Here is a 55473-nt window from a genome sequence, read left to right on the forward strand (position 1 = left end):
CTCGCCGGGCTGGTGCCCGGCTCGCGCCGAAGTTTTGCGGAGCTAGTCGGTTTCGGACGGATCGAGTTCGGCAACAAGATCGGCGGGCGTGACGCCAAGCGCGGAAGCCAAGTGAAACAAGGTGACGACGGTCGGATTGCGCTGGCCGCGCTCCAGATCGCTGACATATTGTTGGGTAAAGCCGGACGTCTCGGCAAAGCGCTCTTGGGTAAAGCCCTTATCCTTCCTCAGCTTGGCGAAGTTCAATCCCACTAGGCGGCGCATATCCATGCGCGCGAAGCTGGACGATACATCTCATCCGGTTTATCCCATATCAGTTGTATTGGCTAAATCGCACTATCCGCCGCTGCGGGAGGTGCATCTAACGATGCAAGGCTTGCGCATATCCGGTTCTGTTTTTTGAGCTAGACTGGTTAACGGGGACACCATGAGCACCAGCCAATTCGCCGATCGCGCGCCGGAGGTATCGCAGCTCACGGCCTATGACGAAAGCCATCTCACTGTCTATTTGCGGCTGCTCGATGCGGACGAAGGAGGAGCGGACTGGCGCGAGGCGGCGGCCGTGATTCTCGGCGTAGACCCAGCCGCCGAGCCGCAACGAGCCAAGGCGATGCACGATAGCCACCTTGCTCGCGCGCGGTGGATGACGGAGGTTGGTTACGCGCATCTGCTCGGCTGCGAGCGCCCGCTAAGTCGTTAAGTTTTAATCCATTTTGGTATCAATTCATTGCTTCCGTCGCAGCGCGCGCGGCATGGTTGAACTCATCCTTGGCGCTATCATGCGTTGGGTAAGGCGGCGACTTTCATCCTCCGAAATCTGCGCATAGCGCGATTGGAGGATGCAATGCCGACGCCGCCGAGCCGGCGCCAGCGGCGCGCCGGCAATCTGTCCGACGCGCTCGGTCGCGCCGATCTAGCCGCCGAGTTTTTGCGGCGAAACCACACCTATCGCGCCGAACATGCGCAGATGCAGCAACGCATCGCGGACGGCGCCGTCGCAAAGAACGCCGCCGAAACGGCGTTCGCGCGGCGCTGGGGGTTGTCTTTTCGCCACGGCGCCGGATGACTTTTCAGACCCGGTTGTTTGGCGTCCGGAACTGACCGCCGTCACGGTCATTCTCGACGCCGCACCGGATGGATTCAAAACCGCCACTCCGGTTGATCCGCGCGCCCTCGGTGCGTTGCTCGCCGACCAAGCTGGAATTGAAGGACGCCATGTCATTGTCGCCGATGCGGCCGGCGAGCATCGGCTGTGGCTGCGCGATCCGCAGCCCGGCCGGCTGCTCGCCGCCGTTGTCCCGTTGGACAAGGATTTCATCACCCGCATCGCCAGCCTGTTGCGCTTCCACCGCCGGCTGCTCGGTCGCGCGGCAGGGCCGCTGCCGCGCGGCTGGCCGCTGACCGCCTACCGGCTGGCGCGGCTCGACCTTATGCTCCGCGCGCTCGACCTGCGCGACGAGGGCGCAACCTATCGTGAGATCGCGACCGCCCTGGGCCGTGACGACGCCGCCCGGCTGTCAGCAAGCGACTGGAAAATGTCGGCGTCGCGGTCATTCGTGGTGCGCCTGGTCCGCGACGGCATCGCGATGATGAACGGCGACTACCGCAAACTGCTCCGCATCCGTTGATCCGAGCGCCACCAGCGACACCCTTTAGGGGGTGGTCGCATCCGTGCAGCCGCACATCTTCATACCCCACCCAAGCGCTTTCGTTCTGACAAATACGCCTCCTGCCGCCACCGCCCGCAGGAGCCGTCCCTTGTCCGATACGCCTACCAACCTGCCGCCACGCTTCTTGCGCACGCCGGAAGCCGCGCGATTCCTCGGCCTTTCAGGCCGCACCCTTGAGAAGCACCGCTATTTCGGGACCGGCCCGGCCTACCGACGGATCGGCGGCCGGGTGGTCTATTCGGTCGATGATCTGCGCGCCTGGGCGGACATCGGCATCAAGCATTCGACCTCCGATCCGGGGCAGGACGACCTCATGCCGCGCGCGGATTCGGCCATCGCCCGGAGCCGGCGATGACCGTCCCGCCGTCACCCATGCGCCACCGCCAGCCTTCCGACGACGGTATGGTCCGCGTCGAACTGACGTGGATTGAAAAGCGGATCGAGCACTGGATCAGGTTCGGGCGCGTCGCCGTTGACGAGATCGTCGATCGCCGCCGCCGCATCGTTCGCTTCCGTCCCGCCGCCATCTTCGCCTTCGTCCGCTGGGCGGCCAACGACTATGGCACGGTCAGCTCGCGTATCGACATCGTGCGCGCGGTCGGCATGGGCGAGCCGTTCACGACGCTGCCGTTCGTGCGGCCGGGCGGCGACATCCTGCTCAAGATCGAGGGCTGGCCGAAGGTCAGCCAAGTGCTCGCCGCGATCGACGCGACCGAGGCCGCCGGCGTCGATCCGTGCGACGCCGCGCCCGACCATTGGCGTCACGTTCATAACCGCATCGCTGCCGGCCAGCCGCCGCGCCCCTACACGATGGAGCGCCATCGCGCCTGGCTCAAGCGCCGGGAGATCGAGCGATGACCCGCCGTCGATGGGGCATTGCGACGGTCTCCGCCGCGTCGCTGTTCGGTGCATCGTTTGCCGCTATCGCGGTGTTCGACCCGTTCCCGCGCGTCGTCTGGAATGCCAGCGCGAGCGCGCCGATCGGACTCTACCGGATCGAGCCATCGGCCGATCCACCGCTCGGCGCGCTGGTCGCCGTGACGCCGCCGCCGGCGCTGGCGCGCTGGCTGGCGGAGCGTGGCTATCTCGGCGAGCGCGTGCCGCTGTTGAAGCATGTCGCCGCGCGGCCGGGGCAGATCGTGTGCCGCATCGACGCGGTGGTGAGCATCGATGGCCAGCCCATCGTCGCCGCCCGCCAGCGTGACGGCCGGGGGCGCCCGCTGCCGGTCTGGCAGGGCTGCCGCACGCTGCGCGCCGGCGAGCTGCTGATGCTCAACCCCGACCACGCCGACAGCATGGACGGTCGCTATTTCGGACCGCTGCCCACCTCGACCGTGCTCGGCCGCGCGATCCCGATCCTCACCCGCGACACGCCCGACGCGCCGCTCATTTGGCGCTGACCCGCTTCCTCGCCTGCCAACCCAAAGGAGATTCCCATGCAGATCGGCAGCTTCTTCCGCACCGCCAACGGCTACGAAGGCATCATCGAGACGGCGACGCTCGACATCCGTATCTCGATCGTTCCGGCCGAGCCGAGCGACGCCGACAAGGCGCCCGACTGGCGCGTCCACCGCGGCGACGATGGTGAAGGCCCGGAGATCGGCGCCGGCTGGAACGAGAGCGGCGAGCGCGCCGGGGATTACGTCTCGCTCCGTATCGACGACCCCGCCTTTGCACAGCCAATCCGCGCCGCGCTGTTCCAGAACACCGCCGACAAATCGGCCTGGTCGCTGCGCTGGAACCGCCAGCCAAAGTCGCGCGAGCAGGACTGATCCCGTGCGGCCGATCATCATCCCTTTGCTCGCGGGAGAGCCGTCTCATCCCTTCGTCCCGCTCGGTCGCAGGCCGGCCGGGGCGCGCAGCGAAGGTCAAGGGCGGCCGAAGGCCGGCGCTCCGCGCGCACCCTTTACCGCAGCGAGCACGCTGGCAGGCTGGCGTCGGAGCGGAGTCGGATCGGCGGTGGCGCTTGCCGTCGTCCTGCTGCCCGGCGGCGCTTTGTCTGCCCCGGCGATGGCGCAGGATATGCCCGCCGCGCGATCGGCCGTCATCCATCCTTACGCCGGTCATGTCGCCGAAGCCGCACGGCGGTTCGGCATCCCCGAGGCGTGGATATGGGCCGTGATGCGCGTCGAGAGCGGCGGCAATTCCCGCGCCGTCTCGCGCGCCGGGGCGATGGGCTTGATGCAGATCATGCCCGCGACCTGGGCGGGGCTGCGCACCCGCTACGGCCTCGGCCCCGATCCGTTCGATGTGCGCGACAACATCATGGCGGGTGCGGCCTACCTGCGCGAGATGCACGACCGCTACGGCAACGCTAGCGCGATGCTGGCGGCCTATAATGCGGGACCGGGCCGCTACGACGACTTCGTGTCGCGCGGCCGTCCGCTGCCCGCCGAGACGGTTGGCTATCTCGCCCAACTCGTACCGATCACCGGTGCAGCGGGCGCGGGAGAGGTGACGGCGACCGCTACGCCTGATCCGTTTGCATGGCGTCGTGCGGCGCTGTTCGTCGGCACCGCCAGCGCCGCATCGGACGCTGTCGCCGGGCAATCGGACGGCGACGTTCGCGCGGCCGATCCGTCCGCCAATGCTCCGCGCGACACGCTGTTCGTGTCCCGCGCCCGCGCGGGCCGACCGCAATGATCGGCTTGTCGCTCCCTTCATCTGTCCGAAGCAGTGAGGGCGCTGGGGAGGAGGAAAACGGCAGGGACAGACGAGGGCAAGATATAAGCAGCGCCCCGTTTAGCCGAAAAGCCGAGGCTTTTCCGTGGCTTCACGCGGGGGCGTCGGTCGGCGCGCGTGCCGCGCGGAAGGGAAAAGCTAGCGAAATCAACGCCTCCAATGGCACCATAGGCCATTCTCGGCCGAAGGCAGCCCGGCCGTGAGCGAGGACAGCGACTTCCGCGTCCGGCCGGGCAAGGCGAAGCGCAGCAAGGCGCAGGGCCGCAATGCCCGCGGCCTGGTCGCCGAGGTGTTGCGGGTGGCCGCGATCCATAGCGGCGGCCGGCGCGGCGGCGCCAGCGGCGCGCGCCGGGGCGCGCAATCGACCTTCGGGCGGGGTCGCACCGCGTTCGCCCGCAGCCGCCTGTTCGGCTCGGGCCGCCGAGTCATGGTCAAGATGCTGCCCGTGACCACCCGCAGCCGGGGCGGCCGGCGCTCGGCGGCGCTGTCCGCGCACGTCGCGTATTTGAAGCGCGAAGGCGTCACCCGCGACGGTTCGCCGACGCGCATGTTCGACGCGGCCGGCGACAACGCGGACGATCGCGGTTTCACCGAGCGGTGCAGGGATGACCGGCACCATTTCAGGGTGATCGTGTCGCCCGAAGACGCCGCCGAGCTGACCGACCTGCGCGAATACACGCGCGACCTCATGCGCCAGATGGAGGCCGACCTGGGCACGCGACTCGATTGGGTCGCGGTCGATCACTGGAACACCGACAATCCGCACGTCCACTTGCTCGTGCGCGGCGTTACCGATCAGGGCGCCGATCTCGTCATCTCCCGCGACTACATCAGCCACAATCTCCGCTCGCGCGCACAAGACCTGGCCTTCGCCGAGCTTGGACCGAAACCCGAGCATGAGGTGCAGCGCGCGCTCGACCGCGAGGTGACGGTGGAACGCTGGACCCGGCTCGATTCCGAGATCCAGCGTTCCGCCGATGAGCTGGGCGTCATCGACCTGCGCCCCGAGCGGCCCGGCCCCGACGACCCGCGGCTTCGCCGCTTGATGATAGGCCGCTTGCAGCATCTGGAGACGATGGGGCTCGCGGCCGAAGGCGATTCCGGCCAATGGGCGGTGGCGGAAGGCGCGGCGGCGAAGCTGCGCGAGCTGGGCACGCGCGGCGACATCATCCGCATGATCGGCGCGGCGCTCCGCGAGCATGGTCAGGACCGGCCGCTCGACAGCTACGCCGTCGTCACCAGCGCGCCCGAGACGCCGATCGCTGGCCGGCTGATCGACAAGGGCTTGCACGACGAGCTGACCGGCACGGCCTATGCTGTGATCGACGGCACCGATGGCCGCACCCACCATGTCCGGCTGCCCGGCATCGAGGCGCTGGAGCACAGCCCCAAGCTCGGCGGTATCGTCGAGCTGCGCGCGATCGAACGGGCCGGCGAGGAGAAGCCGACCTTTATCCTCGCCACCCGATCGGATCTCGACCTTACCGCACAGGTAAAGGCGCCTGGCGCGACCTGGCTCGACCATCGGCTGATCGAGCGCGGCGCTGGCGTCGTCGATGGCGGGTTCGGCGCCGAGGTGCGGCGCGCGATGGACGCGCGCACCGACCATCTCGTCAAGGAAGGGCTGGCCCGCCGCTTCGGCGAGCGGACGGTGTTCGAGCGCGGGATGCTCGAAACGCTCCGCAAGCGCGAGCTGGACGCGGTTGGCGCGAAGATCGCGGGCGAGACCGGCCTCGCCTATCGCCCCGCCGTGTCCGGCGAAAAGATCGCCGGCATCGTGCGCCAGCGTCTTGCGCTCGCCTCCGGCCGCTTCGCCATGATCGACGACGGCCTCGGCTTCCGGCTCGTGCCTTGGGCCAGCACCCTCGAACAGCAGCTCGGCCGTCAGGTGTCCGGCGTCGTCCGCGCCGGTGGCGGCATCGACTGGACACTCGGCCGCAAGCGCGGCCTCGGCATCTAAATCAGGAGACCTCCATGTCCGCGACCAAGATACTTTGGGGCCAGATCATCATCGTGTTCCTGATCGTGCTCGCCGGGGTGTGGGGCGCGACGCAGTCGACCGCCGCCGCGTTAGCCTACCAGCCCGAGCTAGGCCCGCCGTGGGTCGTTGCCTTCGGCTGGCGCATCTATCCGCCGCCGGCCTTCTTCTGGTGGTGGTTTTCGTTCGACGCCTACGCGCCCAACATCTTCAAGACGGGCGCGTTCATCGCCGCATCGGGCGGGTTCGCGTCGATCGCCGTCGCCATCGGCATGTCGGTCTGGCGTGCGCGTGAATTGAAGAACGCCGAGACTTACGGCTCGGCGCGCTGGGCGACCGAGCGCGAAGTTCATGCGGCCGGGTTGCTGGGGCCGAACGGAGTCGTGCTCGGCAGGCTCGCCCGCGACTATCTCCGCCACGACGGCCCCGAGCATGTGTTGTGCTTCGCCCCGACCCGTTCGGGCAAGGGCGTCGGCCTGGTCGTGCCGTCGCTGCTGACCTGGCCGGCGTCGGCGATCGTTCACGACATCAAGGGCGAGAACTGGACGTTGACCGCGGGCTTCCGCGCGCGACACGGCCGCGTGCTGCTGTTCGATCCGACCAACGCGGCGTCGGCGGCTTACAACCCGTTGCTGGAGGTGCGGCGCGGCCAATGGGAGGTGCGCGACGTGCAGAATGTCGCGGACGTGCTGGTCGATCCCGAAGGCTCGCTGGAGCGCCGGAACCATTGGGAGAAAACGTCACACTCGCTGCTGGTCGGCGCGATCCTCCACGTCCTCTATGCCGAGGCGGACAAGACCTTGGCCGGCGTCGCTGGATTCCTCTCGGACCCGGCGCGCACGATCGAGCAGACCTTAGCAGCGATGATGGCGACGCCGCACCTCGGCGAAGCGGGCGTGCATCCCGTCGTCGCCAGCGCCGCGCGCGAGCTGCTGAACAAATCGGACAACGAACGGTCCGGTGTGCTCAGCACGGCCATGTCGTTCCTCGGCCTCTACCGCGACCCCGTCGTGGCGCAGGTCACGCGGGCCTGCCAGTGGCGCATATCGGATCTGGTCGAGGGCGATAGGCCGGCGACGCTGTATCTGGTGGTGCCGCCCAGCGACATCTCGCGCACCAAGCCGCTGATCCGCCTCATCCTCAACCAGATCGGGCGCCGGCTGACCGAGGAGCTGACCCCGAAGGGGAACCGCCATCGCGTGCTGTTGATGCTCGACGAGTTTCCCGCGCTTGGCCGCCTCGACTTCTTCGAGTCCGCCCTGGCGTTCATGGCGGGCTACGGGCTCAAGGCGTTCCTGATCGCGCAGTCGCTCAATCAGATCGAGAAGGCTTACGGCCCCAACAACGCGATCCTCGACAACTGCCATGTCCGCGTGAGCTTCGCCACCAACGACGAGCGCACCGCCAAGCGCGTTTCAGATGCGCTCGGCACCGCCACCGAGATGCGGGCGATGAAGAACTACGCCGGGCATCGCCTGTCGCCGTGGCTCGGGCATTTGATGGTGTCGCGGTCGGAGACCGCCCGCCAGCTCCTCACTCCCGGCGAGGTGATGCAGCTCCCGCCCGACGACGAGATCGTCATGGTCGCGGGCGTCCATCCGATCCGCGCGAAGAAGGCGCGCTACTATCAGGATCGCCGCCTGTCCGAGCGGATCGCGTCGGCGCCCGCGCCGGAGGCGGCCAGGGTGATGCCCGATGACTGGACCGGGCGGCAGGCATCCGCCGACCCGAAGCAGGTCGCGCGCATCGTCCGCGATGCCGAGGACGCCGCCAATGGCGGACTGCGCCGCGAGCCCGAGCTGCCGGAGCATGTCGCTATCGCGCCAGAGACGACGGCCCCGCCGAGCCAGGAGTTTTCGATCGTCGATGACGAACAGGATGACGCGGCCCGGCAAGCGGCCGTGCGCCGCCGGATGCAAGGGCTCGCGCGGCAGGCGTCGCTCGATCCGGGCGATGGCATCGACTTGTAGGAGGCCGTCATGCGAACCCGGCTCAACGTCTATTTCCCGCCCGCGCTCGCTAAGCAGGTCGATGAGCTGGCGATCCGCCGACGAATCTCGCGATCCGCGATCGTGGAGGCAGCGGTCACTTCTTACCTGTCCCCGGACGGCGCCGACCGGATGGAGGCGGCGTTCGCGCGCAGGCTTGATCGCCTGTCGCGACAGGTGCAACGGCTGGAGCGCAACACCGGCCTTTCCACCGAGGCGCTGTCCCTGTTCGTCCGGTTCTGGCTGGCGGTGACGCCGCCGCTGCCCGACGAAGATCAGGCGGCGGCGCAGGTCAAAGGCCGCAAGCGCTACGAGGGCTTTATCGAAACGCTCGGCCGGCGCTTCGCCAGCGGCAAGACCTTGATGGACGAGATTCCCGAAGATGTCTGGCCGCGCTCGACATCGTCCGAGTCGGACTGAATTGCACCGCCGATCATGATGTAGCGGAAAGCCGCTTCCGCCCTCGGCACCGTATCTGCCGCCCCCTCTACTACGCCGACAAGTAGCTGTTGCGGCCTGAGTATTCCTGCGTCTCTTGATGTGCCCCGACAGCCGGGCGGCGGTTCGCCCGGTCCTTTGCAGGGGCCAGTCGTTGACCATCCACCCGATCCGATCCGAGGCAAAATCACGTGGCGCGCGGATGCTGCGCACCGCGCTCGGGCCGTCGATCGCGGGCTGGCTCGACGACCCCGCCGTCATCGAAGTCATGCTCAACCCGGACGGACGGCTGTGGCTGGACCGGCTCGGCGAGGGCGTCAGCGACACGGGCGAGTTGCTGAGCGCCGCCGACGGTGAGCGCATCGTTCGCCTGGTCGCCCATCACGTCGGCGTCGAGGTTCACGGCCGTTCCCCGCGCGTCTCGGCCGAGCTGCCAGAAGGCGGTGAGCGGTTCGAGGGGTTGCTGCCGCCTGTCGTCGCCGCGCCAGCCTTCGCCATCCGAAAGCCCGCCGTCGCCGTGTTCACGCTCGACGACTATGCGCGCGTCGGCATCATGTCGACGGCCGAGGCCGAGGCGTTGCGCCACGGCGTCGAGACCCGCGCCAACATCCTCGTCGCGGGCGGCACCGGCGCGGGCAAAACCACGCTGGTCAATGCTCTCTTGGCGGAAGTCGCCAAGACCACCGACCGCATCGTCCTGATCGAAGACACGCGCGAGCTGCAATGCGCCGCGCCGAACCTTGTCGCCATGCGGACCAAGAACGGCGTGGTGTCGCTGTCCGAGCTGGTCCGCTCGTCGCTGCGCCTGCGCCCCGACCGCATCCCCATCGGCGAGGTGCGCGGCGCCGAGGCGCTCGACCTCATCAAAGCCTGGGGCACCGGCCACCCCGGCGGGGTCGGCACGATCCACGCCGGCACCGCGCTCGGCGCGCTGCGCCGCATGGAACAGCTCATCCAAGAGGCCGTCGTGACGGTCCCCCGCGCGCTGATCGCCGAGACGATCGACCTGATCGCCGTGCTGGTCCGCGACGCGCACGGCCGCCGGCTGACCGAGCTGGCCCGCGTCGAAGGGATCGACCCCGCGACCGGCGACTACCGCCTCGCACCTTTCACCACCCCCAAGCCCGGAGACCTGCAATGATCCATGCCCTTCGGCATGGCGCACGCCGCGCCATGCTCACCGCTACCGCCAGCGTGATCGCGCTGACGTTCGCCGTTCCGGCCCATGCCAGCGGCTCGTCGATGCCGTGGGAAGCGCCGCTCCAGTCGATCCTCGAAAGCATCGAGGGGCCGGTGGCGAAGATCATCGCCGTCATCATCATCATCGTGACCGGGCTGACGCTCGCGTTTGGCGACACGTCGGGCGGCTCGCGCCGGCTGATCCAGATCGTATTCGGCCTGTCGATCGCGTTCGCCGCGTCGAGCTTCTTCCTGTCGTTCTTCTCGTTCGGCGGCGGAGCGCTGATCGCATGAACGGTGCGGCCGATCATGGCGAACCGATCGCGGGCTACTTCGCCCCGGTCCACCGGGCGCTGACCGAGCAGATATTGCTCGGCGGCGCCCCGCGCTCGCTCGCCATCGTCAACGGGACGCTGGCGGGCGCGATCGGCCTCGGCCTGCGCCTGTGGATCGCCGGTCTGGTCATCTGGGCTGTCGGCCACGGGCTGTCCGTCTGGGCCGCCCGCCGCGACCCGCAATTCGTGGACGTGGCCCGGCGTCACCTCCGCTACCCGACATGGATGCGGCCATGATGAGCTTGCGCGAATATCGCAGCAAAGCTGCGAACCTGCCCGACTTCCTGCCTTGGGCGGCGCTGGTCGGTGCGGGGGTCGTGTTAAACAAGGACGGCAGTTTCCAGCGCACCGCGCGCTTCCGCGGCCCCGACCTTGACAGCGCGACGCCCGCCGAGCTGGTCGCCACGACCGCACGGCTGAACAATTCGCTGCGCCGGCTCGGCTCCGGCTGGGCAATCTTCGTCGAGGCGCAGCGCACGCCCGCGCTCGACTATCCGCAGTCCGACTTTCCCGATCCCGTGTCGTCGCTGGTCGAGTTCGAGCGCCGCGAGCAGTTCCGCGAGGAAGGCGCGCATTTCGAGAGCCGCTATTTCCTCACCCTGCTGTGGATGCCGCCGGCCGAAGAAGCCGCCCGCGCCGAAGGTTGGCTTTACGAGGGCCGGTCCACCAGCGGCGTCGATCCGTGGGAACTGCTCAAGGGCTTCACCGACCGCAGCGACCGGGTGCTCAACCTGGTCGAAGGTTTCGTGCCCGAGGTCCGCTGGCTCGATGACGCCGAGACGCTGACCTATCTTCACAGCACGGTTTCGACGCGCCGCCAGAGCGTCCGCGTGCCGGAAACGCCGATGCACCTCGACGCGCTTTTGGCCGACGAGCCGCTGACCGGCGGGCTCGAACCGAAGCTCGGCGACCAACATCTTCGCACGCTCACTATCATCGGCTTCCCGAGCGTGACCTTCCCCGGTGTGCTCGACGAGCTAAACCGGCTCGCCTTCGAGTATCGCTGGGCGACCCGCGCGATCATGCTCGATAAGACAGACGCGACCAAGCTGCTGAGCCGCATCCGACGCCAGTGGTTCGCCAAGCGCAAGAGCGTCATGGCGATCTTGAAAGAGGTGATGACCAACGAGGCGTCGGTCCTGATGGACAGCGACGCATCTAACAAGGCCGCCGACGCCGACACCGCCCTGCAGGAGCTGGGCGCCGACTATGCCGGCATGGCCTATGTCACCGCGACGGTGACGGTGTGGGACCGCGATCCAGCCATTGCGGCGGAAAAGCTGCGGCTGGTCGAGAAGGTCATCCAGGGCCGCGACTTTACCGTCATCCCCGAAGGCATGAACGCGATCGAGGCATGGCTGGGGAGCCTCCCCGGACACACCTATGCCAACGTCCGCCAGCCCCCGATTTCCACTATCAATCTCGCCCACCTGATCCCCCTGTCAGCAGTATGGGCGGGGCCGGAACGGGACGAGCATTTCGGTGCTCCCCCCTTGCTCTACGGCAAGACCGAAGGCTCGACCCCGTTCCGGTTTTCCCTTCACGTCGGCGATGTCGGCCACACGCTGATCGTCGGGCCGACCGGCGCCGGCAAGTCGGTGCTGCTCGCCCTCATGGCGATGCAATTCCGTCGCTACGAGAACGGCCAGGTCTTCGCCTTCGACTTCGGCGGCAGCATTCGCGCCGCCGCGATCGGCATGGGCGGCGACTGGCAGGACTTGGGCGGGATGCTTGCCGACGAGACCGGCGACGGCGTGCAGCTCCAGCCGCTCGCCCGGATCGACGATCCGGCCGAGCGCGCCTGGGTGGCGGAATGGCTGGCGGCGATCCTCGCGTCCGAAGGCGTCGCGGTCGATCCGCAGGCCAAGGAGCATCTGTGGTCGGCGCTCGGCTCGCTTGCCAGCGCACCCGTGCCGGAGCGCACACTGACCGGGCTCGCCGTGCTGTTGCAGAGCCAGCAGCTCAAGCAGGCGCTCGCCTCCTATTGCCTTGGCGGCCCGTGGGGCCGGCTGCTCGACGCCGAAGCCGAGCGTCTCGGCGAAGCGTCGGTGCAGGCGTTCGAGACTGAGGGCTTGGTCGGCGCCGGATCAGCCGCCGCGGTGCTGTCATATCTGTTCCATCGGATCGAAGGCCGGCTGGACGGCTCGCCCACGCTCATCATCATCGACGAGGGCTGGCTGGTTCTCGACAGCCCCGACTTTGCCGCGCAGCTCCGCGAATGGCTCAAGACGCTGCGCAAGAAGAACGCCAGCGTGGTGTTCGCCACGCAGAGCCTCGCCGACATCGAAACCTCGAACATCGCGCCGGCCATCATCGAGAGCTGTCCGACGCGCATCTTCCTGCCCAACGAGCGCGCGGCCGAACCGCAGATTGCCGCCATCTACGAGCGCTTCGGCCTCAACGCCCGCCAGATCGAAATCCTCAGCCGGGCCACGCCCAAGCGCGACTATTACTGCCAGTCGCGGCGCGGCAACCGGCTGTTCGAGCTGGGGCTGGGCGAGGTCGCGCTGGCCTTCGCCGCCGCGTCTTCCAAGACCGATCAGCTCCGCATCGCCGAGCTGGTCGAGACCCACGGCCGCGAGCGCTTCGCCGCCGAATGGTTGCGCCATCGCGGCCTGGCCTGGGCTGTCGATCTTCTTCCCGAACCTCAACCCGATCCGCTGGCCGGTCGACGGGAAGATGCCGGCCAGCTCCCCCCTGCCTTGAAGGACATGACCCCATGAAACCCAATATTCTGCGCCGCGCCATGCTGGTCGGCGCCATCGCCACGTCGAGCATGATCGGCATCACCGTCGCCACTTCGGCGCACGCTCAGTTCGGCGGGATCGTCTATGACCCGACCAACTATGCGCAGAACGTGCTGACGGCCGCGCGGTCGCTCCAACAGGTCAACAATCAGATTCAGCAGATCCAGCAGCAGGCGACCAGCCTGATAAACGAGGCGCGCAACCTGGCATCGCTGCCGTTCAGCTCGCTTCAGCAGTTGCAGCAGCAGGTGCAGCGCACCCAGCAGCTTCTCGGCGAGGCGCAGCGTATCGCCTACGACGTGCAGAACGTCCAGCAGGTGTTCAACGGCCGCTACAAGGGCGCGGCGCTGACCGGCACGCACGCGGAGATGGTCGCCAACGCCAATGCGCGCTGGGAGGATAGCGTCGGCGCGTTCGAGGACGCGCTGCGCGTTCAGGCCGGCGTCGTCGGCAATATCGACGGCACGCGCACGACGATGGACGGGCTGGTCACGTCCAGCCAGTCGGCCACCGGCGCGCTCCAGGCCGCGCAGGCGGGCAACCAGCTTCTCGCGCTGCAATCGCAGCAGCTCGCGGACCTGACGGCGCTGCTCGCCGCGCAGGGCCGGGCGCAGGCGTTGGACTCCGCCCGCAATGCCGCTGTCGAAGCCGAAAGCCGCGAACGGCTCCGCCGCTTCCTGACGCGCTCCACCGGCTATCAGCCGGGCAACGCCCGCATGTTCCACGACTGACGCCCGTGGATAGCAAGCTCCTCGCGCGCATCGGCGCCGTCATCTTCATCGCCATCGCCATCACGATGACGGCGATCGAGATGAGCCGTGCGCCCGAGCCACCGCGCGCGGGACCGGCGGCCGTCGCCGAGACATCGGCGACGGACCCGCTGCTGATCGAGCTGCGCCGCTGCCAGTCGATCGGCGCGGCCGGGGCAAGCGACCCCGATTGCCTGCGCGCCTGGGCCGAGAACCGTCGCCGGTTCCTCGCGCCCGGCGCGCGTCCCACCGCCCGCATCGCCGATGGCGCCACCCCGCAGGAGAATTGATATGGGCGGCACCGGCGTCGTCGATCGCTTTCTGGATGTCTTCACCCGCTACATCGACAGTGGGTTCGGCCTGCTTGGCGGCGAGGTGGCGTTCATCGCCACCACCCTGATCGTCATCGACGTGACTCTGGCCGCGCTGTTCTGGACCTGGGGTGAAGGCGATGACATCATCGCACGCCTCGTCAAGAAGACCCTGTTTGTCGGCGTCTTCGCCTACATCATCGGTAACTGGAACAGCCTGGCGCGGATCGTCTTCGAGAGCTTCGCCGGCCTTGGCCTGAAAGCGTCAGGCACCGGCTTCACCGCCGCCGAGCTGCTCCAGCCAGGCCGGGTCGCCCAAGTCGGTCTGGACGCGGGCCAGCCGATCCTAGAATCCATATCCGACCTGATGGGCTGGGTGTCGTTCTTCGAGAACTTCATCCAGATCGCGGTGCTGCTGTTTGCCTGGGTGCTGGTCATCCTCGCCTTCTTCATCCTGTCGATTCAGCTCTTTATCACGCTGATCGAGTTCAAGCTGGCGACGCTCTGCGGCTTTGTCCTCTTGCCCTTCGGCCTGTTCGGCAAGACCGCTTTCATGGCCGAGCGCGTGCTGGGGCTGGTGATCTCGTCCGGCATCAAGGTGCTGGTGCTCGCCGTCATCGTCGGCATCGGCTCGACTTTGTTCGACGAGTTTCGCGCCGGTTTCGGCGGCGCGCAGCCCAGCATTGAGGATGCGTTGGCGGTCGCGCTCGCGTCGCTCTGTCTGCTCGGGCTTGGCATCTTCGGCCCGTCGATCGCCAACGGCATCGTCTCGGGCGGCCCGGCGCTGGGCGCTGGGGCTGCGGCAGGAACCGTGCTTGCGGCCGGCGGCGCGCTGGCCGGTGGCGCCGCTGCGGCGCGCCTCGGCGTCGGCGCGGCGGCGGGTGCAGTAGGCGGCGCAGCGCGCGGCGCTGCCTTCACTTCGGGCGCCGCCAACAGCGCCTATGCACTCGGTTCGGCCGGCAAGACCGGCGCTGCCGCCATTGCCGGCGGCGCTGGAGGTGTCGGTCAAGCGGCGGTCGGTGCCGCCATGTCACCGCTCCGCAAGGCGGCCGCCTCGCTCAAGGACAGCTACCGTTCCGGTGGACGTGCGGCCGTCACCGCCACGGGCGGGACCATTTCGGGCGGCAGCTCCGCGCCGTCGCCGGACGCACCGGCCGGCGCGCCCGCCTGGGCGTCTGCGATGAAGAACCGCCAGACCATGACCCACGGCGCGACCATTGCCGCCCACACGCTGCGCTCCGGCGACGGCGGCGGCAGCGGCGCATCCGTCGATACCAGCCAGAAGGATTGATCTATGTTCAAGCGACCGAGCATCCGTTACGGCCAGACGCCCGAGCCGGCCACACCCTATCAGCGCGCGGCGCAGGCATGGGACGACCGCATCGGCTCGGCGCGCGTGCAGGCGAAGAACTGGCGGCTCGCGTTCTTTGGCACGCTCGCGCTTTCGGGCGGTCTGGCCGGCGGCCTCGTCTGGCAATCGACTCGCGGCCATATCGTCCCGTGGGTGGTGCAGGTCGATCGGCTGGGCGAAGCGCAGGCGGTGGCGCCAGCCGAGGCCGGCTACCGGCCGACCGATCCGCAGGTGGCGTTCCATCTCGCCCGCTTCATCGAGCAGGTCCGCGCGATCCCGGCCGATCCGGTGATCGTGCGTCAGAACTGGCTCAGGGCTTACGACTTCACGACCGATCGCGGCGCGCTCGCGCTCAACGACTATGCGCGCGCCAACGACCCCTTCGCCAATGTCGGGCGGGTGCAGGTCGCAGTGGAAGTGTCGAGCGTCATCCGCGCCTCGCCCGACAGCTTCCGCGTGGCCTGGATCGAGCGTCGCTATCAGGACGGCAGCCTTGCTGCCACCGAACGCTGGTCCGCGATCCTCACCATCGTCGTCCAGCCGCCACGCACCCCTGACGCCCTGCGCAAGAATCCGCTCGGTGTCTTCGTCAATGCCCTCAACTGGTCGAAGGAGCTGTCGCAATGACCGGCATACCCATCCGCCGCGCGGTCACGGCCGCGCTGTTCGTCTCTGCATCCGCACTCGCCGGCTGCGCCACCACGTCGGCCAGGCCGCCCGTGATCGCCTTCGACGATCCGCCCCCAGCGATCGTGGCGACGCCTGCGGCCGAGCCGCCCCGCGCGGTCGAGATCGTCACGATCCCCGAGCCGTTGCCGTTGCCCGGCCAGTTGAAGCCGCTGACGGAGAGCGCGCGGCCGGCGGAGCCCGCCGATCCGCGCCGCCGTGTCGGCGACGCCAACGACGCCGCCCGCAACCAGCCGGTGCGCGACGGCTTCCTCAACGCCATCCAGCAATATCCGTGGACCGAAGGTGCGCTCTATCAGGTCTATACCGCGCCCGGTCAGGTGACGGACATTGCCTTGCAGGAGGGTGAACAGCTCGTCGGGCCGGGGCCGGTCGCGGCCGGCGACACGGTGCGCTGGATCATCGGCGACACGGTGAGCGGCAGCGGCGCGACCGCGCGTGTCCATATCTTGGTGAAGCCGACCCGGCCGGACCTTGCCACCAATCTCGTCATCAATACCGATAGGCGCACCTATCATGTGGAGCTGCGCGCCACGCCCGCGACCTACATGGCGTCCGTTTCCTGGACCTATCCGCAGGACCAGCTCATCGCCTTGCAGGGCCGCAATGCGGTGGCTGCCGCCGCTTCGCCGGCAGCCACCGGCGTCGATGTTTCGGCGCTCAACTTCCGCTACCGGATCGAGGGCGACCGCGTGCCGTGGACGCCAGCCCGTGCGTTCGACGACGGGCGGCAGGTCTTCATCGAGTTTCCCGCCGGGATCTCGCAAGGCGAGATGCCGCCGCTGTTCGTGACCGGCGCGCGGGGTGACGCCGAGCTGGTCAATTACCGCGTGCAGGGCCGTTACATGGTGGTCGATCGCCTGTTCGCCGCCGCCGAGCTGCGCCTGGGCGATCGGCGCACCGAGCAGCGCGTCCGCATCGTGCGCGACGATGGACGGAGGGGGCGGCCGTGACCAACAGCCACGACGCCGCCGTTGGAGGCCAGCCCATGCCCCAAGCGGGCCGGTCCGATCCCGCCGCGTTCCAGCTTCACGGCGATCCGCCCCGCGTCATGCGATTGTCACGCAAAGCACTCGCCGTTGTCGGCGTTGCCGCTGGACTCGGCATCGGCGGCTCGCTGATCTATGCGCTCCGGCCACCGGGAGAGAAGGCGGCCCAGGAACTCTACAACACCGACAGCCGCGCTACCTCGGAGGCGATCACTTCCGGGCCGCGAGACTACGCCCAAGCGCCACGTCTTGGACCTCCGCTGCCCGGCGATCTCGGCCGCCCGATCGTGTCGGCGCAGCAGCGCGGCGAAGACGTGCCCGTGCCGCCGGTCGGCGCCCAGGCTGGACAGCCTGATCCCCGCGCACAGGCGGCGGAAGCCGCCCGGCAGCGCGCCGCACAGGAGCGCGATGCGGCGCGCACCAGCTCGGTCTTCCTTGGCAGCGGAGGCGCGCGCGCAGGCGCGGAGCCCATCGCGACGCCGGGCTTGCCGACTCCGTCCGGGCAGGAGCCGGCTCAGCAGGCCGCACAAGGCGACCAGGCCGGCAAGCGCGCGTTCATGGCGCAGGCATCCAACCAGCGCTCGGTAAGCGTCGAACGGTTCGCCGCGCCCGCATCGCCCAACGTCGTGCAGGCCGGCAGCGTCGTCCCGGCAGCACTCATCACCGGAATCCGCTCCGACCTTCCCGGCCAGATCACGGCGCAGGTGACGGCCAATGTCTACGACAGCCCTACCGGCCGCATCCTCCTCATCCCGCAGGGCGCGAGGCTGATCGGCGAGTATGACAGCGAAGTCGCCGCCGGACAGACCCGCGTGCTGCTCGCCTGGGATCGGCTCATCATGCCGAACGGGCGCTCGATCGTTCTCGAGCGCCAGCCTGGCGCCGACGGCGCGGGGTTTGCGGGGCTACAGGACCGCGTGAACCAGCATTGGGGCAATCTGCTCAAGGCCGCCGCCGTCTCGACGCTGCTCGGCGTCGGCACCGAGTTGGGCGCCGACAGTGAGGACGACCTGACCCGTGCGCTGCGGCGCGGCTCGCAGGACACCATCAACCAGACCGGCCAGCAGATCGTGCGGCGTCAGCTCAATGTGCAGCCGACCCTCACCATCCGGCCAGGGCACCCAATGCGCGTGGTCATCACGCGCGACCTCGTGCTCGAACCCATCGGGGAAACGCGATGACCAAGTTGAAGCTCGGGCCGCTCGCCGACGACCGGCCGGTCAAGCTGACGGTGGAATTGTCCGCTGCCGTCCACCGCGATCTCGCCGCCTATGCCGCTGCGCTGGCCACTGAAACCGGCAGCGAAGCCGTGACGCCGGAGAAGCTGGTCGCCCCGATGCTCGCGCGATTCATGGCGACCGACCGGGCGTTCACCAAGAGCCAGCGTCAGGGGATGTCGAAGGATAGCGCATAGCGGTCGCGCACGAAGGCGAGGAATCGCCGCAGCGCGGGATTGCCGTTGTCTCTCCGCCAGTATCCTGAATAGCCGATGAGCACCGGCCCCTGTTCGCTATGAACGGGTCGGTAAACCACATCGGGATAGCGTGCGCCCGTCCCGCCCTCGCAGACGATCGATAGGCCGAGCCCATCACCTAGGATGCTCAGGATCGTCTCGCGGCTGGCATGGTGCATCCTGATGTCCGGCTGGACACCGACGAGCGACAGGCGGCCCAGCAGCATGTCTCGGATTTCCGGGCCGGGATCGGCGGCCGTAAGCAGGAACCGCTCTCGCCGTAGGTCCGTCCAGTGGAGCAGGTCACGCTCGGCCAGCGGATGATTGGCCGGCAGCGCGACCATTACGCGCTCGCTCCAGAGCGATTCGTGCCGGAACCCGTCATGGCTGGCGTCGCCCAACAGGATCGCAATGTCGATCTCGCCGGTATCGAGCCCGGCGAACAGCGCGCGCCGGTCCACTTCCACGCCATCTAGATCGACATCGGGATGCGCGTTGCGCCAGCCCAACATGGTCGCGCGCAGGTTTCCGGCGGAGACCGAACTGTAATGCCCGACTATAAGCCCGCCAGCGCGGCCTTGCCCCGCCGCCCGCATGGTCGCCACCAGCTTGTCGGCGCTTGCCACCATCGGCCGGGCGCCGCGGACGAGCTGACGCCCCGCGATCGTCATGGTGACGCCCGCGCGGGATCGCTCGAATATCTTCACCCCGACCACGCGCTCCAGCTTGAGAATGCTCCGGCTAAGCGTCGATTGCTCGACATCCAATGCGCGCGCCGCTCGGTAGAAACTGCCATGATCTGCCGCCGCTATGGCGTAGCGAAGCTGACGAATGTCGAACGGCACGCATAGCCCTCTATTCTTTTTGTTAGAGCGTCTTTTCGATCAAGAGCCTTCCTGAAAGGATACTTTGCTTGATAGTCAAACGGGCATGATCCTTGGCTTGGCTTCACGCCCACGAACGACGCACGCCTCAATCATGATCGCCGTCGGGAATCCAGATGCTATGGGAATCGATCTGCAACTTCAGCAGCGCCCGCGATGCCTCCGATCGCGCATCAATCTCGGATCGGCGGGCGTCGTTCGCCTGCCGACGAGCATAGAGCAGTTCGACCAGATCAATCTGGCCTAGCTGATAACCACGCTCCGTCCTCCCGGCCGCGTCGGATGCGCTCTGTGCCGATGCCTGCGCGCTTCGCCAAGCCTCCAGCCGGGTGCGTGCGTTGGACAGGTCCGCGTCGGCAATGGCCGCGACCGATCGCTGGATATTGGCGAGTTCAAGACGGGCGGCGTTCGCCTCGGCTGAAGCCTGATCGGCCGCCGCCCGGCGATAGCCACCTCCAAGCGGGATGGATGCCACCACGCCTGCGCCCCCCTCCATGCCGCCACGCTCGCTGAACAAGCGGACTCCGAAGGAGGGATCGGCGATCCGGTCTGCTCGAACCCGTCGCGCGACGACGGCCAATCGCTGTGCTTCGCGATCGGCGGCGCGAATCTCATGACTGCGCTCAATGACCAGTGCTCGCATGGTTTCGAGATTCTGTGTCGGCGGTTCGGGCAGGGCGAGTTCGGTCGGCTCGGGAGGAAGCGGTATCTCCGGAAACGTCGCGGCCAGGATCACGCGCGCCTGCTCGCGCGCAGAGAGCGATGCAGCGACCAGAGCTTGAGCCTGCGCCAGCGCAGCGGATGCCTGGTCGAGATCGAGCACTGAGGCATCACGTAACTGGACGCGGCGACGCAAGGCGGTCAGAGCCGCTTCCAGCGCGTGCGCCGAGTCCAGATCGTTGTGATAGTGACTGCCGGCGGTTAGCCAGTCATGCCAGAGGCCCGACAGGATCAAGGCCGCCTGATGGCGGGCGTCCTCCATCTGGTTCTCCGCAACCTCGACGCCCAGCGCGCCCGATTCGCGATCAAGCGCCGCCTTGCCGGGAAGACGGAACGAACGGGAAAGGGTCGCATCGAATTCGTCATAGCCGCCTTCGCGGTCGACGTTGCGGCGAACATAGCTGCCCGCGATCGTCGCCTCGTGAGCCCCCATGCGCAACATGTCCTCGCGCGCGCGCGCGGCGTCGACCCGGGCAGCGGCGGCCATGACGGTCGGATGGTTGTCGAGAGCTTCGTTTACTTTCTCAACCGGCGGCAGGTCGGGCTCTTGAGCATGAAGTGCAGTCGGTGCGAGTATCAAGAGCATGGCCAGAGCCAGAATGGAGGGTCTCATGCGATCCTCCCATGGCTGACGACCGACAGGGCGTGCCAGCGCACCGGCCGCTCGTGCCGCGAGTCCGTCACCGCTCGAACCACATCCTGCAGGGTAGTCTCTGTGACGATCAACTCGACCGCGCTTCGCCGGAGACTGCCCGTCACCTGTTCAGTGGTTTGCGCGTCGCTGAAATCCCGACCACGCACGGCCTCTTCCCGAATATGTATCGGTGCGTGTGCGATGGTGCGGATCGCTTCCACGATCGTCTCCGTATCCCGGATCGCGCAATGAAAAGTCAGAAGCTGGTCAGGCATTTTCGGTCTTCCCGGCGCTCTCGCCAAAACGCTCGAACAGGATCGGCAACAGGACGAGCGTCAGCAGCGTGGAGGTGATGAGGCCGCCGATGACGACGATGGCGAGCGGTCGTTGAATCTCCGATCCGGGGCCACTGGCGAACAGAAGCGGCACCAGGCCGAAGGCGGTGATGCTGGCGGTCATCAGCACAGGGCGCAGCCTGCGCTCCGCGCCGTGCCTTACCGCTTCCGCCATGCCGTAGCCCTCAGCCAGAAGCTGGCGGAAATAGGCTACCAGCACGAGGCCGTTCAGAACGGCGATGCCGAGCAATGCGATGAACCCGACCGATGCGGGAACCGAGAGATATTGACCCGAAGCCCATAGAGAAACGATGCCGCCGACCATCGCGAACGGAATGTTGACGAGGATGAGGATCGCTGCGCGCAGCGACCGCAGCGTCGCCAGCAACACGAAGAAGATCAGCAGCAGCGCCACCGGGATAACGAGCATCAATCGGGCCGAGGCGCGCTGCTGATTCTCGAACTGGCCGCCCCAGACAATGCGGTAGCCCGGCGGCAGATTCACCTGTGCAGCGACCGCCGCCTTGGCCTCATTGACGTAGCCGACCAGATCCCGGCCTGAGACGAACGCCTGCACCAGGGCGAAGCGGGAACCATTTTCATGGTCGAGTTTGACCGGCCCCTGTGTCGTTTCGACCCGAGCCATGTCGCTGACCCGCGCCAGACCTCCATCCGGCGTGAGCAATTGCAGGTCGGCGAAACGGGCGGGATCGGAGCGCAGGCTTTCGTCGCCACGGATGACGATCGGCACGCGCTTCTGTCCCTCGGCGACGATACCGGCCCGAACCCCCTCGACCTGAGCGCGAAGCGCATCCTGCATCTGATCGACCGGCATCCCGAAGCGTCCGGCGGCCGCGCGATCAATGTCGAGTTGAAGATAGTCGACACTGTCATTGGCGACGGTCAGCACTTCAGAGGCGCCGTTGATGCCCGAGAGCGCGCGCTGGACCTGCCCGGCGAGATCGCCGAGCGTCACGAGGTCTGGGCCGAATATCTTGACCGCAAGGTCGCCGCGCGCGCCGGTCAGCATCTCGGATACGCGCATCTCGATCGGTTGGGTGAAGCTGGGCTGGATGCCGGGCAGACCCTCGATCGCCCTGCGCATTTCGCCGACCACGAAATCCTTGTCCCCGCGCCATTCGGACTGCGGCTTGAGGCGCACGTAGCTATCGGTCTCGTTTGGCCCCATCGGATCGAGACCGATCTCGTCGGAACCGACGCGGGCGATCACGTCCTGCACCTCAGGCACGGTGCGCAGCGCGCGCTGAACGGCCATGTCGCCTTGCACTGACTGGTCGAGGCTGATCGAGGGCAGCTTGGTGAGCTGGACGATGACCGAACCTTCGTCCATCGTCGGCATGAAGGTCTTGCCGACAGCGCCATAGGCCATTCCGGCGATCACAAGACCAGCCGCCGCCAGACCATAGACGATCCGCTTGTGGGCGAACGCGGCTTCCAGCAGTGCATGATAGCGTGGCGAGAGCTGGCGCATGATCCACGGCTCGCCTTGATGACCGCTCTTGAGTCCGAACGACGACAGAACCGGAACCAGCGTCAGCGCCAACAGAAGCGATCCGGCTAGCGCGAAGACAATGGTGAGCGCGACCGGCGCGAACAGCTTGCCTTCGAGCCCCTGGAGCGAAAGCAGTGGCAGGAAGACGAGGGCGATGATGATGATGCCGGCAGAGACTGGCACGATGACTTCGCTTGACGCCTGGAAAATCTGATTGAGGCGCGGATGGCCTTCCTCATGTTCGCGCCCAAGCCGCTCGACGATATTCTCGACCACCACCACCGCGCCATCGACAAGCATCCCTATCGCGATGGCCAGGCCACCCAGGCTCATCAGATTAGCGGACAGGCCCATGCCGCGCATGAACAGGAAAGTAATGAACGCCGCCATCGGCAGAGTCGCAGCGACGATTGCGGCGGCTCGCCAGTCGCCCAGAAACAGAATGAGAAGGACGATGACGAGGATCGTGGCTTCGAGTAGTGCCTCCTCGACCGTGCCGATGGCGTGACCGATGAGGTCGGATCGGTCGTAGAAGACATCAATGTGGGTTCCGGCCGGCAGGGTTTTCTGGACTTCCTCCAGCCGGGCGCGCACGCCATCGACAACCTGCCGGGCATCGGCCCCGCGCAAGGCGATGACCAATCCCTCGACTGTCTCGGCATTGCCGTTCTTGGTAACGGCGCCGTAGCGGGTGAGGCTCCCAGCTCCGACTGCCGCGACATCGCCCAGACGGATGATGCGGCCATCGCGGCTGGCGATGACGAGCGACTCGAGATCCTCGATCGTGCGGATCGCGCCAACAGCGCGCACGATCAGCGATTCCTCGCCGGCTGTGAGCCGGCCCGCGCCGTCATTGCGGTTGCCGGTCTCGATCGCGCCGCGCAGGTCGGCGATCGAAAGCTTCGCGCTTGCGAGCGCGACCGGATCGGGCCTGACCTCAAACGTCCGCACATAGCCGCCAAGCGCATTGACGTCGGCGACGCCGGGCACGGTCCTGAGCGCGGGCCGGATCGTCCAGTCGAGCAACTCGCGCTTCTGCTGGAGGCTGAGCGGTCCCTCGATCGTGAACATGTAGACATCGGACAGCGGCGTTGAAATTGGCGCGAGGCCGCCGCTGACCGAAGCCGGGAGGTCGGCCAGCACACCCGACAAGCGCTCGGCGACCTGCTGGCGCGCCCAGTAGATATCGGTCCCATCGGTGAAGTCGATGGTGATGTCGGCAATGGCATATTTCGCGGTCGAGCGTAGAATCGCCTGATTGGGGATACCCAGCATCTCCATCTCGATCGGCGTGATGACGCGGCTCTCCACCTCCTCGGGTGTCATACCAGGCGCCTTCAGGATCATCTTGACCTGCGTCTGGGCGATATTGGGATAGGCATCGACAGGAAGGTTTACGAATGCCCATGCGCCGAGGCCCGCCACTGTCAGGGCGAGAGCGAGAACGAGCAGGCGATAGGATAGTGCCGTGGCGACCAGCGCGCGAAGCATGGGCCGATTACCGCGACAGGGCGAGCGCTTTGAGCGCGCTCGTGCCGGCGATCACGATCTGTTCGGCGGGCGCCAAGCCGGACAGTAATACGACTTGACCGCCGACTGTCCCACCGATTGTCACGTCGCGCATTGCAAAACCGCCAGTAGTGGGGACGAAAACGACGGTCCGGTCATCCACCCTGGTGACAGCGTTAGCCGGCACGGCGACCGCGCCCGCAGGGGCCGGGCCGGCAATCGACAGACTGGTCGCCCGGCCGGCGACGATGCCCGGACCTGCGGCGATCTCTGCCTTCACGCTGGCTGATCGGGTTGCCGGATCGATTGTCGATCCTACCGCCGTCACACGCCCCGTTATGTTCGGGTCGATCCGCACGGTCATTCCGGGGCGGACCAGCCCTACAAAACGCTCGGGCAACTGGCCGAGCACCTCGTAGCGGTTCGCCGCGTCGATCACATAAGGCGCGGTCGTTCCGTCCACCGAACCTCCTGCCTGAATGCTGGCGGCCGTGACCCGCCCCCCGATGGGCGCCGTCAGCGTATAGGCGCCGCTCGCGCCATGACCGTTGACCATCCGCAGGATGCGCGCTTTCTCGGAAACGTCGGCATTGGCTTCCACGGCCATCGCACTCGCTTCGTCGGCGCGCGCGCCGGCAACAATGCCCTCGTGGCTGAGTTGTGTCAGACGGGCGGCGTTCGAGCGGGCGACTCCGAGGCGCGCATTTGCTCGCGTCAGGTCAGCCCCCAACATCAGCACCTCGCGGCTGGAAATGACCGCCAGCGCCTGTCCCTGCCGCACGGTGTCGCCTTCGACGACCAGTGTGCGCATCACCACGCCAGGGAAGGTCGCCACCACCGCGACACGCGCATTCGCCGGGGGCTGGATCACCGCCGGCACTGTCGCCAGCGGGGTATCCTCGGCCGCGACGGCAGGTGCCAGCCGGATACCAAGCTGCGCCGCCTGTTTGCCGTCCACCCTGAGTTCGCCGGGGACGGCTCCTGCATTTTCTTGAACCGTCCCCGGCCGCGCCGCAGGGGGCGCCGGCGCGTTCAAGTCCGCAGCGATCCACCACAGGCCGGATACGACGCCGACCACGACTATGGCGCCAATGGGAATATAGACTCGGCTGTTCATGCCCTTCGCCTAGAAGGGCAAGCTGACGGCTCCCTGACGGCGGGAAGATTCAGCTATTGTCCGGAAACTGCAATGTCAGTTCACGCGCCCGGATCAGTGGTCAGCGCTCCGCCATGCGCCGCCGATGGCGGTCCAGAACCGGCCGAGCCCCCCAAGTCGCCGCCGCCGATAGGAGCAGGGCGAGCGACGTCAGGAGAAGAAGGCGCAGAATCCGGCCGGTCACGAACAAACCACGGCCTGGGCCTTTGCGCCCTGCCGCAGAATTGGCGCTTCTTCGCCGGGATTTCAGGCCGGCAGAACCCAGCGACGGACGCGGCGAGCCCGGCGCGCGACCTTGGGACAGGCCAGCGCCGCCCGGTGCAGCACCGCGATGACCAACGCGGTGATCGCCCAGGACAACAGGACGTCCGACAGGAAATGCCCCCCGAAGGCGATCCGGTTCAGCGACAGCGCCAGTCCATAGGCGAGGGCCGCCGCCACGACCGGCGCGCGCCAAGCCGCGGGCGCCATCAGGACGGCGACGCCGACCATCCACGCCGCCGAGGACGCTTCGCCCGAGACGAACGAGCAGTTGGAGGCGCAATTGTCGCTCAGCCTCCAGGCGGCGGTGAAGTCGGCCTCGCCACTGAACGCTTCGATCTGGACCGGCCGGGCGCGGCCCCACAGTGATTTCAGCAGGCTGTTGACGATGAGGCCCGAACCGAGCGCCAAGCCCGCCAGCAGAACGACCGCGCGCCGGGCCAGGCCGGCAAGGCGACGGCGGCGAATGACACCGGCCACCGCCGTCGCGACCAGGCCCAGCAGGACCACGCCCAGCACTAGGCTGGAAGATTTCCGCAAGGCTTTCAGCACCGGCTCGGCGGCCAGGGCGAAGCCCGTTTCGGGGCTGTAGAACAGGGTGCTGACCGCCATGTCGATGCCCGGCAGGACCATGAAATAGGCCGACAGGCCAAGAGTCGCGGCCAGGGCGATGGCCACGGGCTCATCCGGCCGCGCGCCGGCGACGAGCACGAGGCGCGCCCAGGTCACCCTTCGCCGCAGACGGTGTTCGGAAAAGAGGCGACGCGAACGACGCTTGGGCTCCGCGACAGCCGACAGGTCCGTCATCGAACGCCCCAAATCGATCTGTCAATGCAGGAATCCTTAGTCGAGCCGTGCAGCCCGCTCTTCACTGGATCACCGCCGGCACTGTTGCCAGCGGGGTGTCCTCGGCCGCGACGGCAGGCGCCAGCCGGATACCAAGCTGCGCCGCCTGTTTGCCGTCCACCCTGAGTTCGCCGGGGACGGCTCCTGCATTTTCTTGAACCGTCCCCGGCCGCGCCGCAGGGGGGCGCCAGCGCGATCAAGTCCGCAGCGGTCCACCACAGGCCGGATACGACGCCGACCAGGACTATGGCGCTAATGGGAATATGGACCCGGCTGTTCATGCCCGTCGCCTAGAAGGGCAAACTGACGGCTCCCTGACGACGAGAAGATTCAGCTATTGTTCGGGAACTGCAATGTCAGTTCGCGCCCGCCCGGATCGGTGGTCAGCGCACCGCCATGCGCCGCCATGATCCGCTCGACAATCGCGAGGCCTAGACCCGCGCCGTCCTTGCTGGCATGGTCGGCGCGGCTGTGACGCTGGACCAGATCACGCAGCCGATCGGAAGACAGGCCCGGCCCCTGATCCTTGACCCGTATGACGCCCCCTGGGCCGACGAACACCTGCACTGTGCCACCGGCAGGCGTCGCGCGCACCGCATTTTCCACCAGATTGCGGAGCGCCGCCGCTATCGCTTCGCGCCGGCCGCGCACGATCGGCGATTCCGCCCCGGCTTCCAGGGCGATCGTCTTGCCGGCCGCGATCACACCCGGCGCCAATAGGCTAACGACATCGGTCGCTACATCGGTCAACGGCACGGCCTCGGGTGCCAGTTGCGCCGCCGTCGCCGCGTCGACCTGGGCGAGCAGCATCAATTGATCGATCAGCCGTCGCATTGCCGCCACATCGGTTTTCAGACGACTTGCCTCGGCATGGTCGAGCCGGTCTAGCTCCAGTGACAGCATGGCGAGCGGGGTTCGCAACTCATGCGCGACGTCGGCGGCAAAAGCTTCTTGCCGTGCCGCCGCCTCGTCCAGACGCCCAAGAAGATCGTTGACGGCATCCGTGAACGGCAATGCTTCGGCAGGCATCCGCGACGTGTCGATTCGATATCCGCGCTCATGCCCGCGCGCCGCCTCGATTTCCACGGCGGTCTCTTCCAGCGGCATGAAAGCCTGCCGGATGACCCTGAGACCGACAAACGCCATCGGCGCCAATAGGACAAGAACCGGCAAGGCGACATGTTCCAGCATCTCCTGGATCGCGCGGACGGTGGCCTGATTCGCGTTGAGATCGACAAACGAGAGGCGGTAGAAGAAGACAACGGCGGCAAGCAAAAGAAGCGAACCGACCAATCCGACCAGACCGAGCCCTCTTGCCAGACGCCGGGAAACGGATCGCCGATGTGTCATGCCGTCTCTCGCAGCATATAGCCGATGCCCCGGATCGTATGCAGCTTTCCGCCGGCTCCAGCTTCGTCGATTTTCCGTCGCAATCGTGACATCGCCGCTTCCACGGCATTGGGCGTGACCGGCTCGTTGAAGCTATAGAGCGCATCCTCGATCACACCGCGCCGGACAACCGTGCCCGCGCGACGCATGAGCAGCTCCAGAAGATCGGCTTCACGGCGGGACAAGTCGATCTCATTGCCTTGGTAGTGCGCCGCCCTGGCTGCCGTGTCGAAGCTTAGCGATCCTATTTCGATCACGGTCTGCGCTCGTGGACCGGGACGGCGCAGCAGTGCTCGAATTCGTGCCGCGAGTTCCTCGATCTCGATCGGCTTCACGACATAATCGTCCGCTCCGCCATCGAGTCCCGCAACCCTGTCTTCCAGCGCACCGCGCGCCGTCACGATGAGCGCCGGCGCGACATGCCGTGCGCGGCGCTTTGCGCCGAGCCAGTCGATGCCATCACCATCGGGCAGGCCGAGATCGAGTACGATCGCGTCATAGGCCGCGCCATCCATGGCGCTGTCCGCATCGGCGAGATTGCAGGCGATGTCGCATGAGAAGCCCCGGCGCTGAAGTCCCTCGGCCATCAGCTTTGCCAGCCGGTCGTTGTCCTCGACGATAAGCACTCGCATGAGGGGCGACTCTCTAGTCTAGAGTTCGGGCGCGGTCGTGTTCGACCTGCGTTCTTCAATCACAATGACGGAAATCGCATGGATATCTGCTGAACCTCGGGAGAAGATGATCGGCTCTTGTCGCGATACGTCCCATGGCCGAAGTCACCCTGACGGTAGAGATTTCTCGATGCGATGCGAAAATTCAAAGAGATGTCCCGAAAAGGCGTCCGATACCCGCCGTCAGAGCCATCGCCAGTGCGCCCCAGAAGGTGACTCGGATCACGGCGCGAATAGGTGCAGCTCCGCCCGCCTGGGCGCCGAGGAATCCGAGCACAGCCAGGCAAACCAGCGATGTGGCGATCACTAGCGGGATCAGGAACTGTTGCGGGGCTAGCGCAATGACGGCCAGGGGCGCCGCCGCTCCGGCGCTGAAGGTGATCGCCGAAGTCAGCGCGGCCTGCAGGGGGCGCGCAGTCGAGACTTCCGAGATGCCAAGTTCGTCGCGAGCATGTGCTCCCAAAGCGTCCTTGGCCATAAGTTGATCGGCAACCTGCAAGGCGAGATCGACATCGAGTCCTCGTCCGACGTAGATATTCGCCAGTTCCTGGCGCTCGAAATCGGGTTGATCTGTGAGTTCGCGCTTTTCCATCGCAAGATCGGCCTTCTCTGTATCCGACTGCGAACTGACCGAAACATATTCACCCGCCGCCATCGACATTGCGCCGGCAACCAACGCCGCAACGCCTGCGATCAGGATAGCGGCTTTATCCGCGCCGGAAGCAGCGACACCGGCGATCAGGCTCCCTGTCGACACTATCCCGTCGTTGGCGCCCAAGACGGCAGCGCGCAGCCAGCCGATGCGGCTCACTGCGTGGCGCTCAGGATGAGTTCGTAGTCTGCTCATCGCTTGGTCCCCACGCGATCTGACCCGGCGGCGCGGGCCGGCTGTTCTAGGCGCGCCATGGCAGCATCCTGCGCAATGTATCGTCTTTCATGACATAGTGATGGACGAGTGCAGCGAGGGCGTGAAGGCCGATCAGGTAATAGCCGATAGTCCCCACCGTTTCGTGCAGTTCCTTGATCTGGTGGGCGGCATCCCTGTTCTCTCCCATCAGCGGAGGCAAGACGAGGCCGAAGAACGGGATAGGCTTGCCCGAAGCGCTCAGAACCAGCCAACCGGCCACGGGCATGAAAATCATGAACAGATACAATGCTAGGTGGACAGAACGCGACAGGAAGCGTTGCCATGCCTTTGGTTCAGGCGTGATTCGAGGCGTGGTTCCCACTATGCGGGCGATCACGCGGATAATGACCAAGGCCAGGACTGTCAGGCCCAGCATGAAATGCAACGCTTTCATGCCTTCCCTGATGTCACTCCCTTTTGGATAATATCCGCGAAGTTCGATGCAGGCATAAACGACCGCAATCAACAGCAGCATCAGCCAATGCAGCGCGATGCTCAAGCTTCCGTAGCGTCCGGATTTCAGGCTCCCACTCATCCTTAGCGCTCCACTTGTGACATCGTCCCGGTCCGGCGATGATTCAGTTCGAGTTTCGGCCTGCGCCATCAAGCTCACCGATCATTGGACTGATCGGAAGTATCGTTATTGTCAGCTTAGCCGGCTACAGGATGAACCTGACCGCATTCTGACGATGCGGCCGCGAAGGACTATTCTGGCGCATAGCCGTCAGTTGCCCAAGAATCGCTTGCGCCGTTCCTGGGCATCGGCCTTGATAATCGCTTCCTCGGCGGTGGTGCATTCGCCACCCCGCACCGAACCATTGCGGCATCCGGTAACGACCTGCCGCGCCTCGTCGATGTGGACCAAGAAATACTGGGTGCCGCGTGCATCGGTCGATGTCGGCGCGATGGGCGCCGCGTTGGCGTCCACCACCGATTGCTGCGCTGGAATGATGATGGGCCTTAGGACGAACCCTCCGGCAAACCCGATGACCAGCGCAACCAGCACGATGATGAGTGTCTTGCCTTGTAACATGCCATCTGCCTCCGACAAGAAATAGAAATAACAATCTCGCTATTTAAATATAGCCAAAATAGACTCTTATGAATTACAGGAAAATCTGTAAACTTGAATTGCCGCTATCATCACGCCAGTATCCATAATACACCGTTGACGCTGGCCTTGTTCTCCGTGAGTTGGCCGAAGGTTGCGACTTAGGGTTGATTGTTCGAGGTCGAGCGCGCGCCGCGCGGTAGAAACTGCCATGATCCGCAGCCGCGACAGCATATTGAAGCTGGCGAATATCAAAGGACAAGCGCCTGAGACCTGCTTGCGCCCGGAGGGATTGCGCACGCTCGTCGTCGAAAAAGCATCAGTCCGCTCGGCAAGCCACATCGCCCGATAAGCAACGAAGCCGTCAAGCCGGGATGTCGGCGCCATTTCCAGCCGGACGCCCGGCGTGCTGATATTGGCCCGTCCGATCTGCGCGTAGATGCCCGCCGGAGCGAGATCGGCTCGTCGCATCCCGAACAGCGTATCGAACCGTCCGAACGCGCGGCCCGATCCGTCGCCGCTGGCATGGTCATATTCGACCGACAGCCGTGCTTTCAGCGGACCGTGGAAGGTATAGCCCGCATCGGCGTGTAGGAACCAAGCCGATACGTCGAGTTCGGGCGCGGTAGCCGCCAGCGAGGAACGAGCCGAGCTGATAGATGCCCTCGACCTCAAAATCCGCCTTGCCCGGCGCGGGATCACGGATCAGCCGCGCGCTGATATTATGGAGATGGCGGTTGCGCGTCGGCCGCCCCGGCGCATCGCGTTCCGCAAGGCCAAAATAGCCAATCTCCGCCAACGCGCCCGCAATCACGCGCGGCCTGCTCACCAGCCCGCCCCAAAGCTGCAAGTCGAAGCTCTCGCGATCGAGCCGGACCTTGTTGTCGAGAATCGCGGGCAGATCGTCGGGCAAGCGCACCTGCGGCAGCGTGTAGATCAGCGTCGCCGCCGTGCCGTCGCCCGCATGGATGTCGGCGCGCAGGCCGGTATAGCCGTTGGTGGTGTTGCGATAATCGTCGGCCGCGACCAGACGCCGCGAGCCGAGATTGAGGGTGAACCGTCCCGCCTGCACCGCCAGCGCCGTGCCCCGACCAAAGGGTTCGCGGACCTCATAGCCGACATAGGCTTGCACTGGCTCCAGCGTGTTTACCTCGGCCGTGCCGATCGCGCTGCCCGGCTCGCTGCCATATGCTCGACTGTCGTAAAGCTCGACCCCGACTCTGAACCCATCTTCCCGATATTCGGCGAGGATCGTGGTGCGGATGCTGAACAACTCATCCTCGACACCGAACCCGGCGCGTGCCTGGCCGTCCAGCGTCTCATAGCGCACGCGCACCGAGCCGGAGAGCGTCAGGCCGTCCGGCGGCGCCTGCTGCGCCCGAGCAGGTTGGGCGAAGGTCGCGGTGAGCGCGAAAGCCGATATGAGATATATATGTTTCATCGAATCGCGTGAAATGATACATATGCACTATGATTGATACAACCGGTCCCGAAAACTGGCTGGCGCTGCTGCATCAGCTCCCGGCAAAACCGCCTTATCTGCGCGTGAAAATCTGGCGCCGCTTGCAGGCGATTGGCGCGGTGCCGCTCAAGAATGCCGTCCATGTGCTGCCGCGTCGCGAGGATGCCGAGATCGCCTTTCATGACTTGCTCGGCGAGATCATTGCCAGCGGCGGCGAAGCCGTGCTGATCGACGCGCGTCTGATCGAGGGCCAGAGCGATGCCGAGCTGCGCACGCTGTTCGATGCGGCGCGCGACGCGGACTATGACGAGTTGGCCGACGCCGCGCGACGGCTGCTCGATACGGGTCCGGCGTCCGGTCCCGAGATCGCCAAACTCCAGAGGCGGCTTGCCGAAATCGTCCGGCTCGACTTCTTCGGCGCGCATGGCCGGCAAGGCGCCGAAGCGGCGCTGCGCGAGCTGGATGCGCAGCGTTACGCGCATCCCGATGTCAGCCGGTTGGACACCCCGCCTGAGCTGACACCCGCCGATCTCAAGGGCCGGACCTGGGTCACGCGGCGCGGCGTCCATGTCGATCGCATCGCCTGCGCCTGGCTCATCCGCCGCTTCATCGACCCCAAGGCTGGTTTCAAGTTCATCGACGGCAAGAGCTATGCGCCCGAGCCCGGCGAGCTGCGCTTCGACATGGCCGATGCCGAGTTCACCCATGAGGGCGATCGGTGCAGCTTCGAGACGCTGGTGTTTCGCGCCGGGCTGGACGGCGATCCAGCGCTAGTTTCGATCGCGGAAATCATCCACGAGCTGGACATTGGCGACGGCAAGTTCGACCGGCCCGAGGCGGCCGGGCTTGACGCGATGCTGTCGGGCGTCTGCGCGTCCAGCGAAGATGATCTTGAGCGGATCGCGCGCGGCGGCGACGCGCTCGATCAGTTCCACGCCTATTTCAGCAGCCGAAAGGGCGAGCGATGAGCCCGGTCCTCACCGACCCGCTGGAACGGTCAGACGTGCCCTACAGGGATCATGGTATCCCATTCGGCGAGGCAATGCGTGTCTGGGCGCGGATCGCGGCACTCAGCTTCGGCGGTCCTGCCGGGCAGATCGCCGTAATGCACCGTATCCTGGTCGACGAAAAGAAGTGGATCGGGGAGGAACGGTTCCTGCACGCGCTCAACTATTGCATGTTGCTCCCCGGTCCCGAGGCGCAGCAGCTCGCCGCCTATATCGGTTGGCTGCTCCACAAGACTAAGGGCGGGCTGGTCGCGGGAGCTTTGTTCGTCCTGCCCGGCTTCCTCGCTATTCTGGGCCTGAGCTATCTCTATGTGCTGCTCGGCCATGCACCACTGATCGAAGGGCTGTTCTTCGGCCTCAAGGCGGCGGTGCTTGCTGTGGTGGTGCAAGCCGTCGTGCGCGTCGGGTCGCGGGCGCTCAAGAACAACGTCATGCGCGGAATCGCCGCTGCGGCGTTCGTCGCCATCTTCTTCCTTCATGTGCCGTTCCCCCTGATCGTGCTGACCGCTGCCCTTGCCGGATACATTGGCGGCCGCAGAGGGCTCGCCGCGTTTAAGGGTGGCGGCGGACACGGATCGACGGGCGGCAATGTGGTCCATGATCGCGACACAGCGCTTGGTGAGGGGTTGCCCGATCATGCCCGGCCCAATCTCGCTTGGTCGCTCAAGATTTCCGGCGCGCTGCTGTTCCTGTGGCTGGCACCGGTCATCCTGCTGCTGGCGCTGCTCGGCCCGGACGATGTGTTCACGCGCATCGCGACCTTTTTCAGCCAGATGGCGGTTGTTACCTTCGGCGGTGCATATGCGGTGCTCGCCTATGTCGCGCAGGAGGCGGTGAATACCTATGGCTGGCTCCGGCCCGGCGAGATGCTCGACGGCCTCGGCCTTGCCGAGACGACGCCGGGACCGCTCATCATGGTGGTCCAGTTCGTCGGCTTCCTCGCGGCCTTCCGCGATGCGACCGGCCTGCCGCCGCTAGTCGCCGCAACGCTGGGCGCGATCCTCACGACCTGGGTGACGTTCCTCCCGTGCTTCCTCTGGATATTCGCCGGTGCGCCATTCGTCGAGCGGCTGCGCGGCAATCGGGCGCTCTCGGCAGCGCTCACCGCAATCACGGCGGCGGTGGTCGGCGTCATCCTCAACCTCGCGCTCTGGTTCGCCATCCACACGCTGTTCGGCGAAGTGCGCGAGGTCAGGATCGCAGGCACCGTGTTCGAGACGCCGGTCCTTGCCTCCCTGAATCTGCCCGCGCTGCTGCTGGCGGCGGGTGCCGCGATCGCGGTGTTCCGGTTCAAGGTCGGTATGATCCCGGCGCTGTTCGCCTGCGCCGGCCTCGGCGCAACCTATGTCGTCCTCGCATGAATGGAGAGTCCCGGTGACGGAAGTTTCGCGCAGATCGCCCGCATGGCCTAACTCCGGCTGATCGCGCACTTCATCGACGAAGCGCCGATTGTCACATAACGACTACGCGCGGCAGCGTGATGCGGGGGAAGGCGGTTCTAGAGTAGTGTAAGCGGCGACACATATTCGTTATGTTTATCCAGTGCGGGGCGCCATTCTTCTCCCCATCGTTGAAAACACTGCGGTTTCACCGTTGGGGGAACTGTGCGCGGACGATTGCTACACAAACCTGCTACACAATTACGCGCCTGAAATCGTCCCAACCATCGGGAAAGGCTCAGAAAAGCGGTCAGTTGGACGATTGAGCAGGGTTTCGAGGAAGCCCGCGCTCGCGCTGGGCTACATGTCGATCAACAACCTCTGTCGAGGTGTGATCTGCGAGGCTCGCTATCGAGCGGCTGGTCCGAGATTAGGCCAACGGCTGCGGAGGTGTCGCCGGGCGCCACCCTCCAAGAACTCTACGATGACCGATCCGACGAGGGATTGGTCGCCTCGAACCCGGCTCTCTTACGAGACTACCCGAAGGCTGGTTCTGGCCATCTTAGGCGAGAAGCCCCCCGTTCGGTCGATCACTCGGGCTCACTGCCGCGCCCTGATAGAGACCTTGCGTTGGCTGCCGCGCAACGTGCTGACGCGCTATCCCCGTTTGAGCCCCATCGAGATCGCGGCATGAGCCAAGAAGGCGGAGCGCACCGACCTCATGAGCCCGAGCAACATAAACACCTACCTCAACAAGGTGGGCGGCGTGTTCAATTGGGCGGTGAAGGAAGAGATGATGGACCGCAATCCGGCAAATGGATTGAGGGTGCCAGATGCGGCGCTGCGGAGGGATAAGAGACTACCGTTCTCCACGGCCCAGCTTCGAGCGATCTTCACGGCGCCGCTCCACACCGGCTGCCGCGACGACGGGCATGGCTACGCCGCGCCGGGAAATTGCCGTCCGCGCAATGCGCGCTTCTGGATTCCGCTCATCTCACTGTTCAACGGCCTTCGGCTGAATGAAGCCTGCCAGCTTGATGTCACCGATGTCCGACTGATCGAAGAAGTCCCGTGCTTCGTCATCACGGAGGCCTCGGCTGGCAGCGCGACTGATAAACGGCTCAAGACCGCCTCAAGCGCGCGGGTGGTTCCGATCCACCCGGAGCTTGTGGCTCTGAGGTTCATGGACTTCGTTGTTGAGCGTAGGCGCGCCGGGGAGATCAAGCTGTTTGGCGAGGTCGGGCTTGGAGCGACAGGCTACCGCTCAACCACGTTCTCGGCTTGGTTCACGCGGTTCACAGGGAAGGCCAAAGCGCGGTCGAATAAGACCTGCTTTCATAGTTTTCGGCACAATTTCCGCGATGCGCTTCGAGAGGCTCGGATTGAACGGGACATCGCGCTCGCGCTGGGCGGTTGGTCGGCTCCGGGCGGTTCCGGTTCATCGGCTTCCGTCTCAGACGCCTATGGTAGCGGCTACAGGGTCGCGACCCTGTTCGAGGCGATCAGTCGGGTCAGCTACCCTGATCTCGACCTTTCCCATCTCGAACCGTAGCTGACGACGAACGTCGGCGATCCCATATGAATTACAGAGCGATTGCCTTATATGTAAGTCACAAAGAAATTTATGGCTTATATGTAAGTCAAAATATCTGCAATCCGGTCAGGAGGCCTGTGTCATGGAAAGGGTTGTGCGCGCATATTCCCGCTATGGGCGAGAGGCCGTAAGAGTGCTTGGGCAAGCCATCCGTATCAACCGATTGGAGCGCAAATTGAGCGTTGCCGAGTTGGCGGAGCGGGTTGGCGTTTCGCGCGACATGATGCGGCGGATCGAGGCTGGTGATCCACGCTGCGCCATCGGCGTCGCCTTTGAAGCCGCCTCAATCGTCGGCGTGACCCTCTTTGAGGAAGATCGCAGTAACCTGACCATGCGTCTGGCCGAGCACGATGAAAAGCTGCGCCTTCTGCCCAAAGCCATCCACAAGGCACGGACGACGGTGAAGGATGACTTCTGAAATTCGCTACGACGAAGCCTACGTGTGGATATGGCTGCCGGGCAAAACCGAGCCGGTTGTTGCTGGACGCATAGAGCGTCAGCGAGACGGTCGGTTGCAGTTCAATTATGGCCGCAGCTACCTCGCTCGCAAAGACGCGATCTCGATCTACGAACCCGAGTTGCCGCTTCAGTCCGGCGAGATGCGACCTCGGGCGAACATGCAAATGCCAAGCTGCATCCGAGATGCTTCGCCGGATGCGTGGGGCAGACGTGTCATCATCAACCGCACGATGGGCCTTAAGGGACAGGATGCGGACAGCATCGATCTCGACGAACTTACATACTTGATGGAATCCGGTTCGGATCGGATCGGGGCCTTGGACTTTCAGGCCTCTGCGACGGAATACGTCGCGCGTGCCCGCCAAAATGCGACGCTCGATGAGCTGATGCAGTCTGCGGAGCGGGTCGAGAAGGGGGTGCCCCTATCCCCTGACCTGGACTTGGCGCTCCAACATGGAACCTCGCTGGGCGGCGCCCGGCCAAAGGCGTTGATCGAGGACGGGGATCGGAAGCTGATCGCGAAATTCTCAGCCACCGGCGACCTCTACAACGTCGTGAAGGCAGAGTTCGTCGCCATGCGGCTCGCTCGTGAAGTCGGATTGAATGCCGCCAATGTGTCGCTCACGAACGGGCTGGGGAAAGATGTTCTCCTGATCGAACGCTTCGACCGGTCACTGGTGGAAGAAGGATGGACGAGGCGCGCGATGGTCTCTGCGCTCACCATTCTTGAACTCGATGAGAATGAAGCTCGCTATGCGAGCTACGAAGATTTAGCGACCGCGATCCGGCATCGCTTCACCGATCCGACGCCGACGCTGGAAGAGCTATTTGGGCGCGTCGTTTTCAACATCCTCTCGGGCAACACCGACGATCATGCCCGCAATCACGCCGCGTTCTGGGACGGCAGAATTCTCTCCCTCACGCCCGCCTACGACATTTGTCCCCAAGGCCGCACCGGGGGCGAAGCGAGTCAGGCTATGCTGATCACAGGCAACAAGCGTCTGAGCCAGTTGACGGTCTGCCTCGAAGCGGCGCCCCAATTCCTTCTGTCGGAGGAACGGGCGAAGGCGATCATCGAGGCTCAGTTGGCAGTCATCCGTGCGCAGTGGTCAGCCGTATGCGACGAGGCAGGTTTAACGGAAGTGGATCGCCGGTTCCTCTGGGGGCGCCAGTTCCTCAATCCGTTTGCACTTGAAGGGTGGGAAGCCAACTGACCGCTTTTCTGAGCCTTTCCCGATGGTTGGGACGATTTCAGGCGCGTGATTGTGTAGCAGGTTTGTGTAGCAATCGTCCGCGCACGGTTCCCCCAACGGTGAAACCGCAGTTTGCATTCGATGCGGTTGATTTCGCCGCTCCGGCGCCAGCACCATTCGGAAGACGGATTTAAAGGCGGGCCCTGGAGGGCGCGCGGTCAGCGGGGGGCGGCCTGATGCATGGCGTCGAAGCGTTCGAGCTGGTGCTCATCCTGCTGGCGCTGGTGGTGGCGCTCTCGTGGCTTGCCTTGAAGCTGAAGCTTCCGCCCGCGGCCGCGCTGCTGGTCGGGGGCGGCGCGCTCGCCTTCGCCCCGGGCCTGCCCGCCATCTCGCTCGACCCGGAACTGGCGCTGGTGCTGTTCCTGCCGCCGCTGCTGATGGATGGCGCCTACTACACCGCGCTGGGGCGCTTCCGACGCCATCTGGGCGGAATTCTTTCGCTGGCGGTCGGGGCTGTGGTCTTCACGACCCTGGCGGTCGGGGTGGTCACCCACTGGATCCTGCCCGGCCTGCCCTGGGCGGCCTGCTTCGCGCTGGGCGCCATCGTCTCGCCGCCCGACGCCGTGTCGGCGCGGGCCGTGCTGAAGGGCGTGACCCTGCCGCGCCGGCTGACCGCGCTGATCGAAGGCGAGAGCCTGCTGAACGATGCGACCGGACTGATCCTGTTCCGCTTCGCCGTCGCCGCGACCCTGAGCGGGGTCTTCCATGCCGGGGAGGCGGTGCAGAGCTTCGCGGTGGTCGCCGTCGGCGGCGCCGCGGTCGGCCTGGCGGTCGGCGCCGTCTGGATGTTCGTGGTCAAGCGCTTGCATGACCGGATGCTGATCGTCGTGGCCACCACGTCGCTCGGCTGGGCGGCCTATCTGGCGGGGGAGGCGGTCCATGTCTCGGGCGTCATCGCCACGGTCGCGGCCGGCCTGGTGCTGGGCTGGCACCAGCATACGATCCTCTCGGCCGACGTCCGCCTGCTCGGCAACTCCGTCTGGCGGATCCTGGTCTTCGTCCTCGAGGCGCTGGTTTTCATCCTGATCGGCTTTTCGCTGCGCGGGGTCATCGATCGGATCGGCGGGATCGAGGCGATGCCGCTGGAGATGGTCTACGCCGTGGCCGGCGTCGTGCTCGCCGTCACGGTCGCCCGGTTCGTCTGGGTGTTCGCGACGGAGACGGTGCTGAAGGTCGCCGAGACGGCCGGACTAAAGACGGCCCATCCGCTGGGCTGGCGGCAGTCGACCATTCTCGGCTGGGCGGGCATGCGCGGCGTGGTGACGGTGGCGGTCCCCCTGACCCTGCCGCTCGACACGCCTGGCCGCGACCTCATGCTGGTCTGCGCCTTCACCGTGGTCTTCGTGACCGTGGTGGCGCAGGGGGCCAGCCTGGGCTGGCTGGTGCGCAAGGTGCGGCCCGTGGACACCGATCCGCCCGCCAGGATGGACATGCCGGCGACCGAAGCGGCGATGGCGCGCGCGCGGATGGAGGTTGTCGAGACGCTGGCCTACGGCCCGGACGGCGCGCTCGTCCATCCCCAGTTGCTGCAGGAACACCGGCGGCGGGTGAAGGCGGAGTCGGGGCCGAGGCTCTCGGTGATCTTGCGGCCAAGCACCGACCATTCGTCCTGCAGCTTGCGGGCGATGGCGTCGAAGTCAGCGCCGGTTCCCGAGCCGATCTTCTCGCCGAGGGCGGTACGGGCCGCCGAGGCGATGAAGCCAGAGCGACTCATGCCGCGCGCCTCCGCCGCTTGGTCGATGCGTTTCAGCAGCTGTTCGCCGATCGAGATGTTCACGCGCACCGGCGCGTCCTCGACCGAGATGTCGATCAGAAAGGGGATTTCGCCGCTGGCGGTGGTCACAGCTTCGGCCGCCGTGGGCCGTGGCCACTCCTGGCCCTCGTCGGTCAGCCGCTGGAGCGCCTTCAGGATGGCCTCGCGGGCGGCGGCGACGAGATCGGCGATGCCGGCGCCGGCCACGTTCAGGTCCGGCAGGTCCGGAACCTTGGCCTGGTAACCGGATTGCTGATCGCCGGTCGCGAGGGCGACGAAGACGAGATTGGGCATGAGCGCCTCCATGAACAGGTTGGAGCTTCATGTTGTGTATTTTTGCGCAAATTCAACCGCGCATCGCGCGAGGGCGGAATCATGCGATGAGGCGGCCATGCCCAGCCCGCCCGGTTTGCCCGAGTTCGACCTGCCGATGATCTTCGCGGATTCGATGGCGGGCCTTGGATTCCAGTCGGGCGTCGCACGGCTGGCGTTCGCGGCCAACACCGCCGACGAGACAGGCCAGGAGCATATGGTGAAGTCCGGCTATCTGATCATCACGCCCAGCTGCATGTTGGAGCTGCGTAGCCAGATCGACCAGATTCTGACCGAGCTGGAACGTCAGGGCGTGATCAGCTTCACCCCGGAGAAGCTGGACGGCTGACCGCGCACCTGCTCGTAGAATGCGTCGCCCAACTTGACTTGCCCCTGCGCGGTGAGATGCGTGCCGTCCGATGGCTGTCGCTCGAATGGGGCGGTGTCGATCAGGGTAACACCAGGCGTTGACGCTGCGACCGCAGCCTGAGCCGTTCGTACAGTATCCCAGCCACGCTTGGCAGGAACCGGTCGATCGATCTGCGCAATATGCACGACAGTGTCTTTATCGCCCCACCGCATGCGAATGGCGGCGACAAAGGCCCTCAAGTTCACCTCGTAGGCGGCGGCTTTGGCCGGCGTTTCGCTGTCGGTTTCGCCCTGCATCCAGAGCACAGCGGTCACTGACGGGCGCAGTCCGCCGGCCGCGAGCGCCGCCTTCGCCGCGTCGATCTCAGCCGCGGCCTTGTCCCAGAGCTCCCCGCGCGATTGTGTAGACCAGTCGGGCCGGAGCGGATCCAGCGCCAGGCCGGTCTCGCCGCGGGCGTATTTGACGATGTAGAGCGGCGCGCAAGCGCGCTCGGCGCGCCATCGATAGGCGAATTGGGCCTCCGGCCCCCAGTTGCGCGGCTGGTTCGGCGAGCCAGTGTTGATCCCAGGCCGAAGATCGGCGAAGGCGCGCCGTGCCGGATCCCAGATCATGGCGCCCTCGGTAGGGGCGGCGAGACGGGGCGGAAGATCGGCAGCCGAGAGTGTATAACCCAGGGCGTTCGACTGGCCCGCCACGACCACCATGACCGGCTGGCAGTCTATTGAAGCGCCCAGGTGATCCAGCATCGCAGGCTACGTTGATTGGTTCGCCGGACTATAGGACAGCGGCCCGGCTCAGCCAATCGCTCGAAGCGCTGGACGGTTTACCGCGCTTGCGGCTCTGATGCTCCAAAGTCGGGGGGAATCACCAAATGACCGCTATTGGGGCCGGGCGCACCGGGCCGGGCCTGATCGTCGCTATCTGCTTCTCTATCGCGGCGCTGGAGGGCTACGACATCCAGGCCTTCGGTGTGGCGGCGCCGCACATGGCGCCGGATCTGGGGCTCGGCCCGGCCGAACTGGGCGTGGCCGGCAGCGCGGCGATGCTGGGCTTGATGATCGGAGCGATGAGCGGCGGCTGGATCGCCGACCGCATCGGCCGGCGGCCGGTGTTGCTGGTCTCGGTGGCGCTGTTCGGGCTTTTCTCGGTGGTCACCGCTTTCGCCGACAGCGGCCAGATGCTGACCCTGGCGCGGCTCGCCACGGGCCTCGGCTTCGGCGGCGCCATGCCGAACCTGATCGCGATCGCCACCGAGATCAGCCCGCCGCACCGGCGGGCCCTGACCACCACCAGCATGTTCTGCGGCCTGCCGGCCGGCGGCTCCCTGGTGGCGCTGATGGCGCAGGCCGGCGGCGAGGCGCTGGACTGGCGGATGATCTTCCTGATCGGCGGCGCCTTGCCGTTGCTGCTGGTCCCGGTGATCTTCTTCCTGCTGCCGGAGACGCGGCAGGTCCATGAGGCGAGCGCCGAGCGCAAGCTGGCCCGCGGCCTGTTCGGCGAGCGCCGTCTCCCGGCGACGCTGCTGATCTGGGTGATCTTCGGCCTGGACCTGCTGATCACCTACCTGCTGCTGAACTGGCTGCCGACTCTGGTGGTGGCCAAGGGATTCTCGGCCTCCGACGGCGCCTCGGCCTCGTTCTGGATGAACATGATGAGCGTAGTCGGCGCGCTGGTGCTCGGCTGGAGCGCCGACCGCATCGGGTCACGCTGGCTGCTGACGGCCGTGTTCCTTGGACTGGGGGGCGCGCTATGGGGACTGGCGGTCGCCACGGGCCTGAGCGCTGTTCTGGCCTGCTCGGCGGCGGCGGGCTTCGCCGTGGTCGGCGGCCTCTACGTGCTCTATGCGCTCGCTCCGACCTACTATCCGGGACCGGTGCGGGCGGCGGCGGCGGGCGCGGCCATCGCCGTCGGCAGGCTGGGCTCGATCGTCGGGCCGGTGATCGCCGGCGACCTGCGCGCGGCCGGCTACAGCCCCGGCGAGGTGCTGGGCTTCCTGGCCCCGGCGGCGGTGGCGACGGCGGTCTGCGTCTGGGCGCTGACCACCTTCTGCAAACCCTATCGGGAAGGCTGAGCTCTGCGGGCGGCGCCGGCGGCCTTCAAAGCCGCGCGCTGCACGCCTTCCGGCATGGTCGCCAGCCAGGCCTGGGGCGAGAGCCGCTCGGCGACCCGCTTGCGGCCCGCGTCGGACAGGCGCTGGGCCAGGCCCGGCTCGGTGCGGATGCGGCGCAGGGCGTCGGCGGCGGCGGCGACGTCGGGGTCGGCCCACGTCTGGCCGCGATAGATACCCTGCGGATCCTCGACCGGAATGAGCCTGGACGGCACCACCATGGCGCAGGTCTCGTCCATGAAGTCGAGATTGCCGGACCAGCCGGTGCCGATCATCGGCGTGCCGAGCGCCATCGCCTCGGCCATGATCAGGCCGAAGCCTTCGGCCCGGTGCAGTGAAATGACGACGTCCGACGCGGCGATCAGCGACTTGACCCTGGCGTAGGGCCAGATCTCGTCGATCACCTCGACGTTCGGCGGCGCCATGGCGCGCAGCTTGGCCAGCAGGTGGGGAAAGAGCTTGCCGTTCTGGGTCTTGATGACCAGACGCGCGGTCGGATCGTCCGGGAAGGCGCTGCGGAAGGCCGCGATGACGCCCTGAGGGTTCTTACGGGCCATGGACGAGTTGAAATCGAACAGGGTGACCGCCAGGAAGCGGTCGTCCCGCGGCGCGGGCTCGACGTTGCGGTAGTCTTCGATGAACAGCGGCACGGGCACAGTGCGCACCGGTGATCGTGCGCCCTCCAGCGAAGCGCCGGTGAAGTTCGAGGGCGCCCAGACCTCGTCCATCATGGCCGCGTCCCGCAGCCACGCCTTGGGCGCGCGCGGCAACTCGAACGCCCAGTAGCCGTAGCGCGGGCCACGCACGTTCTTGGGGCCCAGATAGGCCAGGGCCGAGAGCAGCTCGGGGGCGTTGCAGTGGAAGATCCAGGCGCCCGGAGAGCGAGCGGCGTCGGCCGCGCCGATCCAGTCGAGCCTGGCGCCCGAGATGTCGACTTTCTCCACCGGGGCGCCCAGCGCCTCGAAGGCGCGTGCGGACAGGATCGCGCCATGGGCGATGCCGTGCGAGCCGCCGAAGTCGCCGACCACGCGGATCGGGCCGGAAAAGTCGTCGGCGGCGTGCGGCGCTTCGGCCTGGCGGCGGACATACGCCTTGAGGGCCGGGCCCAGCAGCGGCTGGGCGATCACCCGCAGCTGCGGGGGGAGGGCGGCGCGCCAGGCGCGGCGGGCGGAGGTAAGCAGACTCATGCGCTGGCCGAACTCCAGGACACGCCCTGGCTCAGCAGGGCCACAGCGTCGGCCGGGACCAGCCCCGACGCCGTACGGAAGATGACGATGTCGGCGCGGGCCGGCGCCAGGGCGGGTGCGCCGTCGGGCGTGCGGAAGCGCGCCGCGCCGGCGTCATAGACCAGGGCGTCGCCGCCTGCGGCCTCGGGCGTCCAGCGCTCAGCCACCAGCAGGGTGTTCACCGTTCCCGCCGCCTGGGCGCGCGCCGTCTCGGGCGCGGTGCGGCGGACGGTCAGGCGCGCCAGTTCGAACATCGGGTGACTGTCGACGCTGGGCGGCAGGGCGGCCAGGTCGACGCCATATTCGGCCAGGCCTCCGCCGATCAGCCAGCGCAGGAATCCGAAGCGGCCGTTGAAACCGTTCAGGGGGAACAGCTTCTGCAGATCGCTGCGGCTCTCCCAGATCGACAGGAATAGCCGCGGGAAGGGCAGTCCGCGGGCCAGGTCGCGGACCGGCGCGTCGAAACCCGAGCGCAGCGTGGCGCCCACGTGCCGCGGCCAGGCGGCGCGGCTGGCCAGGCCGTAGGCCGCAAAGCGCAGCCTGGCGTCGGAAAGGTCGCCGGCCACGTATCGCGCCGCACGCACGGCCAGGTCGGGATCGGCGAAGGTCTCAAGCGGCGCCAGCCGGGCGTTGAACCGGCCCTCGACCGACTCCGGACCCAGCAGCCAGGCGCGCAGGCCCGCCTCGTCGCTGGCGAAGCGGTCGCGAAGGTCCCGACGCGCAGCCTTCATGGCGGCGATGGCTGGGGCGTGCGGAGTGGTGGTCAGCCAAGTGGTCAGCTCGGCCGATGAAGCGAGCCACGGCCCCTCGCCGCGGACGCCTTCGGGATCGCGCACGACCGCGCCGGGCCGAACGGAAACCCAGGTCTCCGCCGCCGCCGTCAGGCCGCCGCCGAAGTCCTCGCCGGCGCGGGCGGCGGCCAGCATACGGCGCCGGTCGGCCTTTGCGACCGGTTGCCCCGAGGGAAAGGTCGCATGACCGTACGGGGTGGCTGAGGCCTCGACGTGGCCGTTGCGGAGGAGGGCGGCCGCGTAGTCGGCCAGCAGCGCCGAGAGCGGGCTGCCTGCGGCCACCTTTACCCGGTCCTGGTGTTTGGAGAGCAGGCCCGGATGATGCGGGTCGAAGCCCGAGAAGTGAAAGAAGACCAGCGGCTGGCCGTCGACGCGCCACTCGCCCGCCTCGCGCGTGACCTCGCGGCCTTCGAGGTTCCAGTAGGCGAGGTTGAGGGCTGGGCTGCGCAGGATGGCCAGATCGCTGACGAAGCCGGGCGCCAGGTCCATCCACTTCTGATCCGTGAACAGGCCGGCCGCGAAGTCGGCGCGGCAGTCGAAGCGGAGCTTCTCGCCCCACCAGTCCAGGAGGTCGAAGATCTGCGGTTCGGCTCGCGCCGCCATGAAGCCGAGATTGTAGGCCCCCGACTGCAGCAGGGTGTGGTCGCTGGGGCTGGCCTCACCGCGCAGCGGGCGTGTGATGTGCGGGGTCAGGGCAAGGGGCGCCCGCGCCAGGGCCTCGCGCACCTTGTCCAGCGGCCGGTAGACCCAGATGTCGGGGTCAAGATAGGTGCAGCTGGCGACGCCGTCCTCGGCCAGCAGCGCCTTGAAGGCGTGCGGCTTGACCGCGGTGTTCAGCTCCAGGGCGTCGTAATAGGCGCATTTGGCCGCGAAGTCGGGATCGAGATAGGCGGCGTCCAGAACCCGGATCGCGGGGTCTTTGAAGCGTATCTGGCCGTCGGTGGCGATCACCACGCGCCGTGCGTCCGGCTCGGCGGCGGCGAGGCTCTCCATCAGGCTGGCGGCCTGGGCGGCGTAGTTCCGCGATACGATGGTGAAGATGACGTCCACGGTCGGCCCCTTGGCGTTGTCAGGCCGCGGCCAGTAATTCGTCCAGCTTCTTGACGTCCATGATCGGCGAGGCGACGCCGCCTTCGATGCGCATGACCTTGTTGCAGTAGAGGCGGATCAGCTCGAGCTCGTGGGAGGCCAGCACCAGGATGCCGGCCCGCTCCATCAGGTCGAGGATGCGCTTGTGGGCGAGCTTCTTGAAGTCGGCGTCGCCGACGGCGATCCACTCGTCCATAAGAATGATGTCGGCGTGGACGGCGGTGGCCACGGCGAAGGCCAGCCGCGCCTGCATGCCGGCCGAATAGGTCTTCAGCGGCATGGCCAGGAAGGCGCCCAGGCCGGTGAACTCGGCGATCTCCCCCAGGCGCTCGTCGATCTCCTTGGCCGACAGGCCGGCGATCCGACCGCGCAGGCGGATGTTGTCCAGCCCTGTGGCCGACGGGTCGATGCCGAGGTTGAGGTCCAGCATCGCCGCGATCTGCCCGTGGACGTCGATCGTGCCTTCGTCCGGCTCATAGGCGCCGGCGAGCGCGCGCAGCAGGGTGGTCTTGCCCGAGCCGTTGTGGCCGATCAGGCCCAGGCGGTCGCCGGAGCGGAGCTGCAGATTGACCTTGGACAGCGCGGTGATCTCGGGCGCGCCCATCGACGTCTTGCCCAGCTTTCCGCCCACGGTGATGCGCGCCAGGTGCTTCTTCAGCGACTTGGAATCGACCCCATAGACGGGGAAGCGCAGGGTCAGGTCGGTGACCGTGATCGAAACCTCGGGACCCTTCATAGGTAGTGCACGATCCTGCGGCGGATGTTGGCGAAGGTGGCGAAGGTGGCGATCCAGCCGACGATCGCCGTGGTGACGAGAACGCCATAGGTCAAGGGCGCGACCTCCTGGCCGAGCAGCGGCGCGCGCACCACCGTCAGCAGGTGATAGAACGGATTCAGCAGCAGGACAGCATGGTCGAGCAGGCGCCCGCCGGGTAGCCAGAAGACCGGGGTCATGAACATCGCGAACTGGATCCCCGAGGCGACGATCTGCGGAATGTCGCGGAAACGGGCCGAGGCCATGCCGGCCGCCAGGCTGATCCAGGAGATGTTGGCGAGCAGCAGCAGCAGTCCGACCAGTCCCATCGGCACGTTCGCCTGACGCCAGTGGTCATAATAGATCAGCACCCCGACGATGATCACGAGGTGGTGCAGGAAGTTGATGACGTTGCGCATTACGGTGCGCCAGACGAAGGTCATCATCGGCAGTGAGGTCTGGGACAGGATGCCCGAGGCCTGGACGAAGGCGCTGCAGCCCTCGAGGATGACGTTCGAGATCATTCCCCAGAAGACGATCCCCAGCGCCACATACGGGATGAAATCGTTGACCGGGACCTTGAACAGGTTGGCGTAGAGGAAGCCGATCCCCGCCACCATCAGGCCCATGGAAAGCGTGATCCAGAACGGGCCGAGGATCGAACCGCGGTAGCGCGACACCACGTCGTGCCAGGCCAATGACCAGGCCAGTCCTATCCGCTCGAACGAGGCCCGCAGGTCGGCGAACGCCATGCTGAACTCGTGCATGGGCCCGCGCCGTCCGGTGCGCACCATGTGTTGTACGGATTGCATTCAGTCTCCCGACCCGGAGCCGCCGAAGCATTCGCCGACGGCGCTCAAACCCGGTGGGTAACAGGTCGCATTTTACGGCGCAAGCATGGCGCCGGCCCATGAATCCCAAGGAAAATTCGCGAAAGCCGGCTTCTGGACGGCTTAGAGCGGGCTTTCGTCTTCGAACGGCGGAGCGCTGGTCTTCAGGTGCGCGTGGTCGGCGCGGTATTGATTGAAATAGCGGCGCATGGCCGGAGCGGGCTGTGCGGTTTCGCGCACCAGGCCCCCGGCTTCCAGTTCGGCGGCCGAGCGCTTGCGCACCACGAACTCGATCCCGCACTCTCCGATCGGCGTCAGGGTCTGGTCGAAGCGCGGAAGGTCGTACCGGAAGGTCGAGTTCAGCAGCGCCACCTTCTCGACGTCGGCGGCCGGGCCGAGCTCGGACAGCAGTTCGAGCACGTTGATCGAGCGATCCGACCAGGATTTCGCCTTCAGCATCGTGAAGGTCCACTTGTGGTCGCGGTTGTGGGTCGAGGGGAAGACGCCCTGTTCGTAGAGGTCCTCGTCCGGAACGGTGACGATCAGGAAGCCGCCGGGCTTGATCGCGCCGAACCAGGCTTTCAGCCCCTGGCGCGGATCGACCAGGTGCTCCAGGCAGTGACTGGAATGGACGAAGTCCAGGCTCTCGGGTGCGAGGCCTTCGAGGAACTGGGCGTCGCCGTCCTCCCAGTCCCAGACGCGCACGGACGCCAGGCCGGGGAAGAACGGGACGTAGAGCGACAGCGGATCGGGCTTGCCGCCGATGTCGAGCCCCTCGCCGACGAACCAGCGGCGGGAGAAGTTCGGATCGGCCATGCGCCGGACGATGGACTTGGAAAGCTCTTTCATCGTTCGTTCCTATCGCACGTCCCAGGATTCGGCGCCGATCGATGTGAAGCGGGCGGCCTGGGCCATGCCGCCGAAGCCGGACAGCAGTCGCTTCAGGGCTTCGCGCCGGGTCGGATCGACCAGGAACATCATGAAGCCCCCGCCGCCGGCGCCGGAAACCTTGCCGCCGAAGACGCCGAAGCTCTTGGCCGCGTCGTAGACCGCGTCGATCGACGACGACGACATGTTGTGCGCGGTCTGCTTCTTCAGGCTCCAGCCGGAATCGAGCAGTTCTCCGAACCGGGGGAGGTCGCCGGCCACCAGGGCGTCCCGCATTTCGAACGCGCTGGCCTTGATGGCGTGCAGGCTTTCCAGCGACTTGGGGGCGTGACTGCGCATGTTGGCGGTCTGCTCCTCGATGATCGCGGCGGATTCACGGCTGACCCCCGTAAAATAGAGCACCAGGCTGGCCTCGAGCTCCTTCATCACCTTGGCTGGGACCTCGACCTTCTCGACTTCCACCCGCGCAGCCTCGAAAAAGCGCATCAGGTTGAGGCCGCCGTATGCGGCGGCGTACTGGTCCTGGGCGCCGCCGGCCAGGCCGAGTTCGCGTCGCTCGATGTCGAAGGCCAGCGCGGCCACCTGGTGGGCGTTCATGGACAGTCCCATGAATCTGCGCATGGCCTCCACCATCGCCACGACAAGTGCGGAGGACGAGCCTAGGCCCGAACCTGGCGGACAGTCGGCGTAGGAGACGAGCGTGAGCGGCAGAGCGCGACCTCCCGCATGATCGGCCATGAACCGATTGTAGACGCCCTTCAGCAGGCGCAGCGGCTCTTCGGTGGGCAGGGGCGCAGCGGCTGGCGCCTGCCAGGACTGGTCGCGGTCGGCGGCCACCAGCCGCACCTCGCCGTCGTCCCGCGCCTGGACCGTGACGTGCGCGAACAGGTCGATCGCCGCGTTCAGGACCACGCCGCCATGCTCGTCGCAATAGGGCGAGACGTCGGTGCTGCCGCCGCCGAAACCGAGCCTGAGGGGCGCACGGGCGCGCACCAATTCATGACGCATTGTAAGCGCTCTATCCCCGACGTGACGAACCCCGATCCGCGCGGGGTAGTCGCCGCGGCCGGGCTTGGCAACCATGATCGGCGGCGTCTTTGCCGTGGGAAAGGTGCGAAACTTTGGCGGGCGCCCTGGCGACAAGACCGATCGGTATCTATCTGGGCGGAGGCCGCCCGCTCTCCCCGCGGGGACAGGCCGGGAAATTCGGCATGAAGTCCATTCTTTCCGCCGCGGCCGTGACCCTGGCTCTCGGGCTCGCCGCCTGCGATCAGCCGGCGCCCTGGGCGCGCGCAGCCTCCGCGCCCGAACCGGTCCAGGTCGCCGGCAATCTCCGCAGTCAGGCCGTCGCCTGGAACGAGCGCGAGGGACGCTTCGAACTCAACGGCGCGCCGCTTCGCTCGGGGCGCCTATGGACCTTCGATGGGGCCACTGACGGCTTCGTCCTCACCGGCGGCGAGGTGCTGCCCAGCGCGCCGATGGGTATGGACATGCGCAATGTGGAGGCCGACCCTGTGCTGCGCTCCCCCAAGGGCCTGGCCCTGGACGGCAGCCGCTATTCGTTGGTGCTGGTGCGCCTGACGCGCACCCGGGCCGGGGCGGACTGGGACGGCAGCATGTTCTACACCACCGCCGCCCATGGCGAGGGCGGCGGCTTCCAGGCCAAGCCAGTGGCCGGCGCCGATCCCGCGCTCAATGAAACGGTCGTGCTTGTCTACGACATGACCCGGCTGACGGACGGCGGCGATGACTGGACGACGTCGCTGATCGATCAGATCCGCCTCGACACCGACGACGCCGGCGGCGGCGCCTTCACGGTCCATCAGGTCGCGGTCACCGAGAATCCCGGCGTGCAGGCCTTGGCCGCCGCGCCGATTACGACGACGCGGCTGGCGTCGCGCTAGGCGGGCTTCAGAGCCGTCCGCCGCCGCAGGGTGGCGCCGGCGAGGCCGAAGCCGACGATCATCATCGCCCAGGCCGCGGGCTCCGGCACGCCGCTCAGCGTTACGCTGGAGCCGGAAAAGTCCCAAACGCCCTGGAAGCCCTGGGAATTGTAGAGGTTGCCGTAGAGGCCCTCGCCCGGCTCGACGCGGAAACTCGCCAGTTGCAGGACGGGCCGCGTCGACGGCCCGACCAGTTCGCCGGCCAGTCCGGTGACCTTGCCGCCTGAGAAGAAGATCGCCGGCAAGGCGTAGCTGCCCGACGCGATATCCAGCGGGAAGCCGTCGAACGTGTCGTCCGTCGATCGCCAGGTGAGACCCTTGGCGTCCACCCGCCAGAACTGGCTGCCCGTCGTCGGGAAGCCGTACAAACCCGCCACCTTGCCGCCGTTGAAGTCCAGCGCCTGGGATTCTTCGAAGCGCGCCGTGAGCGAGAATTTGTCGCCCACCGAGAATGTCGGATCGATCCCCGTGTTGAGCTGCCAGGGCTCATAGCCAAGCTCTGACACGAGCGTGCCGGTCAGTTGAACCTCATAGTATCGCGCCGCCGAAGCAGAGCTGGCGCCAACAACGACTGTGGCCACAGTAAGGGCCGCCAAAATCTTTTGCATTTGAGTACTCCGAGCTGGAGCAAACATTCAGTGTGCTGGAGGATGTGTCAATGTGGGACTATGCGTGGTGCACGATGATGCAACCGCTACTCATGCCTTAGGCGACAAAACGGGCTTAGAGCCCAGATCTTCGCAGCGCGACAGGTATTTCAGGCCGACGGCTCGGGCGCTGAAGTGGGTGCGGATGTGGCGGCGGGCCCGCTCGCCGAGCGCGCGCGTCCCGGCCGGGTCGTCCAGCAGGGCCTCGATCAGGTCGGCGGCATGGTCCACGGAGGGGTCTGCCCACACCTGCCCCTCGCCGAACAGGTAGGCGCCCTCCGCGACGGGGATCAGCTTGGCGTCGACCAGTCGGCTGGTCTGCGGGGTCATGAAGTCGAGATTGCCTGAATAGTTGGTCGCGACGGCCGCGCGGCCCATCGCCATCGCCTCGGCCGGGCCGCGGCCGAAGCCCTCGGACCTGTGCAGCGAGACGAAGGCGTCGCAGCAGCGGACGAGGTTCTTGATCTCGTTGTCCGAGAGTTGCCGGGTGATCGCCTGGATCTGACCGCCCATGGCGCGGATCCGCCGTTCGAGCTCCTTGCGGGCTGGATTGCCGTCGTCGCCGCCCTTGTACTTGACCACGGCATGCAGCGGCGCGTGCGGTCGGCGGGCGGCCAGCTTCTCGAAGGCCTCCAGCATGGCGAAGGGATTTTTGCGTTCGGCGTAGGACGAGAAGTCGAAGAAGAAAAGGCAGACGAAGGCGTTCTCGGGTATGCCGAAGTGCCGGCGGCCGAGGAACGAGGAGATGGTCAGCTCGACCGACAGCGGCATGTGCACGACCGGCCGCGTGGTGACCGCGCGCACGGCGTCCTCGATGAAGCGCGACGGGGCCCAGACTTCATCGAAGCGGTCGAGAATCTTGGCCCAGGGCGCGGGATACTTGGCCAGCTCCCAGGCCGGGTAGATGATGTTGTAGGCCTTCCCGAACGCCGGACCCGAGCCCTGGTGCTCCAGCACGCCCATGGCCTGCTCGACCTCGTCGGCGTTGATGCAGAAGAGGTTGGTGTGCTCGGACAGGCGCGGCACGATGCGGCCGGCGAACTCACGCTCGAAGTCCGGATCCTTGTGGCGATCCATGCCGTAGATGTCGATCAGCCCCGGCGTGGCTCCGGCGGCGCGAAAGGCGCGCCAAGCCGAGCGGACGTGCTCGGCCATGCCGATGGCCGAGAACGGATGGCCGACCAGAACGAGATCGTCGGGCGTCATGACGGGTCCAGCAGGTCGGCGTCGGCGGCGTTCTTCACCGCCTCCAGCCAGGCGTGGCCGAAGCGCTGGTCGGGTTCGAGGTGCGCGCCCTCGCCCCATTCGTTCCAGGCGTTGATGAACACGATCCGCTCGTCGCCGAAGTTCTGGCGGCGGGTCTCTTCGAACATCGTCTCGGTCCAGGCCTGGAACGCGCCGGGGGTGGCGTGCTGGTAGACCCAGCCGCCGTCCTGGCGGCGAGGCGTGTTGTCCCACGAGGGCATGACCCCGCGGAATCGCTTGTGACCCAGGGGAGCGGCGTCGAAGAAGCTGCGCACCATCTGCCTGTAGTCGTTCACCCGGCCGACGAAGCGGGCGTTGTAGAGCGGTCCCGGGGGATGGATCAGCGCCCCGGCGCCGGCGGGCGGAAACTCGACCGAGGCGTCGAAGCCGAGTTCGGCCGGATCGGTCTTGCCGCCGGCGTTCTCGAAGCTCTCCACGAACGCAAGGTAGATCTCGCCGACGCCGGCCTTACGGCAGTGCTCGCGCCAGGCTTGCGCCCAGGCTTTCGGATCGGGCAGCAGGCCGGGCCGGTAGATCAGCAGCAGCGGCTTGCCGTTGACGCGAATGTAGTTGGGACGCGCCAGGAAAGGTTCGATCTCGCGGATCGACGCCTCGGCGTCCCCTGGCGCGTAGGTCTGGGCCAGCAGCACGTCGCGCTCCTGGCCGTCCCAGGTGCGGGTCCAGTTCTCGTTCGCCCAGCAGAGGCAGAACGGGAAATCCTCGGCCTTGCTGTCGAGCAGGGGCTCAAGCGGCTTTTCCAGTATCCGCCGCCCGCCGGTGAACCAGTAGAAGTAATGGCAGAAGCCGCCGATCCCGTAGCGCGCGGCCAACTCCGCCTGGCGGCGCATCGCGGCGGGCTCGGAGAGGTCGTAAAAGCCGAGATCCGCCGGCACGTGCGGCTGATAGTGGCCGCGATAGTTCGGCAGGGCGCGGCTGACATTGGTCCACTCGGTGAAGCCTGGACCCCACCAGCGGTCATTCTCGGCCACGGTGTGGAACTGCGGCAGGTGGAAGGCGATGGTGCGGACGCGGTTCAGGGTCTCCAGCCGTTGGCCCCAGCGTTCCACGAAGGCCTGCTGGTTGCGGGTCGCCAGACGGTGCTTGTAGCCGCTGTCGATCGAATTGGCGGTGACGCTGAGGTGGTGGACGATCTCGGAAGTCGGTTCATAGACGATCCGCAGGCCCCGCTCGCGGAGGCGGAAGCAGAGATCGGCGTCCTCGCAATAGGCGGGCGCGAAGGCGACGTCGAAGCCGCCCAATTCGGCGAAGACCTCGCGGCGGACCATCAGGCAGGCGCCCGATGCGTAATCGACCTCCCGCCGCACGTTCCAGCGCGGCAGGGCGGGGTCCTCGAACAGCCCGATCATCTCGGCCTTGCCGTCGACGCCGATGCGCGCGCCGGCCTCCTGCAGACGGCCGTCCGGGAACAGCATCTTGGGCGCGGCCGCGCCCACGTCCGGCTCCTGGGTGAAGACCTCGGTGAGGGCCGCGAGCCAGCCTGGCCGCACCTGTACGTCGTTGTTCAGGAAGACAAGGAACTCGCCCTTGGCGCTTTCGGCCGCCCGGTTGCATGTGCGGATGAAGCCCAGGTTCTCCGGATTGGAGATCAGCTTCAGGCCGGCGACCTTGGCGAGGACTGTGGCGGTGGCGTCGCTGGACGCATCGTCGATGACGATGACTTCGCAGCTTTCCAGTCCGCCGGCCGCCTGGAGGGCCGTCAGGCATTCCAGGGTGAAGGTCAGGTTGTTGAACGCCGGAATGACGATCGAGACGGCGGGCGCGGCGACGGCGGGGAAGAAGATCGCGGCGGCGGCCTTGTCGACCTCGCTTGGGGCGATCTTCGCAAGGTCGAAGGGCTTCACCTTCACCCCGCTTACAGCCCGCTCGCGGATACGGCGGCCGGCGGCCTTCATGTCTCGATAGGCCTGCAGGTCGTAGGCGCCCGGGTCCTTGGCCCGGCCCGCCGCACGCAGCTGCTCGAAGAGGCCAGCCTCGCCCGCCGGGCGCAGGTGCGTGGCGCCGGGTTCGGGCTTGGGTGCGCGGCTGAGCGCCCAGTGTTCGAGAGAGGAAATCGGCTGCTCGGCCGCCGCCGGGTTCTCAAGCAGATAGGTCAGCTCATTGAAATCCGAGGCCGGCGAGACGCCCTCGAAGGCGCCTTCGCTCAGATAGTGGATGACCGGATGCGCGGCGTGCGGCGTCTCGGCGAGCTGGTCGAGATAGAAGGCGGTGTCGAAGTGGATCGACGGATCGCGACGCTCTTCGAACCCGTAGGCGAGGAAATGGGCGAGCGCGCTGACGCCCATGGGAGCCGCATCTCGGTAGCGGTCCATATACCAGCCAGGCTCGAACAGCGGGTGCGGGCTGCGTCCTTCGGCGGCTCCGCTGGCGGCGTAATGCAACAGCGGCGCGACCTCGGCCTCGGCCACGTCGGTGTTGGTCGCCAGGTACCAGCCGCCGTTGAACAGCGGATGCGGCTCGTAACCCTTCTTCCAGCCCTCGCGCAGGTAATGGATCAGCGGGTTCTCACCACTGTCGGCCACTTCCTCGGCCTGGCCGACATAGTAGCGGACGTCGAACAGCGGATGAGGATCATAACCCTCGGAAACCCCGCGATGGACGAAGTGCTGCAGGGCGGTCAGGCCGGTCGCGGCCACCTTCACCGCATGACGGCTGCGATAGTCTTTCAGGTCGAACAGCGGGTGAGGGTCGCGGCCTTCCTTGTCGCCGGCGACCAGATAGTGCGCCAGCGGCGCCCAGCGCGATCCGGCCAGGTCGGCGTTCCGCTCCATGTACCAGGCCTGGTCGAACAGGGCCTTGGGGTGCGCCGCCGCGTTCGGCCCGGCGCGCACATAGTCGATCAGCCCCCGCGCCTGGCCGCCGTCGCGGCCGACGGCGGTCTTCAGTCCGAAGTCCCAGAGGCCGGACCGGGCGATGAGCGCAGCGCGGCCGGGCCACTTTGCCCGCGCCAGCATCAGGTCCAGGCGCTGCTCGGCCTCGCCCTTGTCTGCGACGCCGACGCGTCTGGCCGCCGCCTTGCGGAACCGCGCCCACCGATCTTCGGCCACCACCCGACGCGCGCGATGCAGGTCGCGCCGCTTGGCCAGCAGGGTCTCGGCCTGTGAGTCCTGGGGGGAGGTGTTGCGGTCGTGCGCCAATGAACCAACTCTCGGACGCGCTGATTAGCGGCCGGCGAGAGCCGTGTCGACCACGGCCTCGATGCGCGCGCGTTCCTGCCGCAGCGCGCCGATCTCGTCCTCCAGCGCCTTGATGCGGTCTTCCCGCAGGGCGGCGAGTTGGCGCTCGTAAAGCAGTTCGGCGCGGGTCGAATCGAGAGCGTGGGTCACGGGCGAGACCAATACGCCCATCTGAGTCCGCATTTGGGCGATCTGTGCTGCGGCCTGTTCGAGGGGCGCGCGGGCGGGCGCCTGCCCCCGGGCGGCGGCCGTAAACCAGTCCAGCACCTCCTGCGCCATCGGCCCGACCATCGGCACGTCGGCCAAGGCGCCTTCGCCGGCGTTGTGCCGCAGATCCTTGGTCAGGAAGCCGGCGATCTCGGCCGCGGCGCGTTCGCTCAGGCGCGGCAGCGGCGCGCCCAGCGCACGCTCCATCGCCGCCACCTCGGCGCGCCAGTCGGTGAGCAGGCCGTCATAGGAAACGAAGGCGCGGGGCAGGTCCTGCGAACCGGCCTCGGCGGCCAGCATGTAGAGCGTCCAGAGCAGCACCGATTTCTCGACCGGAAATGAGTCGCGCCGGGCCAGCGAGCCGGCCACCGCCAGCGGGTGGCGGACGGGGATCACCACCCGCGCGCCGACGCCGGCCTGGGCCAGCACTTCGCGCCAGAGCGGCAGCAGCACCGAGACCCGCGGGTCCTTCAACAACGGATACGGCGCCTCGCCGAACTCGGCCCGGAAGAGATCGACGGCGCGGGCCT

General features: G+C 66.8%; 56 protein-coding genes and 1 pseudogene (1 of these 57 only partly in view). 31 read left to right on the forward strand and 26 right to left on the reverse strand.

Features of this window, described 5'->3' with window-relative positions; translation table 11 throughout:
• Window positions 1-42: 42 nt before the first annotated feature.
• Window positions 43-270 carry a helix-turn-helix domain-containing protein gene (locus tag ACE3T2_RS14945; RefSeq protein WP_292179657.1) on the reverse strand — a complete coding sequence of 76 codons (228 nt, stop codon included), beginning with the start codon at window positions 268-270 and terminating at the stop codon, window positions 43-45.
• Window positions 271-427: 157 nt separating this feature from the next.
• Here ACE3T2_RS14945 and ACE3T2_RS14950 point away from each other — a divergent pair, with 157 nt between their 5' ends.
• From ACE3T2_RS14950 to ACE3T2_RS15055, 22 genes are all read left to right on the forward strand, one after another.
• On the forward strand, window positions 428-700 hold the full coding sequence (locus ACE3T2_RS14950) for a DNA -binding domain-containing protein (RefSeq protein ID WP_093063402.1): 273 nt from the start codon (window positions 428-430) through the stop codon (window positions 698-700).
• A 144-nt stretch (window positions 701-844) separates the two neighbouring features.
• Window positions 845-1066, forward strand: coding sequence for a transcriptional regulator domain-containing protein (locus ACE3T2_RS14955; protein ID WP_093063403.1), 222 nt, complete (start codon window positions 845-847; stop codon window positions 1064-1066).
• Window positions 960-1628 (forward strand): DUF2285 domain-containing protein, encoded by a 669-nt coding sequence (locus ACE3T2_RS14960; RefSeq protein ID WP_374658740.1) that lies wholly within the window; start codon window positions 960-962, stop codon window positions 1626-1628. Before ACE3T2_RS14955 ends, ACE3T2_RS14960 begins: the two co-directional genes overlap by 107 nt.
• Before the next feature lie 130 nt (window positions 1629-1758).
• The gene (locus tag ACE3T2_RS14965) at window positions 1759-2025 is read left to right on the forward strand and encodes an AlpA family transcriptional regulator (RefSeq protein WP_015459426.1); all 267 of its coding nucleotides are present in this window, start codon (window positions 1759-1761) and stop codon (window positions 2023-2025) included.
• A complete protein-coding gene (locus tag ACE3T2_RS14970) occupies window positions 2022-2528 on the forward strand; it encodes a DUF2840 domain-containing protein (RefSeq protein WP_292179703.1) in 507 nt (168 codons plus the stop codon). The genes ACE3T2_RS14965 and ACE3T2_RS14970 overlap by 4 nt, the downstream gene beginning before the upstream one ends.
• Entirely contained in the window at window positions 2525-3070 is a 546-nt protein-coding gene (locus ACE3T2_RS14975; protein WP_312220760.1) for a S26 family signal peptidase, read from the forward strand. Before ACE3T2_RS14970 ends, ACE3T2_RS14975 begins: the two co-directional genes overlap by 4 nt.
• 36 nt (window positions 3071-3106) lie before the next feature.
• Entirely contained in the window at window positions 3107-3442 is a 336-nt protein-coding gene (locus tag ACE3T2_RS14980) for a DUF736 domain-containing protein (protein ID WP_292179709.1), read from the forward strand.
• Window positions 3443-3629: 187 nt separating this feature from the next.
• Window positions 3630-4313 (forward strand): lytic transglycosylase domain-containing protein, encoded by a 684-nt coding sequence (locus ACE3T2_RS14985; RefSeq protein ID WP_374658744.1) that lies wholly within the window; start codon window positions 3630-3632, stop codon window positions 4311-4313.
• A 238-nt stretch (window positions 4314-4551) separates the two neighbouring features.
• Window positions 4552-6312 carry a relaxase/mobilization nuclease domain-containing protein gene (locus ACE3T2_RS14990; protein ID WP_374658746.1) on the forward strand — a complete coding sequence of 587 codons (1761 nt, stop codon included), beginning with the start codon at window positions 4552-4554 and terminating at the stop codon, window positions 6310-6312.
• Between the two features lie 14 nt (window positions 6313-6326).
• Window positions 6327-8300 carry a conjugal transfer protein TraG gene (locus tag ACE3T2_RS14995; RefSeq protein ID WP_374658748.1) on the forward strand — a complete coding sequence of 658 codons (1974 nt, stop codon included), beginning with the start codon at window positions 6327-6329 and terminating at the stop codon, window positions 8298-8300.
• Between the two features lie 9 nt (window positions 8301-8309).
• The gene (locus tag ACE3T2_RS15000) at window positions 8310-8738 is read left to right on the forward strand and encodes a CopG family transcriptional regulator (RefSeq protein WP_015459419.1); all 429 of its coding nucleotides are present in this window, start codon (window positions 8310-8312) and stop codon (window positions 8736-8738) included.
• A 220-nt stretch (window positions 8739-8958) separates the two neighbouring features.
• Window positions 8959-9897, forward strand: a complete 939-nt coding sequence (trbB, locus tag ACE3T2_RS15005) for a P-type conjugative transfer ATPase TrbB (RefSeq protein WP_312219988.1) — start codon at window positions 8959-8961, stop codon at window positions 9895-9897.
• Window positions 9894-10229: a TrbC/VirB2 family protein gene (locus ACE3T2_RS15010; protein ID WP_184723188.1), complete on the forward strand. Its 336-nt coding sequence runs from the start codon at window positions 9894-9896 to the stop codon at window positions 10227-10229. The genes trbB and ACE3T2_RS15010 overlap by 4 nt, the downstream gene beginning before the upstream one ends.
• Window positions 10226-10507, forward strand: a complete 282-nt coding sequence (locus ACE3T2_RS15015; protein ID WP_048578621.1) for a VirB3 family type IV secretion system protein — start codon at window positions 10226-10228, stop codon at window positions 10505-10507. Before ACE3T2_RS15010 ends, ACE3T2_RS15015 begins: the two co-directional genes overlap by 4 nt.
• Window positions 10504-12993, forward strand: a complete 2490-nt coding sequence (gene trbE, locus ACE3T2_RS15020) for a conjugal transfer protein TrbE (protein WP_374658752.1) — start codon at window positions 10504-10506, stop codon at window positions 12991-12993. The genes ACE3T2_RS15015 and trbE overlap by 4 nt, the downstream gene beginning before the upstream one ends.
• Window positions 12990-13748: a P-type conjugative transfer protein TrbJ gene (trbJ, locus tag ACE3T2_RS15025; RefSeq protein ID WP_184723181.1), complete on the forward strand. Its 759-nt coding sequence runs from the start codon at window positions 12990-12992 to the stop codon at window positions 13746-13748. Before trbE ends, trbJ begins: the two co-directional genes overlap by 4 nt.
• A gap of 5 nt (window positions 13749-13753) precedes the next feature.
• On the forward strand, window positions 13754-14056 hold the full coding sequence (trbK-alt, locus tag ACE3T2_RS15030) for a putative entry exclusion protein TrbK-alt (RefSeq protein ID WP_184723178.1): 303 nt from the start codon (window positions 13754-13756) through the stop codon (window positions 14054-14056).
• Between the two features lies 1 nt (window position 14057).
• The gene (trbL, locus tag ACE3T2_RS15035) at window positions 14058-15368 is read left to right on the forward strand and encodes a P-type conjugative transfer protein TrbL (protein ID WP_184723175.1); all 1311 of its coding nucleotides are present in this window, start codon (window positions 14058-14060) and stop codon (window positions 15366-15368) included.
• A gap of 3 nt (window positions 15369-15371) precedes the next feature.
• Window positions 15372-16055, forward strand: coding sequence for a conjugal transfer protein TrbF (gene trbF / locus ACE3T2_RS15040; protein ID WP_184723172.1), 684 nt, complete (start codon window positions 15372-15374; stop codon window positions 16053-16055).
• Window positions 16052-17068 carry a P-type conjugative transfer protein TrbG gene (gene trbG / locus ACE3T2_RS15045; RefSeq protein ID WP_374658756.1) on the forward strand — a complete coding sequence of 339 codons (1017 nt, stop codon included), beginning with the start codon at window positions 16052-16054 and terminating at the stop codon, window positions 17066-17068. The genes trbF and trbG overlap by 4 nt, the downstream gene beginning before the upstream one ends.
• 35 nt (window positions 17069-17103) lie before the next feature.
• Window positions 17104-18285, forward strand: coding sequence for a TrbI/VirB10 family protein (locus ACE3T2_RS15050; RefSeq protein ID WP_184724235.1), 1182 nt, complete (start codon window positions 17104-17106; stop codon window positions 18283-18285).
• The gene (locus tag ACE3T2_RS15055) at window positions 18282-18518 is read left to right on the forward strand and encodes a DUF2274 domain-containing protein (protein WP_184723166.1); all 237 of its coding nucleotides are present in this window, start codon (window positions 18282-18284) and stop codon (window positions 18516-18518) included. The genes ACE3T2_RS15050 and ACE3T2_RS15055 overlap by 4 nt, the downstream gene beginning before the upstream one ends.
• Here the strand turns inward: ACE3T2_RS15055 and ACE3T2_RS15060 are convergent.
• The 13 genes from ACE3T2_RS15060 to ACE3T2_RS15120 all read right to left on the reverse strand — a co-directional run bounded on the left by ACE3T2_RS15060 (window position 18491) and on the right by ACE3T2_RS15120 (window position 31874).
• Entirely contained in the window at window positions 18491-19402 is a 912-nt protein-coding gene (locus ACE3T2_RS15060) for a LysR family transcriptional regulator (RefSeq protein WP_184723162.1), read from the reverse strand. The genes ACE3T2_RS15055 and ACE3T2_RS15060 overlap by 28 nt on opposite strands.
• A 127-nt stretch (window positions 19403-19529) precedes the next feature.
• Window positions 19530-20774 carry a TolC family protein gene (locus tag ACE3T2_RS15065; protein ID WP_184723159.1) on the reverse strand — a complete coding sequence of 415 codons (1245 nt, stop codon included), beginning with the start codon at window positions 20772-20774 and terminating at the stop codon, window positions 19530-19532.
• On the reverse strand, window positions 20771-21070 hold the full coding sequence (locus ACE3T2_RS15070) for a DUF3240 family protein (protein ID WP_184723156.1): 300 nt from the start codon (window positions 21068-21070) through the stop codon (window positions 20771-20773). Before ACE3T2_RS15070 ends, ACE3T2_RS15065 begins: the two co-directional genes overlap by 4 nt.
• Window positions 21063-24134, reverse strand: coding sequence for an efflux RND transporter permease subunit (locus tag ACE3T2_RS15075; protein WP_184723153.1), 3072 nt, complete (start codon window positions 24132-24134; stop codon window positions 21063-21065). The genes ACE3T2_RS15070 and ACE3T2_RS15075 overlap by 8 nt, the downstream gene beginning before the upstream one ends.
• Before the next feature lie 7 nt (window positions 24135-24141).
• On the reverse strand, window positions 24142-25269 hold the full coding sequence (locus ACE3T2_RS15080; RefSeq protein WP_184723149.1) for an efflux RND transporter periplasmic adaptor subunit: 1128 nt from the start codon (window positions 25267-25269) through the stop codon (window positions 24142-24144).
• A 285-nt stretch (window positions 25270-25554) separates the two neighbouring features.
• The gene (locus ACE3T2_RS15085) at window positions 25555-26376 is read right to left on the reverse strand and encodes a phosphatase PAP2 family protein (protein WP_184723146.1); all 822 of its coding nucleotides are present in this window, start codon (window positions 26374-26376) and stop codon (window positions 25555-25557) included.
• A 369-nt stretch (window positions 26377-26745) separates the two neighbouring features.
• A complete protein-coding gene (locus ACE3T2_RS15090; RefSeq protein ID WP_316628061.1) occupies window positions 26746-27708 on the reverse strand; it encodes an ATP-binding protein in 963 nt (320 codons plus the stop codon).
• Window positions 27709-27761: 53 nt separating this feature from the next.
• Window positions 27762-28436 carry a response regulator transcription factor gene (locus ACE3T2_RS15095; RefSeq protein WP_184723140.1) on the reverse strand — a complete coding sequence of 225 codons (675 nt, stop codon included), beginning with the start codon at window positions 28434-28436 and terminating at the stop codon, window positions 27762-27764.
• A gap of 184 nt (window positions 28437-28620) precedes the next feature.
• Window positions 28621-29322 (reverse strand): VIT family protein, encoded by a 702-nt coding sequence (locus ACE3T2_RS15100; RefSeq protein WP_184723137.1) that lies wholly within the window; start codon window positions 29320-29322, stop codon window positions 28621-28623.
• Between the two features lie 46 nt (window positions 29323-29368).
• The gene (locus ACE3T2_RS15105; protein WP_184723134.1) at window positions 29369-29917 is read right to left on the reverse strand and encodes a cytochrome b; all 549 of its coding nucleotides are present in this window, start codon (window positions 29915-29917) and stop codon (window positions 29369-29371) included.
• A 189-nt stretch (window positions 29918-30106) separates the two neighbouring features.
• Window positions 30107-30415 (reverse strand): hypothetical protein, encoded by a 309-nt coding sequence (locus tag ACE3T2_RS15110; protein WP_184723131.1) that lies wholly within the window; start codon window positions 30413-30415, stop codon window positions 30107-30109.
• 66 nt (window positions 30416-30481) lie between these two features.
• Entirely contained in the window at window positions 30482-31069 is a 588-nt protein-coding gene (locus ACE3T2_RS15115) for an alginate export family protein (RefSeq protein WP_374658867.1), read from the reverse strand.
• Window positions 30963-31874: an alginate export family protein gene (locus ACE3T2_RS15120; protein ID WP_221444751.1), complete on the reverse strand. Its 912-nt coding sequence runs from the start codon at window positions 31872-31874 to the stop codon at window positions 30963-30965. Before ACE3T2_RS15120 ends, ACE3T2_RS15115 begins: the two co-directional genes overlap by 107 nt.
• A 29-nt stretch (window positions 31875-31903) precedes the next feature.
• Between ACE3T2_RS15120 and ACE3T2_RS15125 the strand changes: the two genes are divergently transcribed.
• The 6 genes and pseudogenes from ACE3T2_RS15125 to ACE3T2_RS15150 form a co-directional block, all read left to right on the forward strand.
• The gene (locus ACE3T2_RS15125; RefSeq protein ID WP_184723128.1) at window positions 31904-32863 is read left to right on the forward strand and encodes a chromate resistance protein ChrB domain-containing protein; all 960 of its coding nucleotides are present in this window, start codon (window positions 31904-31906) and stop codon (window positions 32861-32863) included.
• A complete protein-coding gene (gene chrA / locus ACE3T2_RS15130; RefSeq protein ID WP_184723125.1) occupies window positions 32860-34263 on the forward strand; it encodes a chromate efflux transporter in 1404 nt (467 codons plus the stop codon). Before ACE3T2_RS15125 ends, chrA begins: the two co-directional genes overlap by 4 nt.
• Before the next feature lie 739 nt (window positions 34264-35002).
• Window positions 35003-35833 (forward strand): site-specific integrase, encoded by an 831-nt coding sequence (locus ACE3T2_RS15135; protein WP_374658764.1) that lies wholly within the window; start codon window positions 35003-35005, stop codon window positions 35831-35833.
• A gap of 124 nt (window positions 35834-35957) precedes the next feature.
• Window positions 35958-36293: a helix-turn-helix transcriptional regulator gene (locus ACE3T2_RS15140; protein WP_374658766.1), complete on the forward strand. Its 336-nt coding sequence runs from the start codon at window positions 35958-35960 to the stop codon at window positions 36291-36293.
• Entirely contained in the window at window positions 36283-37548 is a 1266-nt protein-coding gene (locus ACE3T2_RS15145) for a type II toxin-antitoxin system HipA family toxin (protein WP_374658768.1), read from the forward strand. Before ACE3T2_RS15140 ends, ACE3T2_RS15145 begins: the two co-directional genes overlap by 11 nt.
• Before the next feature lie 215 nt (window positions 37549-37763).
• Window positions 37764-38966: pseudogene (locus ACE3T2_RS15150) on the forward strand (cation:proton antiporter); the annotation flags it as partial.
• 110 nt (window positions 38967-39076) lie between these two features.
• Here the strand turns inward: ACE3T2_RS15150 and ACE3T2_RS15155 are convergent.
• Window positions 39077-39646: a type II toxin-antitoxin system HicB family antitoxin gene (locus ACE3T2_RS15155; protein ID WP_374658869.1), complete on the reverse strand. Its 570-nt coding sequence runs from the start codon at window positions 39644-39646 to the stop codon at window positions 39077-39079.
• 85 nt (window positions 39647-39731) lie between these two features.
• Between ACE3T2_RS15155 and ACE3T2_RS15160 the strand changes: the two genes are divergently transcribed.
• Window positions 39732-40001, forward strand: coding sequence for a hypothetical protein (locus ACE3T2_RS15160; protein WP_374658770.1), 270 nt, complete (start codon window positions 39732-39734; stop codon window positions 39999-40001).
• Here ACE3T2_RS15160 and ACE3T2_RS15165 read toward each other — a convergent pair.
• Complete coding sequence (locus ACE3T2_RS15165) at window positions 39959-40768, reverse strand: sialate O-acetylesterase (RefSeq protein ID WP_374658772.1); 810 nt, start codon at window positions 40766-40768, stop codon at window positions 39959-39961. The two genes, ACE3T2_RS15160 and ACE3T2_RS15165, sit on opposite strands and share 43 nt — an antisense overlap.
• 125 nt (window positions 40769-40893) lie before the next feature.
• On the opposite strand from ACE3T2_RS15165, the gene ACE3T2_RS15170 reads away from it, so the two are divergent.
• Entirely contained in the window at window positions 40894-42093 is a 1200-nt protein-coding gene (locus ACE3T2_RS15170) for an MFS transporter (RefSeq protein WP_374658774.1), read from the forward strand.
• On the opposite strand, the gene ACE3T2_RS15175 is transcribed toward ACE3T2_RS15170, so the two are convergent.
• The 6 genes from ACE3T2_RS15175 to ACE3T2_RS15200 form a co-directional block, all read right to left on the reverse strand.
• A complete protein-coding gene (locus ACE3T2_RS15175; RefSeq protein WP_374658776.1) occupies window positions 42078-43316 on the reverse strand; it encodes a glycosyltransferase family 4 protein in 1239 nt (412 codons plus the stop codon). The two genes, ACE3T2_RS15170 and ACE3T2_RS15175, sit on opposite strands and share 16 nt — an antisense overlap.
• A complete protein-coding gene (locus ACE3T2_RS15180; protein WP_374658778.1) occupies window positions 43313-45196 on the reverse strand; it encodes a hypothetical protein in 1884 nt (627 codons plus the stop codon). The genes ACE3T2_RS15175 and ACE3T2_RS15180 overlap by 4 nt, the downstream gene beginning before the upstream one ends.
• Window positions 45197-45215: 19 nt before the next feature.
• Window positions 45216-45971 (reverse strand): ABC transporter ATP-binding protein, encoded by a 756-nt coding sequence (locus ACE3T2_RS15185; RefSeq protein ID WP_374658780.1) that lies wholly within the window; start codon window positions 45969-45971, stop codon window positions 45216-45218.
• Complete coding sequence (locus ACE3T2_RS15190) at window positions 45968-46801, reverse strand: ABC transporter permease (RefSeq protein WP_374658782.1); 834 nt, start codon at window positions 46799-46801, stop codon at window positions 45968-45970. Before ACE3T2_RS15190 ends, ACE3T2_RS15185 begins: the two co-directional genes overlap by 4 nt.
• 141 nt (window positions 46802-46942) lie before the next feature.
• Window positions 46943-47668, reverse strand: a complete 726-nt coding sequence (locus tag ACE3T2_RS15195) for a class I SAM-dependent methyltransferase (RefSeq protein ID WP_374658784.1) — start codon at window positions 47666-47668, stop codon at window positions 46943-46945.
• Window positions 47669-47677: 9 nt separating this feature from the next.
• Window positions 47678-48715: a dehydrogenase gene (locus tag ACE3T2_RS15200; protein WP_374658786.1), complete on the reverse strand. Its 1038-nt coding sequence runs from the start codon at window positions 48713-48715 to the stop codon at window positions 47678-47680.
• Window positions 48716-48918: 203 nt separating this feature from the next.
• Here ACE3T2_RS15200 and ACE3T2_RS15205 point away from each other — a divergent pair, with 203 nt between their 5' ends.
• Window positions 48919-49611, forward strand: a complete 693-nt coding sequence (locus tag ACE3T2_RS15205; protein WP_374658788.1) for a hypothetical protein — start codon at window positions 48919-48921, stop codon at window positions 49609-49611.
• On the opposite strand, the gene ACE3T2_RS15210 is transcribed toward ACE3T2_RS15205, so the two are convergent.
• From ACE3T2_RS15210 to ACE3T2_RS15225, 4 genes are all read right to left on the reverse strand, one after another.
• Window positions 49608-50258 carry a PEPxxWA-CTERM sorting domain-containing protein gene (locus ACE3T2_RS15210; protein WP_374658790.1) on the reverse strand — a complete coding sequence of 217 codons (651 nt, stop codon included), beginning with the start codon at window positions 50256-50258 and terminating at the stop codon, window positions 49608-49610. The two genes, ACE3T2_RS15205 and ACE3T2_RS15210, sit on opposite strands and share 4 nt — an antisense overlap.
• A 90-nt stretch (window positions 50259-50348) precedes the next feature.
• Window positions 50349-51503: a glycosyltransferase family 4 protein gene (locus ACE3T2_RS15215; RefSeq protein WP_374658792.1), complete on the reverse strand. Its 1155-nt coding sequence runs from the start codon at window positions 51501-51503 to the stop codon at window positions 50349-50351.
• A complete protein-coding gene (locus tag ACE3T2_RS15220; RefSeq protein ID WP_374658794.1) occupies window positions 51500-54697 on the reverse strand; it encodes a glycoside hydrolase family 99-like domain-containing protein in 3198 nt (1065 codons plus the stop codon). The genes ACE3T2_RS15215 and ACE3T2_RS15220 overlap by 4 nt, the downstream gene beginning before the upstream one ends.
• 24 nt (window positions 54698-54721) lie before the next feature.
• Window positions 54722-55473: the 3' portion of a sulfotransferase family protein gene (locus ACE3T2_RS15225; RefSeq protein ID WP_374658796.1), read on the reverse strand. 268 nt of this gene lie beyond the right edge of the window; the window shows 752 of its 1020 coding nt (coding positions 269-1020); its start codon lies off the right edge, out of view; its stop codon occupies window positions 54722-54724.

Source organism: Phenylobacterium sp. (assembly GCF_041919955.1).
Classification (GTDB): domain Bacteria; phylum Pseudomonadota; class Alphaproteobacteria; order Caulobacterales; family Caulobacteraceae; genus Phenylobacterium.

Excerpts from the sequence above, each read along its gene's own strand:
- ACE3T2_RS14945 (WP_292179657.1), bottom strand. The coding sequence starts at position 270 with ATGGATATGCGCCGCCTAGTGGGATTGAACTTCGCCAAGCTGAGGAAG.
- ACE3T2_RS14950 (WP_093063402.1), top strand. The coding sequence starts at position 428 with ATGAGCACCAGCCAATTCGCCGATCGCGCGCCGGAGGTATCGCAGCTC.
- ACE3T2_RS14955 (WP_093063403.1), top strand. The coding sequence starts at position 845 with ATGCCGACGCCGCCGAGCCGGCGCCAGCGGCGCGCCGGCAATCTGTCC.
- ACE3T2_RS14960 (WP_374658740.1), top strand. The coding sequence starts at position 960 with ATGCGCAGATGCAGCAACGCATCGCGGACGGCGCCGTCGCAAAGAACG.
- ACE3T2_RS14970 (WP_292179703.1), top strand. The coding sequence starts at position 2,022 with ATGACCGTCCCGCCGTCACCCATGCGCCACCGCCAGCCTTCCGACGAC.
- ACE3T2_RS14975 (WP_312220760.1), top strand. The coding sequence starts at position 2,525 with ATGACCCGCCGTCGATGGGGCATTGCGACGGTCTCCGCCGCGTCGCTG.
- ACE3T2_RS14980 (WP_292179709.1), top strand. The coding sequence starts at position 3,107 with ATGCAGATCGGCAGCTTCTTCCGCACCGCCAACGGCTACGAAGGCATC.
- ACE3T2_RS14995 (WP_374658748.1), top strand. The coding sequence starts at position 6,327 with ATGTCCGCGACCAAGATACTTTGGGGCCAGATCATCATCGTGTTCCTG.
- ACE3T2_RS15000 (WP_015459419.1), top strand. The coding sequence starts at position 8,310 with ATGCGAACCCGGCTCAACGTCTATTTCCCGCCCGCGCTCGCTAAGCAG.
- trbB (WP_312219988.1), top strand. The coding sequence starts at position 8,959 with ATGCTGCGCACCGCGCTCGGGCCGTCGATCGCGGGCTGGCTCGACGAC.
- ACE3T2_RS15010 (WP_184723188.1), top strand. The coding sequence starts at position 9,894 with ATGATCCATGCCCTTCGGCATGGCGCACGCCGCGCCATGCTCACCGCT.
- ACE3T2_RS15015 (WP_048578621.1), top strand. The coding sequence starts at position 10,226 with ATGAACGGTGCGGCCGATCATGGCGAACCGATCGCGGGCTACTTCGCC.
- trbE (WP_374658752.1), top strand. The coding sequence starts at position 10,504 with ATGATGAGCTTGCGCGAATATCGCAGCAAAGCTGCGAACCTGCCCGAC.
- trbJ (WP_184723181.1), top strand. The coding sequence starts at position 12,990 with ATGAAACCCAATATTCTGCGCCGCGCCATGCTGGTCGGCGCCATCGCC.
- trbL (WP_184723175.1), top strand. The coding sequence starts at position 14,058 with ATGGGCGGCACCGGCGTCGTCGATCGCTTTCTGGATGTCTTCACCCGC.
- trbF (WP_184723172.1), top strand. The coding sequence starts at position 15,372 with ATGTTCAAGCGACCGAGCATCCGTTACGGCCAGACGCCCGAGCCGGCC.
- trbG (WP_374658756.1), top strand. The coding sequence starts at position 16,052 with ATGACCGGCATACCCATCCGCCGCGCGGTCACGGCCGCGCTGTTCGTC.
- ACE3T2_RS15050 (WP_184724235.1), top strand. The coding sequence starts at position 17,104 with ATGCCCCAAGCGGGCCGGTCCGATCCCGCCGCGTTCCAGCTTCACGGC.
- ACE3T2_RS15055 (WP_184723166.1), top strand. The coding sequence starts at position 18,282 with ATGACCAAGTTGAAGCTCGGGCCGCTCGCCGACGACCGGCCGGTCAAG.
- ACE3T2_RS15065 (WP_184723159.1), bottom strand. The coding sequence starts at position 20,774 with ATGAGACCCTCCATTCTGGCTCTGGCCATGCTCTTGATACTCGCACCG.
- ACE3T2_RS15070 (WP_184723156.1), bottom strand. The coding sequence starts at position 21,070 with ATGCCTGACCAGCTTCTGACTTTTCATTGCGCGATCCGGGATACGGAG.
- ACE3T2_RS15075 (WP_184723153.1), bottom strand. The coding sequence starts at position 24,134 with ATGCTTCGCGCGCTGGTCGCCACGGCACTATCCTATCGCCTGCTCGTT.
- ACE3T2_RS15080 (WP_184723149.1), bottom strand. The coding sequence starts at position 25,269 with ATGAACAGCCGAGTCTATATTCCCATTGGCGCCATAGTCGTGGTCGGC.
- ACE3T2_RS15085 (WP_184723146.1), bottom strand. The coding sequence starts at position 26,376 with ATGACGGACCTGTCGGCTGTCGCGGAGCCCAAGCGTCGTTCGCGTCGC.
- ACE3T2_RS15095 (WP_184723140.1), bottom strand. The coding sequence starts at position 28,436 with ATGCGAGTGCTTATCGTCGAGGACAACGACCGGCTGGCAAAGCTGATG.
- ACE3T2_RS15100 (WP_184723137.1), bottom strand. The coding sequence starts at position 29,322 with ATGAGCAGACTACGAACTCATCCTGAGCGCCACGCAGTGAGCCGCATC.
- ACE3T2_RS15105 (WP_184723134.1), bottom strand. The coding sequence starts at position 29,917 with ATGAGTGGGAGCCTGAAATCCGGACGCTACGGAAGCTTGAGCATCGCG.
- ACE3T2_RS15110 (WP_184723131.1), bottom strand. The coding sequence starts at position 30,415 with ATGTTACAAGGCAAGACACTCATCATCGTGCTGGTTGCGCTGGTCATC.
- ACE3T2_RS15120 (WP_221444751.1), bottom strand. The coding sequence starts at position 31,874 with ATGAAACATATATATCTCATATCGGCTTTCGCGCTCACCGCGACCTTC.
- ACE3T2_RS15125 (WP_184723128.1), top strand. The coding sequence starts at position 31,904 with ATGATTGATACAACCGGTCCCGAAAACTGGCTGGCGCTGCTGCATCAG.
- chrA (WP_184723125.1), top strand. The coding sequence starts at position 32,860 with ATGAGCCCGGTCCTCACCGACCCGCTGGAACGGTCAGACGTGCCCTAC.
- ACE3T2_RS15135 (WP_374658764.1), top strand. The coding sequence starts at position 35,003 with ATGAGCCCGAGCAACATAAACACCTACCTCAACAAGGTGGGCGGCGTG.
- ACE3T2_RS15140 (WP_374658766.1), top strand. The coding sequence starts at position 35,958 with ATGGAAAGGGTTGTGCGCGCATATTCCCGCTATGGGCGAGAGGCCGTA.
- ACE3T2_RS15145 (WP_374658768.1), top strand. The coding sequence starts at position 36,283 with ATGACTTCTGAAATTCGCTACGACGAAGCCTACGTGTGGATATGGCTG.
- ACE3T2_RS15155 (WP_374658869.1), bottom strand. The coding sequence starts at position 39,646 with ATGGAGGCGCTCATGCCCAATCTCGTCTTCGTCGCCCTCGCGACCGGC.
- ACE3T2_RS15160 (WP_374658770.1), top strand. The coding sequence starts at position 39,732 with ATGCCCAGCCCGCCCGGTTTGCCCGAGTTCGACCTGCCGATGATCTTC.
- ACE3T2_RS15165 (WP_374658772.1), bottom strand. The coding sequence starts at position 40,768 with ATGCTGGATCACCTGGGCGCTTCAATAGACTGCCAGCCGGTCATGGTG.
- ACE3T2_RS15170 (WP_374658774.1), top strand. The coding sequence starts at position 40,894 with ATGACCGCTATTGGGGCCGGGCGCACCGGGCCGGGCCTGATCGTCGCT.
- ACE3T2_RS15175 (WP_374658776.1), bottom strand. The coding sequence starts at position 43,316 with ATGAGTCTGCTTACCTCCGCCCGCCGCGCCTGGCGCGCCGCCCTCCCC.
- ACE3T2_RS15185 (WP_374658780.1), bottom strand. The coding sequence starts at position 45,971 with ATGAAGGGTCCCGAGGTTTCGATCACGGTCACCGACCTGACCCTGCGC.
- ACE3T2_RS15190 (WP_374658782.1), bottom strand. The coding sequence starts at position 46,801 with ATGCAATCCGTACAACACATGGTGCGCACCGGACGGCGCGGGCCCATG.
- ACE3T2_RS15195 (WP_374658784.1), bottom strand. The coding sequence starts at position 47,668 with ATGAAAGAGCTTTCCAAGTCCATCGTCCGGCGCATGGCCGATCCGAAC.
- ACE3T2_RS15200 (WP_374658786.1), bottom strand. The coding sequence starts at position 48,715 with ATGCGTCATGAATTGGTGCGCGCCCGTGCGCCCCTCAGGCTCGGTTTC.
- ACE3T2_RS15205 (WP_374658788.1), top strand. The coding sequence starts at position 48,919 with ATGAAGTCCATTCTTTCCGCCGCGGCCGTGACCCTGGCTCTCGGGCTC.
- ACE3T2_RS15210 (WP_374658790.1), bottom strand. The coding sequence starts at position 50,258 with ATGCAAAAGATTTTGGCGGCCCTTACTGTGGCCACAGTCGTTGTTGGC.
- ACE3T2_RS15215 (WP_374658792.1), bottom strand. The coding sequence starts at position 51,503 with ATGACGCCCGACGATCTCGTTCTGGTCGGCCATCCGTTCTCGGCCATC.